This window comes from Pandoraea sp. SD6-2, from assembly GCF_000389825.1.
Lineage (GTDB): Bacteria > Pseudomonadota > Gammaproteobacteria > Burkholderiales > Burkholderiaceae > Pandoraea > Pandoraea communis.
In genome coordinates this window covers 1-56998 of the sequence record NZ_KB944428.1, presented here as the reverse complement: position 1 = coordinate 56998, position 56998 = coordinate 1, and the positions used below count along the sequence as shown (strand labels likewise).

The 56998-nt window shown below is 62.7% G+C and carries 53 protein-coding genes and 1 tRNA gene (1 of these 54 cut by a window edge); 17 read left to right on the top strand and 37 right to left on the bottom strand.

Features of this window, described 5'->3' with window-relative positions:
- The 16 genes from C266_RS06390 to C266_RS06315 form a co-directional block, all read right to left on the bottom strand.
- Nucleotides 1-1456: the 5' portion of a potassium transporter Kup gene (locus C266_RS06390; protein WP_010808834.1), read on the bottom strand. Its footprint begins 437 nt before the window's first position; only the first 1456 of its 1893 coding nucleotides appear in the window; it begins with the start codon at nucleotides 1454-1456; the stop codon falls past the left edge of the window.
- Nucleotides 1457-1889: 433 nt separating this feature from the next.
- On the bottom strand, nucleotides 1890-2618 hold the full coding sequence (locus C266_RS06385) for a DUF2968 domain-containing protein (RefSeq protein ID WP_081636186.1): 729 nt from the start codon (nucleotides 2616-2618) through the stop codon (nucleotides 1890-1892).
- Nucleotides 2619-2941: 323 nt separating this feature from the next.
- Complete coding sequence (locus C266_RS06380; RefSeq protein WP_010808832.1) at nucleotides 2942-4339, bottom strand: sigma 54-interacting transcriptional regulator; 1398 nt, start codon at nucleotides 4337-4339, stop codon at nucleotides 2942-2944.
- Between the two features lie 108 nt (nucleotides 4340-4447).
- Complete coding sequence (locus C266_RS06375) at nucleotides 4448-6514, bottom strand: pilus assembly protein TadG-related protein (RefSeq protein WP_168162876.1); 2067 nt, start codon at nucleotides 6512-6514, stop codon at nucleotides 4448-4450.
- 42 nt (nucleotides 6515-6556) lie between these two features.
- On the bottom strand, nucleotides 6557-7147 hold the full coding sequence (locus C266_RS06370; protein WP_010808830.1) for a DUF3613 domain-containing protein: 591 nt from the start codon (nucleotides 7145-7147) through the stop codon (nucleotides 6557-6559).
- Between the two features lie 70 nt (nucleotides 7148-7217).
- Complete coding sequence (locus tag C266_RS06365; RefSeq protein ID WP_051126170.1) at nucleotides 7218-8288, bottom strand: tetratricopeptide repeat protein; 1071 nt, start codon at nucleotides 8286-8288, stop codon at nucleotides 7218-7220.
- A 2-nt stretch (nucleotides 8289-8290) separates the two neighbouring features.
- A complete protein-coding gene (locus C266_RS06360; protein WP_246189772.1) occupies nucleotides 8291-9322 on the bottom strand; it encodes a type II secretion system F family protein in 1032 nt (343 codons plus the stop codon).
- A 19-nt stretch (nucleotides 9323-9341) separates the two neighbouring features.
- Nucleotides 9342-10265, bottom strand: a complete 924-nt coding sequence (locus C266_RS06355) for a type II secretion system F family protein (RefSeq protein WP_010808827.1) — start codon at nucleotides 10263-10265, stop codon at nucleotides 9342-9344.
- The gene (locus C266_RS06350; protein WP_010808826.1) at nucleotides 10262-11629 is read right to left on the bottom strand and encodes a CpaF family protein; all 1368 of its coding nucleotides are present in this window, start codon (nucleotides 11627-11629) and stop codon (nucleotides 10262-10264) included. Before C266_RS06350 ends, C266_RS06355 begins: the two co-directional genes overlap by 4 nt.
- A 1-nt stretch (nucleotide 11630) precedes the next feature.
- Nucleotides 11631-12971, bottom strand: coding sequence for a MinD/ParA family protein (locus C266_RS06345; RefSeq protein ID WP_010808825.1), 1341 nt, complete (start codon nucleotides 12969-12971; stop codon nucleotides 11631-11633).
- Nucleotides 12972-13045: 74 nt separating this feature from the next.
- Nucleotides 13046-14380 carry a type II and III secretion system protein family protein gene (locus tag C266_RS06340; RefSeq protein ID WP_010808824.1) on the bottom strand — a complete coding sequence of 445 codons (1335 nt, stop codon included), beginning with the start codon at nucleotides 14378-14380 and terminating at the stop codon, nucleotides 13046-13048.
- Nucleotides 14381-14526: 146 nt separating this feature from the next.
- On the bottom strand, nucleotides 14527-15546 hold the full coding sequence (cpaB, locus tag C266_RS06335; RefSeq protein WP_010808823.1) for a Flp pilus assembly protein CpaB: 1020 nt from the start codon (nucleotides 15544-15546) through the stop codon (nucleotides 14527-14529).
- Between the two features lie 128 nt (nucleotides 15547-15674).
- Nucleotides 15675-16151, bottom strand: a complete 477-nt coding sequence (locus tag C266_RS06330; protein WP_010808822.1) for a TadE/TadG family type IV pilus assembly protein — start codon at nucleotides 16149-16151, stop codon at nucleotides 15675-15677.
- A gap of 192 nt (nucleotides 16152-16343) precedes the next feature.
- Nucleotides 16344-16817, bottom strand: a complete 474-nt coding sequence (locus C266_RS06325; RefSeq protein WP_081636189.1) for a prepilin peptidase — start codon at nucleotides 16815-16817, stop codon at nucleotides 16344-16346.
- Nucleotides 16818-16836: 19 nt separating this feature from the next.
- Nucleotides 16837-17046 (bottom strand): Flp family type IVb pilin, encoded by a 210-nt coding sequence (locus C266_RS06320; RefSeq protein WP_010808820.1) that lies wholly within the window; start codon nucleotides 17044-17046, stop codon nucleotides 16837-16839.
- Between the two features lie 160 nt (nucleotides 17047-17206).
- Nucleotides 17207-17392 carry a Flp family type IVb pilin gene (locus C266_RS06315; protein WP_010808819.1) on the bottom strand — a complete coding sequence of 62 codons (186 nt, stop codon included), beginning with the start codon at nucleotides 17390-17392 and terminating at the stop codon, nucleotides 17207-17209.
- Between the two features lie 850 nt (nucleotides 17393-18242).
- Here C266_RS06315 and C266_RS06310 point away from each other — a divergent pair.
- The 5 genes from C266_RS06310 (at nucleotide 18243) to C266_RS06290 (ending at nucleotide 23694) form a co-directional block, all read left to right on the top strand.
- Entirely contained in the window at nucleotides 18243-18563 is a 321-nt protein-coding gene (locus C266_RS06310) for a hypothetical protein (protein WP_010808818.1), read from the top strand.
- 31 nt (nucleotides 18564-18594) lie between these two features.
- Nucleotides 18595-20166, top strand: a complete 1572-nt coding sequence (locus tag C266_RS06305; protein ID WP_010808817.1) for a collagen-like triple helix repeat-containing protein — start codon at nucleotides 18595-18597, stop codon at nucleotides 20164-20166.
- A gap of 269 nt (nucleotides 20167-20435) precedes the next feature.
- Complete coding sequence (locus tag C266_RS06300; protein WP_010808816.1) at nucleotides 20436-21617, top strand: collagen-like triple helix repeat-containing protein; 1182 nt, start codon at nucleotides 20436-20438, stop codon at nucleotides 21615-21617.
- Nucleotides 21618-21684: 67 nt separating this feature from the next.
- Nucleotides 21685-22416 carry a MarR family winged helix-turn-helix transcriptional regulator gene (locus C266_RS26075; RefSeq protein WP_010808815.1) on the top strand — a complete coding sequence of 244 codons (732 nt, stop codon included), beginning with the start codon at nucleotides 21685-21687 and terminating at the stop codon, nucleotides 22414-22416.
- Between the two features lie 33 nt (nucleotides 22417-22449).
- Nucleotides 22450-23694, top strand: coding sequence for a collagen-like triple helix repeat-containing protein (locus tag C266_RS06290; protein ID WP_036661802.1), 1245 nt, complete (start codon nucleotides 22450-22452; stop codon nucleotides 23692-23694).
- Nucleotides 23695-23954: 260 nt separating this feature from the next.
- Here C266_RS06290 and C266_RS06285 read toward each other — a convergent pair whose 3' ends face one another.
- The 7 genes from C266_RS06285 to C266_RS06250 all read right to left on the bottom strand — a co-directional run bounded on the left by C266_RS06285 (nucleotide 23955) and on the right by C266_RS06250 (nucleotide 33310).
- Entirely contained in the window at nucleotides 23955-24437 is a 483-nt protein-coding gene (locus tag C266_RS06285; RefSeq protein WP_010808813.1) for a DUF2147 domain-containing protein, read from the bottom strand.
- A gap of 188 nt (nucleotides 24438-24625) precedes the next feature.
- Nucleotides 24626-25099 (bottom strand): DUF2147 domain-containing protein, encoded by a 474-nt coding sequence (locus C266_RS06280; protein WP_051126169.1) that lies wholly within the window; start codon nucleotides 25097-25099, stop codon nucleotides 24626-24628.
- 38 nt (nucleotides 25100-25137) lie between these two features.
- Nucleotides 25138-25761: a DUF2939 domain-containing protein gene (locus C266_RS26070; protein ID WP_010808811.1), complete on the bottom strand. Its 624-nt coding sequence runs from the start codon at nucleotides 25759-25761 to the stop codon at nucleotides 25138-25140.
- Nucleotides 25762-26371: 610 nt separating this feature from the next.
- On the bottom strand, nucleotides 26372-27469 hold the full coding sequence (gene zapE / locus C266_RS06265) for a cell division protein ZapE (protein WP_010808809.1): 1098 nt from the start codon (nucleotides 27467-27469) through the stop codon (nucleotides 26372-26374).
- Nucleotides 27470-27562: 93 nt separating this feature from the next.
- Nucleotides 27563-28993, bottom strand: coding sequence for a dihydrolipoyl dehydrogenase (lpdA, locus tag C266_RS06260; RefSeq protein ID WP_010808808.1), 1431 nt, complete (start codon nucleotides 28991-28993; stop codon nucleotides 27563-27565).
- A 103-nt stretch (nucleotides 28994-29096) separates the two neighbouring features.
- Nucleotides 29097-30359, bottom strand: a complete 1263-nt coding sequence (gene odhB / locus C266_RS06255) for a 2-oxoglutarate dehydrogenase complex dihydrolipoyllysine-residue succinyltransferase (RefSeq protein WP_010808807.1) — start codon at nucleotides 30357-30359, stop codon at nucleotides 29097-29099.
- 89 nt (nucleotides 30360-30448) lie between these two features.
- Nucleotides 30449-33310 carry a 2-oxoglutarate dehydrogenase E1 component gene (locus C266_RS06250; protein WP_144265730.1) on the bottom strand — a complete coding sequence of 954 codons (2862 nt, stop codon included), beginning with the start codon at nucleotides 33308-33310 and terminating at the stop codon, nucleotides 30449-30451.
- Between the two features lie 541 nt (nucleotides 33311-33851).
- On the opposite strand from C266_RS06250, the gene C266_RS06245 reads away from it, so the two are divergent.
- Together C266_RS06245 and C266_RS06240 are read left to right on the top strand one after the other, a co-directional pair.
- On the top strand, nucleotides 33852-35690 hold the full coding sequence (locus tag C266_RS06245; RefSeq protein ID WP_010808805.1) for an assimilatory sulfite reductase (NADPH) flavoprotein subunit: 1839 nt from the start codon (nucleotides 33852-33854) through the stop codon (nucleotides 35688-35690).
- A gap of 79 nt (nucleotides 35691-35769) precedes the next feature.
- Nucleotides 35770-37494, top strand: coding sequence for an NADPH-dependent assimilatory sulfite reductase hemoprotein subunit (locus C266_RS06240; protein ID WP_010808804.1), 1725 nt, complete (start codon nucleotides 35770-35772; stop codon nucleotides 37492-37494).
- 118 nt (nucleotides 37495-37612) lie between these two features.
- Here C266_RS06240 and C266_RS06235 read toward each other — a convergent pair whose 3' ends face one another.
- Nucleotides 37613-38029 carry a hypothetical protein gene (locus C266_RS06235; RefSeq protein ID WP_144265729.1) on the bottom strand — a complete coding sequence of 139 codons (417 nt, stop codon included), beginning with the start codon at nucleotides 38027-38029 and terminating at the stop codon, nucleotides 37613-37615.
- A 132-nt stretch (nucleotides 38030-38161) separates the two neighbouring features.
- The gene (locus C266_RS06230) at nucleotides 38162-39784 is read right to left on the bottom strand and encodes a methyl-accepting chemotaxis protein (RefSeq protein WP_010808802.1); all 1623 of its coding nucleotides are present in this window, start codon (nucleotides 39782-39784) and stop codon (nucleotides 38162-38164) included.
- A gap of 313 nt (nucleotides 39785-40097) precedes the next feature.
- On the opposite strand from C266_RS06230, the gene C266_RS06225 reads away from it, so the two are divergent.
- The 5 genes from C266_RS06225 to C266_RS06205 all read left to right on the top strand — a co-directional run bounded on the left by C266_RS06225 (nucleotide 40098) and on the right by C266_RS06205 (nucleotide 45225).
- Nucleotides 40098-40400 (top strand): hypothetical protein, encoded by a 303-nt coding sequence (locus C266_RS06225; protein WP_010808801.1) that lies wholly within the window; start codon nucleotides 40098-40100, stop codon nucleotides 40398-40400.
- A gap of 91 nt (nucleotides 40401-40491) precedes the next feature.
- Nucleotides 40492-41124 (top strand): LysE family translocator, encoded by a 633-nt coding sequence (locus C266_RS06220; RefSeq protein ID WP_010808800.1) that lies wholly within the window; start codon nucleotides 40492-40494, stop codon nucleotides 41122-41124.
- A gap of 239 nt (nucleotides 41125-41363) precedes the next feature.
- Nucleotides 41364-43871 carry a penicillin-binding protein 1A gene (locus C266_RS06215; protein ID WP_010808799.1) on the top strand — a complete coding sequence of 836 codons (2508 nt, stop codon included), beginning with the start codon at nucleotides 41364-41366 and terminating at the stop codon, nucleotides 43869-43871.
- Between the two features lie 221 nt (nucleotides 43872-44092).
- Nucleotides 44093-44905, top strand: a complete 813-nt coding sequence (locus tag C266_RS06210; RefSeq protein ID WP_010808798.1) for an AzlC family ABC transporter permease — start codon at nucleotides 44093-44095, stop codon at nucleotides 44903-44905.
- A complete protein-coding gene (locus tag C266_RS06205) occupies nucleotides 44902-45225 on the top strand; it encodes an AzlD domain-containing protein (protein WP_010808797.1) in 324 nt (107 codons plus the stop codon). Before C266_RS06210 ends, C266_RS06205 begins: the two co-directional genes overlap by 4 nt.
- Nucleotides 45226-45331: 106 nt before the next feature.
- Here the strand turns inward: C266_RS06205 and gshA are convergent, their stop codons facing one another.
- Nucleotides 45332-47020 (bottom strand): glutamate--cysteine ligase, encoded by a 1689-nt coding sequence (gene gshA / locus C266_RS06200; protein WP_256380695.1) that lies wholly within the window; start codon nucleotides 47018-47020, stop codon nucleotides 45332-45334.
- A gap of 433 nt (nucleotides 47021-47453) precedes the next feature.
- Between gshA and C266_RS06195 the strand changes: the two genes are divergently transcribed.
- Nucleotides 47454-48227: a sulfite exporter TauE/SafE family protein gene (locus C266_RS06195; protein ID WP_010808795.1), complete on the top strand. Its 774-nt coding sequence runs from the start codon at nucleotides 47454-47456 to the stop codon at nucleotides 48225-48227.
- 66 nt (nucleotides 48228-48293) lie between these two features.
- Here the strand turns inward: C266_RS06195 and C266_RS06190 are convergent, their stop codons facing one another.
- Nucleotides 48294-49982, bottom strand: coding sequence for an AMP-binding protein (locus C266_RS06190; protein WP_010808794.1), 1689 nt, complete (start codon nucleotides 49980-49982; stop codon nucleotides 48294-48296).
- A 232-nt stretch (nucleotides 49983-50214) separates the two neighbouring features.
- On the opposite strand from C266_RS06190, the gene C266_RS06185 reads away from it, so the two are divergent.
- Nucleotides 50215-50291, top strand: a tRNA-Pro gene (locus C266_RS06185).
- A gap of 124 nt (nucleotides 50292-50415) precedes the next feature.
- Here the strand turns inward: C266_RS06185 and C266_RS06180 are convergent.
- A complete protein-coding gene (locus C266_RS06180; protein ID WP_010808793.1) occupies nucleotides 50416-51051 on the bottom strand; it encodes an SOS response-associated peptidase in 636 nt (211 codons plus the stop codon).
- Between the two features lie 66 nt (nucleotides 51052-51117).
- On the opposite strand from C266_RS06180, the gene C266_RS06175 reads away from it, so the two are divergent.
- The 3 genes from C266_RS06175 to C266_RS06165 all read left to right on the top strand — a co-directional run bounded on the left by C266_RS06175 (nucleotide 51118) and on the right by C266_RS06165 (nucleotide 52377).
- Entirely contained in the window at nucleotides 51118-51729 is a 612-nt protein-coding gene (locus C266_RS06175; RefSeq protein ID WP_010808792.1) for a hypothetical protein, read from the top strand.
- 77 nt (nucleotides 51730-51806) lie between these two features.
- A complete protein-coding gene (locus C266_RS06170) occupies nucleotides 51807-52064 on the top strand; it encodes a hypothetical protein (RefSeq protein WP_010808791.1) in 258 nt (85 codons plus the stop codon).
- Nucleotides 52065-52077: 13 nt separating this feature from the next.
- Nucleotides 52078-52377 (top strand): hypothetical protein, encoded by a 300-nt coding sequence (locus C266_RS06165; RefSeq protein WP_010808790.1) that lies wholly within the window; start codon nucleotides 52078-52080, stop codon nucleotides 52375-52377.
- A gap of 57 nt (nucleotides 52378-52434) precedes the next feature.
- On the opposite strand, the gene C266_RS27295 is transcribed toward C266_RS06165, so the two are convergent.
- From C266_RS27295 to C266_RS06125, 9 genes are all read right to left on the bottom strand, one after another.
- Nucleotides 52435-52842 (bottom strand): hypothetical protein, encoded by a 408-nt coding sequence (locus C266_RS27295; protein ID WP_144265728.1) that lies wholly within the window; start codon nucleotides 52840-52842, stop codon nucleotides 52435-52437.
- Complete coding sequence (locus C266_RS06160) at nucleotides 52839-53639, bottom strand: hypothetical protein (protein ID WP_010808789.1); 801 nt, start codon at nucleotides 53637-53639, stop codon at nucleotides 52839-52841. Before C266_RS06160 ends, C266_RS27295 begins: the two co-directional genes overlap by 4 nt.
- A 140-nt stretch (nucleotides 53640-53779) precedes the next feature.
- Complete coding sequence (locus tag C266_RS06155; protein ID WP_051126168.1) at nucleotides 53780-54142, bottom strand: DUF1353 domain-containing protein; 363 nt, start codon at nucleotides 54140-54142, stop codon at nucleotides 53780-53782.
- Nucleotides 54139-54564, bottom strand: coding sequence for a hypothetical protein (locus tag C266_RS06150; protein WP_010808787.1), 426 nt, complete (start codon nucleotides 54562-54564; stop codon nucleotides 54139-54141). Before C266_RS06150 ends, C266_RS06155 begins: the two co-directional genes overlap by 4 nt.
- 10 nt (nucleotides 54565-54574) lie before the next feature.
- Nucleotides 54575-54889: a hypothetical protein gene (locus tag C266_RS06145; protein ID WP_010808786.1), complete on the bottom strand. Its 315-nt coding sequence runs from the start codon at nucleotides 54887-54889 to the stop codon at nucleotides 54575-54577.
- Entirely contained in the window at nucleotides 54886-55182 is a 297-nt protein-coding gene (locus tag C266_RS06140; protein ID WP_010808785.1) for a hypothetical protein, read from the bottom strand. Before C266_RS06140 ends, C266_RS06145 begins: the two co-directional genes overlap by 4 nt.
- Nucleotides 55179-55694, bottom strand: a complete 516-nt coding sequence (locus C266_RS06135; protein ID WP_010808784.1) for a hypothetical protein — start codon at nucleotides 55692-55694, stop codon at nucleotides 55179-55181. Before C266_RS06135 ends, C266_RS06140 begins: the two co-directional genes overlap by 4 nt.
- Before the next feature lie 57 nt (nucleotides 55695-55751).
- Complete coding sequence (locus C266_RS06130; protein ID WP_010808783.1) at nucleotides 55752-55967, bottom strand: hypothetical protein; 216 nt, start codon at nucleotides 55965-55967, stop codon at nucleotides 55752-55754.
- 14 nt (nucleotides 55968-55981) lie between these two features.
- Nucleotides 55982-56518, bottom strand: a complete 537-nt coding sequence (locus C266_RS06125; protein WP_010808782.1) for a glycoside hydrolase family 104 protein — start codon at nucleotides 56516-56518, stop codon at nucleotides 55982-55984.
- Nucleotides 56519-56998: the final 480 nt, after the last annotated feature.

The following is a 56998-nucleotide window of genomic DNA, read 5'->3' as shown; positions in this document are numbered from 1 at the left end:
AAATCGCGGTGCCCGCCACACGATGCGGCGGATGCGCGAGCAGGCCTTGCAGGAACGGCCCTAGCGGAATACCGTCGGCCGCCGTGCGCTCGCGCAGCAATTGACGCCCCTTGTGCCACGTCATCAGCATGAAGAACAGGAACGCGCCCAGCGCCAGCGGCAACCAACCGCCCTCTTCCACCTTGATCAGGTTCGCGCCGAAGAACGCGAAGTCGACCACGAGGAAGCCGGTAATGATCAGCGCCACCAGGAACTTGTTCCAGTTCCAGACCTTGACCATGACCACGCAAGCGAGAATCGTCGTGATGACCATCGTCGTCGTCACGGCGATGCCGTATGCCGCCGCCAGATTGCTCGATGACTTGAACGCCAGCACGATCCAGATGATGACGAGCAGTAGCGCCCAGTTGATCATCGGCATGTAGATTTGTCCGATCTCACGATCGGACGTATGCATGATCTTCATGCGCGGCACGTAACCGAGCTGAATCGCCTGACTGGTGAGCGAAAACGCCCCCGAGATCACGGCCTGCGAGGCAATCACGGTGGCCGCCGTCGCCACGAACACCAACGGCAGCAGCGCCCAGTCCGGGGCCAGCAGGAAGAACGGGTTCTCGATGGCTTTCGGATTCGTAAGCAGCAGCGCGCCCTGCCCGAAGTAGTTCAGCACCAGTGCCGGGAACACCAGCGCCGTCCACGCGAAACGAATCGGACGAATCCCGAAGTGCCCCATATCGGCATACAGCGCTTCGGCACCGGTCAGCACCAGGAACACCGAGCCGAGCACGATATAGGCTTGCAGGGCGTGTGTGCGAATGAAATGGATGCCGTAGTACGGATTGATCGCCTTCATGATCTCGGGCGCCGCGACGATGTTGTACACACCGAGCACGCCAAGAATCACGAACCACGTCACCATTACCGGCCCGAACAGGCGGCCGACCTTGGCCGTACCCGACTTCTGCATCGAGAACAGGACGATGAGAATGACGATAGTGATCGGCAGCACGAAGCGCGAGAGCGAGGGTGCGGCAATCTCCAGCCCCTCGACCGCCGACATCACGGAGATGGCCGGGGTGATGACCGCGTCGCCGTAGAACATGCAGGCACCGAACATACCGAGCATCATCAGCACCGATGCCCACCTGCTGCCGGAACGCACACTGCGCAGGCTGAGCGCCATCAACGCGAGCACGCCGCCTTCGCCACGGTTGTCCGCACGCATCACGAACAGCACGTACTTAAGGGAAACAACGATCACCAGTGCCCAGAAGATCAGCGAGATGATGCCGAACACAGCTTGTGGAGTAAACGGAATGCCATGCTGTGGATCAAAACATTCCTTGAGCGCATAGAGCGGGCTGGTGCCGATATCGCCGAAGACCACGCCGATGGCCGCCACCATGAGCGCGGGCATGGCCTGAGGGCGCTGCCCGTGTCGTATGTTTTGCGTCATAAGGTTTGGGTAATCGCTTTATTGCGCTGCACAAAATGGGCGCTATTCTAACTGGGCGCCGGTTCCCTCGCCAGTCCGGACAGGTGCTGAGTGCCGGATGTCTTACATGACATGGTTCACTAGGATAATTCGAGCCGCGCCCCGTGACCAGCACGTCACAGCAAGGGTTTAGCCTCCCTGTCATGCAGCGCCATAGCGTGCGCGGCACCGCAGTTCGAGTTGCAAATGCGAGACATATGTCAGACATGTGCGATTCGTATGTCGACAGTCGCCGCAATTGCGTGTAGCGGCCGTGCGCACAACGCAGCGCAGCCCCACCGGGCGGGCGTCTGCGGGTCAGACCATGACGCATTCACCCATGAAAAAAGCCGCCCGAAGGCGGCTTTCTCATGTCTTGAGACGTCGCCCGACGACCGGTCGACGGGCAACGCACTTAATGACGGCGCGTCGCTTTGCGGTTGCCGGTGCCCTTGATCGAGCGCACGAGATCCGAGTCGGCGCTATTCTGCTCGGCTTCCAACGAACGAATCTGGCCTTGCAGGTCCGTCAGGCGAATACGCGCAGCGGTACGTTCCGTTTCCAGTGCCGCAGCCTGCTCCCGCACGGCCTGTTGGTTCTGGGCCAGCGCCTGCTCCTGCTGACGCTGGATCGCCAGGTCGCTCTGCACCGCGTTCAGGCGCGCTTCGCTTACAGCGAGTTGGCGCTCCATCATCGTCTTTTGGGCTTCGAGCTTGATGCGGCGGATTTCAACGTCGGCAAGCACCTGCGTCTGACGGACGAAGTCGCCATACAACGCTTCGGCCTTCTTCTCGTTGTTCACCTTCACAACACGCCAGAACTGCCCTTCATGGAACAGGGCAACGTAGTAGCCCATCGTTTGGGGATAGAACAACAGGCTCGCGCCGTAGCGGCCGTTGTACGTGGTGCGAAGTTCGGTGACTTCCTTGTTCTGGATACGATCGCGCAGTTCCTGAATCGCCCCCGAGGCCGCCGCCGGAGCCGAGGCCGATTGTGCAGGCACTGCCGGAGCCGCGAGCTGAGCGGGCGTCGCGCCGGTCACATCCCTGACGGCATCTGCAGCGCCCGCTGACGTTCCCCAGGCTGCCAGGCATGCCACCCCCACGCCCAACCAAAACCGCCCCCGGCAATCACTGATTTTCATCTGATCTGTTTTCCTGTTATCGACCGGATCGTTTCACGACCCTTATTCGTCGCATTCAATCGCCACCCCGGACTCCGTTCCGAGGATCTGAGACCTGCGTATTCGTGGAATGATAACCGCATGCCCGCAACAGCCGACAATTCTATCCATTGCGACGCGCTCTTCCAAGCAGGGAATGCGTAATTGTGCCCGCTAGATTTCATCTGTTGATACCACGCAACTACGGGGTCCGCGCCAGTTCCTACGAACGGAACTTCTTTGTCAGACAAATCCCGTCATGCGAACGAAAATCGAGCCGTTGCCCACGCAAAACACGGAGCCCCTCACGCCTCGTACTCGTTGGCTAGTTCCGAATCGTTGCCGAGGATCTGATATTTGCGCATCTTCTCCCACAGCACCTTGCGGCTGATGCCTAACGCGTTGGCCGTATCCTGACGCCGCCAGCCATTGGCATCGAGCGCCGCGACGATGCGGGCCCGCTCGGTGACGTCCCAACGGGCGCGCTCGTTCAGCGCCCCGCCGCGTGACGAGTCGTCGCCCCGTACGGCGGTGCCAATCGAAAGCGCGTCGAAGATCGGACGGATGCGCCGTTCGTCCCAGCCGCCCAGTTGCCGGTAGATGATGCCGACGCGCTCGGCGATATTGCGCATCTCGCGCACGTTACCGGGAAACACGCCCCCCTCGACCAGCTCACGCAGCCAGGGCGGCACTTGCGCGCCCGCTTCGCTGTCGCCCACCACCTTGCCGAGGTAGGTCGTGAAGACGGCCAGCTTATCGACCGGCCCACGCGCTTCAAGGTTCGGGATATGCAACTCGATGACGGCGAGCCGGTAGAACAGGTCGGCGCGGAACAATTCGTCGCGCACCATCGTCTTGAGGTTCTTGTTGGTGGCCGCGACGAGGCGGAAGTCGAGCTTCACCGGTTGCGCCGAGCCCAGACGCGTCACCGCGCTGTCTTCAAGCACCCGCAGCAGCTTGACTTGCTGATACAGCGGCAGGTCGCCGATTTCGTCGAGGAAGAGCGTGCCGTCGTTGGCCTGCTCGAAATAGCCCTTGTGCGAATAGAGGGCGCCGGTGAAGGCCCCTTTGGCGTGCCCGAAGAAATGCGACTCGAACAGGCCATCGGGAATCGCGCCGCAGTTCACGGCAACGAAAGGCCCCTGCCCGTAGTGACTCTGCTTGTCGTGCAGCAGGCGGGCGATGCGCTCCTTGCCCACCCCGGTCTCGCCATGGATGAGGACGTTAGAATCGCAGTCGGCGAAGGCGTCCACCTCGGCGAGCAGCCCGAGCATGGCGCTCGATTGCGCGACAAGCGGGTCGGCCGGTGCCGGGGCACGGTCGGCTTGCGCAATGGCGCTCGAGAGCTTGAAGATGAGCGTGCGCAGCTCCGCCCCCGAGAAGTCGAGCGTGAGGATGTTGCTGTACTCGGGCGGATACACACGCGGATCGCTCTCGCGCGGTGTGGTCGCGACCCAGATCACGGGCATGCCGTGGCCCAGTTGCCACTCCTGCGCGTTGGTCGATGCGCCTTCGATCACCGACACGCTGACCACCGCGATGGACGGACGCGTCTTGGTGCGCTCGCGCGACAGATCGATGCCGTCGGCGCGAATGACTTCCATGTCGAAGCTCGCGAGGCAATGCGCCACACGGTCGGCAATGTCCGACTTGCCTTCCCACACATACACGTCGAGATCTTCACGTACTGGCTTGCTTTTCATGCTTGTCCGCTGGTCGACAACCGCCTTCGGCGTTCGTCATGGTGAAGTTCAATGTTCCTGTCCTGCTTCGTCTGCGCTTCGGATGAGGCCCCGCCGTGCGGGGCCCCGCTAATACACCAGTTGTACCAGGCCGTTCTGGCAGTTGATGCTGTCGACCGTCACCGTCGTCATGCCGAGCGTGATGCCCAACGACGAGACAAGAGAATTCAGCAAGTCACTCAACGGTGTAAGCAATGGATTGAGCAGTGTGTACAAAATGCTACCGAGAATTGGAGCGATGTTGCTCGTACCGATGGAGCCAGATACAGCCCCAACGCGACAACTCTTCACTGCGTCGGGGAATATGAACGAATTGCAGAACCCATCGCTTAACACCCCGAGCAGACCGGTTACAAGTCCTCCAACAGTACTGAGCACCCCGTTAATCAACGCCGCAACCCCGTTAACCATTTGAGATCCATTAAGCGTCAACACACCGCCAAGCGTCGCCTCGAGTCCGTCCGCAGTCGCCTTCAACCCTTTTGCGGCATTGGAGAGAAATGAATTGATTGTCGAAATGGTCAAACTAGTTGCACTGGCTGGGACGTTGGAAACCAAGCCGTTCGCAATGGTCGTTGAATCCGAAGCCCCATTACTCCCTACACTCAGTATCAAACCACTAACCAGTGCAGGAACAAGTTGAGAGAGTTTCAGGGTAGAGCCAAGCGGCGGTGAGCTTTGCGGAAACGGGGCACTGATCGTTACGGCCGATAATGCATTCGTCACAGGAGAAACATTGACGTTCGCACTCACGGTAACCAGGCCAAGTAAAGTCGCGATGTTCGCGGGTGATGTCATGAGCGTGGTGCAACTGGCGGTGTTTGTCGCCATGTTGACACCCGGTGCGGTTCCTACGCATACGTTCACTAATCCTGACGTGACCTCAAACGTTGCCGAAGGTGTGGCACCACATTGCAACGCCGTCACCTTAGCAGTTGACTGTGCGACCTCGATCGTAAGCGGGAGCGAGAGAGAGGTATTAGCCCCGTTGAGTACCCCGCCAAGCAGGCTCCCAGAAGTACTGACATTGAGCATCAATCTCACCTGCGCAGCAGTAGCCTGTGCGTCGATTCCCCCGATGCCGATCTGAGGTGGGGAGACCACGTTTGCGTTTGCCGTCACGCCAAGGGTCGGTGACGAGATTGGAATCGAGAAGCCGCTGGTCCCGGTACCTCCAAAGATCGCAGCCGTAATGAGATCGGCAACCGCGACGTTAGCGGTAAGCGCATTTGCCGTGCTCACGCCAGGCATATCGATGTTGGCGAAAACGCCAGGACTGGTCGCTGTTCCAAACAACTGCACCGGCAAGTCCAGCGCATTGCCCGTTCCGTTCTTAAGGCCAGTTCCGTTGTTGAATACGTTAATGAGGTTGTTCATCAACGAGACCGACGCCGACAGTGCACCGTTTTGCGTCGCCAGTGCCGTTTTCGTCACGTCGAGCAGCTTGCTGACGGTCAGCTTCTGGACTGCCAGTACGCCATTGATCGTCCCGACCGAAATGTCCCCCGTAACCGGCACGCCGAGCGCCTGTAACAAACCTTGCGGTGTAATGGTCACACCAGCGAGTTGTTGCCTCGCCAATATATAGTCCTGCGTTTTCAATCCGAGCGCATCGAGCAAAGGCCCCAAGAGTGAATTACTTGAATTTAGCGCCAGCAACCCCGAATCGACCGTGAACGTCACGACGGCTGGCGCCTTGCGCGCGATGGCGGTCGCCGTGACCGTACGTGTGCCAACGAGTTGAAAGAACGACGGCACCGCCATCGACAGCGTGACCGACACCGCGTTGCCGCTCGCGGCATTGCCCGGGGTCACCGGGACAAACGTTCCCGGTCCCGTGGCGTTAGCCGCAGGCGACGTCCAGACACCGCACGACGACGCCACCTGCAACGCCGTGGAGTTGATGTTCGCTTTCGCGTTTGCCGAGGCAACGGCAGCGAAAGATGTGGCGTTGGCACACCCCGGAAGCGTTTGCGCTCCCGCGAGCGCCGCCATATCTGCGGCGCGCTGCAAATTTCGGCGCTGCATGAACACGTTGCCTGCATCGAGGGCGAACGCGAGAATCAGCACCACGATCAGGAAGATGAAGGACAAAATCGGCACCGACCCGCGCTGCCGCCCGCCGGGAGGCGTCATACGCGCCGATTTGCGCACACGCGCACGCAATATCATGGCGCATCACTGGCTCGCGCCAGCCCCCGTGGCTCCGGGGGCAGCGCCACCGCTGCCACCACCGCCGCTCCCCCCTGCACCGCTTCCGCCGTCGGTCTGGATCATCGTTGGATAGAACTGCGGAATCGGGTACGTGAAACTATCCAGATAGCGCTTGTAGGCACGCGAGGCGGTCGAACCCAGCATCGGCAAGCCCGGCCCGGCTGCCAGATTGCTCGCTTGCAGCGCAAGCAAGGCCTCGGTCTCGTCGCCAAGCATGCCGCCGCGAGCGTGCTCCCCCACGCGCAACGGCGTATCGCGGCGAACCACGTTTCGCGGCACACGTCTGGGCTGTGCCGCAGGCGCCGCGGCTTGTGCCGTCTGCGCCGCTTGTGCCTGTCCTGCGTCTCCTGCCGCCGGCATGGGTTGCACCACGGGGGCCGTCTGCGCCGGTGCCGCCACGTTGCGGGCGTCTGCGCCGCCCATCGATCCGGTGATCGGCGCATTGGTCTGCGCCGCAGCCGCCCCGGCCCAAAGCACGGACACGGCCACGGTAAGCTGCGCCGCGCCCAGCAGCCGGGAGCCCGGCTTTCCTTGCCAATTCTGGACTGCCATCATCGCGTCTCCCTGATATTGCGCGACTCTTGTCTAGTGGTCTGCGCCGTGCATGAATGAAGAAGGCACTGCCTCACTGCGAATGGCCGAAACGATCGAGCATCGACGTCGGCATATCGCTGCGGGCGGCGTCACTCGCGCGCGCCAGCGTGGCGTCCGCCGCTGCCGCCTTGACCTGCGTTTTCGTTTGTCCCGTGCCCGGTTCGCTGCCTGATGGCAGACGCACGACGACCGGGCCGCCGGCGGCGCCAGCCACAACGGCACTTCCCGCCCCGCCCTGCGCGGTCGCCGCGGCTGACATGGGCGGTGCAATCGTGGCTGCGGCCTGCGCAGCAGCATGCGCGGCCGCAGCACGGCGTGCTTTCCCCTGTGCGCGGATATCCGCAGCGAGCTTGTCGATCGCGTCGCGCGTGGCCTGCGGCATCTTCGCGCGCGTCATCATGTCGTCCGCGCGCGAGCGCTCGCCCGTCACCACGAGGTACACCGCCAGATTGCTGAGTACCTTGCGGCTGTCCGGCCGTAACTCGGCGGCCTGAGCCAGCGGCACGCGCGCCGCCCCGGTGTCGCCGTTGTTCAGCAACGCGAAACCGAGATCGCTCAGATAGAACGCCTCCGTCGGCGCGCGAGACACCGCTTCGCGCAGCGACTGCGCCGCCCCAGCGTAATCCTTGCGCTGCGCCGCAACCAGTCCCACGCCATGCCACGCCGCTGCGGCCTCGTTTCCGCTCAGCAGCGTGCGGTAGGCTTGCTCGGCGGCATCCGGTTGCCCTGTCTCACGCAAGGCATCGGCCCGGAGAATGTCGATGTCCGGTGCCGAGCCGTACTGAATCCGGAACTGATCGATGTGGGCGAGCGACGCAAAATACGAACCCTGCTCCTGCATTTGACGAATCATCGACAGATACAACTCGCGCGTATCCGGTTTAGCGGCCTTGGCCTTCTCTTCGTCGTTCTGTTGCGCCTGCATCAGCGCGGCGGCCGACGGCGCGCCATATCCGCCAATGCGCGGACCGCCGCATCCGGCCAGCGTTGCCGCACACAGCAAGGCGATCAGCGAACCCGCTGCCGCGCGCCCGGCCTTGGGTTTGTATTGAACGCCGGCTGCCAGCGCGGCGCCCGAGAGGTGGTGTGTCGAGATTGGCATGGTCACTGCATGGCCTCCATCGATTTGGTCAGCGACAGGATGGCCGGCCCGGCGACCACCAGCATCAGCGCAGGCAGCAGGGTCAGCATCATCGCCAGCGTCATCTTCACGGTGAGCTTGCCGATGCGCTCTTTCATCGTCTGACGGCGTTGTTCCCGCAGGCGGTCACTGAACTGCTGCAACGGTTCCTGCACCGCACCGCCGTGTTGCTCGACCTGCACGATAAGCCGTACGAGCGCACGCAGATCGTCGTTGTCGTAGACCTCGCGCAGCCGGCCCATCGACGCCTCGCGCCCCCGCCCGGAGGCGTGCTGGCGATTGGCGTTTTCAAGCTCCCTGGACAAGATCGGCAGCACCTCACGGAAGTCGGAAACCACCACGTACAGGCTTTGATCCATCGACAGCCCCACGCCTTGCAGCAAGCGCAACAGATCGATGAGCAATGGCAGTTCCTCGATCAAATCGCGACGGCGCTGACCCGCCTTTCGCTGTATGTAGAACTTCGGTGCGAGCAACCCTGCCCCGGCAGCGCCGATCAGCCGCAGGATCGTGCTCAGCCCGCCGCCACCCGGCAGCCACAACCAGACGAGCAACGGCAGCGTCACCGCCAGCGCTACCCGCACAAACAGGAAGAGCGACTTGGCCCGCACACTGTCGTAGCCGCACTGTGCGAGTAGCAACCGGTCCTCGGCCGCGATCAGATGCTGCCCGAGACGTGTCTCCGACCACTGCTTGCCAAGCGCCGACGCACGGTCGATCAGCGTGCGCCACCCTCGCTGTCCGCCCTCGATCGTCTCCAGCCCATCATCGCCGCGCGTCCCCCCCAGCCCGCTCGGCGCGCTCGCGGCACGCAGCGCCGCCAGCGCCTGTTGCTGACGGCTTGCCAGTACCTGATCGATCATGCGTTCGCTACGGCCCTGGCGCATCGCACGCAGCAAAATGGCCGACGCGCCCAACAGCAGCCCCGCCGCGACCATCAACAGGCCCAGCATCATCCACAGGTGCCTATCGGACAACATCAAGGACAGGTTCATCTCGTTGGGTCCCCCGCGCTCACAGCGATTTGGCCAGCCGGTACAACACGAAGCCACCGACCACTTCCAGCCCCGTGCCGATTCCCAGCAACTTCATGCCGGCAGCCTCCTGGAACATCGGCTCGAAGAATTTCGGATTCAGCAGCATCAGCACCGCACTGACGATGATCGGCAGTGCGGCCAGCACCCATGCCGACAGACGGGTCTCGGACGACAACGCATACAGCTCGGCCTGCGCCTGCTCGCGATCGCGCATGAAGCCCGACATACGGGACAGGATCTGGTCGGCACGCCCCCCGAAGCGAGTGGACAGATCGACTACCGACGCGAACAGGTAAATCTCTTCGACCTGATACACACGTGCGATCTGCTTGAGCGCCACGTCCAGATCCACCCCCGCCTGCACCTGGCGCACTGCCCGTTCGAGCAACTCGCGCAGCGGCATGTCGGCGTTGGTCGAAGCCGTCTGAAAGGCGGCCGGCAGACTGTTGCCGACGGTCAGCATGCGCACCATGCCATCGAGAAATACCGGCAACTGGCGCACGATGTTGCGATGCCGGCGCGCCGCCTTGACCCCGTAACGCAGCACATTCCCGGCGACATACAGCGTGAGGATTACGATGGCCGAGAGCGGCCCCTGCCAGACCCACAACACGAATGCCAGCAACACCCCCGGCGCGATGAGCAACGTGTAGAACATCGGATCGGGTTTGACACCCGCGCGCTCGAAGAAGAACTCCCACGGCAACGACTTGCGGCGCGGCGCCCGGGAAGCGGCCCCTTCGCCGGCGGAAAATCGCGGCGCGTTATTCGCGAGCTGCTGCTCGAGAAACGCGCTCGTCGCCTGATCTCTCACGCGCTTTTGCGTGCGGCGCCACAGTTCCAGCCCCGCCGCGATCAGCAGCAGAGCGATGCAGATGACCCACAGCACGACGGGATTCATCGCCGGCGTCCGAAGAAGCCGCCACCGCCCGAATCCGGCGGCGTATTGCTCTGAGATTGCGCTGCGGCTGCCGCATTGCGCGTTTGCTCTTTGTAGCGCTGCAATTTCGGCGAGTGCGGCTGGATACCGAGCGAGATCCAGCGGTCCTTCTCTTCGCCATCGGGCCCAACGACCGATTCGTGACGGTACAGCTCCTGCGTGGAGATCACCGTGTCCGACACGCCGGTGACTTCGGTAATAGACAGAATGCGCCGGCGCCCGCTCGACAGACGACCGATCTGCACGATGAAATCGAGCGCGCTGGTGATCTGCCGGCGCAGGCTGCTTTCGCTGCCCTGGAACCCGGCAAAGCCCGCCAGCATTTCGAGACGATAAAGACATTCGCGCGGCGAATTGGCGTGAATCGTCGCCATCGATCCTTCGTGGCCCGTATTCATGGCCTGCATCATTTCCAGCACTTCCGAGCCGCGCACTTCGCCCACGATGATCCGGTCGGGACGCATCCGCAAGCTGTTGCGAATCAGATCGCGAATCGTCACTTCGCCCGATCCGTCGAAGCCGCCCTGACGCGACTCGAGCCGCACCACGTGCGGGTGATTGAGCGACAACTCGGCCGTGTCTTCGACCGTCACGACGCGCTCGGTCGCCGGAATGAAGCTGGCCAGTGCATTGAGCAGCGATGTCTTGCCCGAGCTGGTACCGCCTGACACGAGAATGTTGCAACGCGAGCGCACCGCCGCGTCGAGCAGACCGTAAATCTCTTCGTTGAAGCTGCCCAGCGCGAGCAGGTCGGAAGGCTTGAGCGGGTCTTTGCGGAACTTGCGAATCGAGACGACTGGCCCGTCCACCGCCAACGGTTCGATGACGACATTGAGACGCCCGCCGTCGGGCAGACGCGCATCGACCATCGGGTTCGACTCGTCGAGACGACGGCCGATAGGCGCGAGAATGCGGCGCACGATGCGCAGCAGATGCTGGTTGTCCGAGAAGCGCAACGCTTCGCGCGCCAGCACGCCGTGGCGCGAAACATAGACGTCGTTGTAGCCGTTGATCAGAATGTCTTCCACCGCCGGGTCTGCGAGCAGATCTTCGATGGGGCCGAAACCGGCGAGTTCTTTCGTGAGCGCATCGGATATCTGGCGTAGTTCCGATTCGTTGATCGGAATACGGCGCAAACGCACGAAGCCGTCCATCTCCAGATCGACAAACTGCTGGATCGCGCTGCGACTCCAACGCCCGAATTCGGCGCCGAGTTCCTCGATCCGTGCAAGCAGATGTTCGTGCGCAGCGGTCTTGATGTCCTGAAATTGCTGCGAATTGGCAAACGCACGCTTGTCGTCGGCAAATTCAATGGAGTCGGTCATATCAGTGCTTTCCGATGATTCGGCCCAGCCAGCCCGAGGACTGACGCTGCGCTGCGGCCCTGGCGTGTTGCGCCAAGAGCAACCGTTCGACGAGCGGCTGCAACGCGCGCACATACGGGTCGCCGCGCGCGGTATCGAGAATCAGTTTTCCCTGGTTGGTCGCCGAGAGCATCGCCAGCGGGCGATCGGGCAACGTGGCGAGCAGCGGCACATCGAAGCGCTTGGCGATCTGGTCGGCGGCCATGCCGTAACGCGGATCGTAGCGGTTGAGTACCAAGTGCAGATGATCGCGCTCAACACTCTTCTCTTCGAGATCACGCAGCAGCGAGGCGAGCGAGACAATCGCGCCCACACTCTGATCGACCACGAGCCAGACTTCGTCGGCCGCGCGCACGAGACTCGCCACGAATGCCGGATTCGAAAAGCCGCCGAGATCGGCCACGATCAGATCGAAGAACGCGCGCAAACGGTCGGTCAGCGCGAGTGCATCGGCAGCCGCCACGCTGCGCATGTCGCCGAGATCGAGCGGCAGCGGCAGTACGGCCAGACCGCTCGACGCGTGCGAGACGGCAGTGTGCACGAGGGTCTCGTCAAATCGCCGCAGGTTCTGCACCGCCTCGGCGAAACTGAACTGGCTCTGCGTATTGAGATACAGCATGCCATCGCCTGCGGGCAACCCAAGATCGAGCAACGCGACATGACCGAGCAGCGACGCATCGAACTTGTCGTCCTTGTGGTTCGCTGCCTTCGCCGCTTTGGCGGTCCTCTCCGGATGCCCCCCCACCGACAGTTCCTGACCGAGCTGCGACACGTGTGCGGCGAGCGTGCTGCATCCGACACCGATTCGCGCGCCAAGGAGCACCACGAAACGGCCGTGCCGTTGAGGTGACGCAACGTTGACCGTGGGCGTCTGTTCGACGACCCGGCGGATGACCTCGAGCGCCTCTTCGTGCGTCGAATGCATGTCGATGAAATCGTGCACCCCGGCGCGAATGGCCGCTTTCATGCCGTCGGCGCGCACCATCGAACCCACGGCCACCAGCGGCAGTTTGGGTGCCACGCGCTTGAGCATGTGTGCGAGTTCGGTAGCCGCGGCAATGCCCCCGTCAGGGCTATCGCCGGTGTGCTCCGTCGACTCTCCGGAGAAATCGAGCAGCACGACCTGCGGGTCGAGATCGCCGATGCGTTGCTGCAATTGCGCCGGACGGTCGGCCTCCTGGAGCACGACGCCCTCTTCGCTCAGCGCCGCCGAGAGCCACTGACCGTGGCCGGCATGCGCACTGCAAAAAAGGAAGCGATGCAACTCTGTCATGGTGTCCAGTATTCGCGTCGGTGCGTTCATTTGTGCACTCCTTGCTGCCCTGTCCCGGCTCTCGCTGTTATCCGCTCGATGCCGCTTTCCTGCCGGTGTCGGCGCTACTTCGAAAAACCCGGCAATTCGCTGTCGCTTGCCACGCCCATCAGGTAAGCCCCCCAGACCGGTCCCGGACGGCGCTCGCGCGTATCGCCCGGCAGCGGTATGTCCGCCCCACGGGCCACGGGTTTCACCAGATGCGGTGTGACGACGATGACCAGCTCCTTCTCGGCGCTGCTGTACTTCAGATTGCGGAAAAACGCACCGATGAGCGGCAGATCGCCGAGCAGCGGCACCTTGTCGACCGCAGACGTCGTCGTACGTGAGATCAGGCCACCGATGATGAAGCTCTCGCCATCGCCCAGTTCGACGGTCGTGTCCGCGCGACGTGTGGTGATCGCGGGAATCTGTGTCGAGTCGGTCACGATGGCGTTCGTAAAGTCGATGTCCGACGCTTCGGGCGCCACTTTCAGTGCAATGCGGTTCGGCGAGAGAATCGTCGGCGTCACGGTCAAGCCCACCCCGAACGGCTTGTAGACGATCGTGGTCGTGCCGAGGCCGCCCGACTGGGGCACCGGGATCTCGCCACCGGCGAGAAAGCTCGCGCTCTGCCCCGAGAGGGCCACCAGCGTCGGTGCGGCAAGCACCCGGCCAAGGCCGTTCGATTGCAACAGATCGATCTCGGCCGACATGCTGAATGCGCCCCGGGTGATCGAGCCGAAGAACGAACCGAAGTTCGCCACGCCGCTCGATCCGTTGGTGCCCCCGAACGCGGAGCTGAGCGCCGAGGTCACGCCAAAGCTGCCCGAGCCCGTCTTCTTCGACGCACTGAAGCTCGCCCCCAATTGATTGAGGATGTTGCGATTGATTTCGACGATCTTCACGTCGACCTGCACCACCCCCGTATCTCCGACCGTCGAGCGGTCAACGACGACGCCACCTTTACCTGTGGCATCGACCGCCGCCGATTGCAACCCGCTATGTTCGATGATGGTGTTCGCATGGCCCTTGATGAGCGCCGCGTTGCCGCGCGCGTCGACAGTGGCGCTGCCGGTGTCGCCCAACACACTCTGAAGATCGCCCGTCACATGGACTTCCCAGCGCACCGGGTCGCCGCCGCGCGGCCACGCAGCGACCTGCGTGATGCCGGCCTTCTTGCCCACGACCAGCACCGAGCCGCGCCGTCCGCCCGTGCCCTTGAGCACAACGATGTCGGCGATGGCCGGATCCGCCACGGCGACGCGCTCGAGCGATCCCGGCACTTGCAGTTCGCGCTGCTCGTGAACGCCCAGCGTCAGCGAGCGCGCCCCGGCGCTCGAGACGGGATCGGCCGCGTCGGCCAGACGCGCCGCTACCGTGGCGCCGCACACGATGAGCACGGCAAAGCACAACAGCATTCCCGTGACCCGTCTGGTCTCTCGTCTGGCAGTGCGAACCTGGCTTCTGATCATGGCGTGGCTGTATCGGTCACTGTGTCGGTTATATGGCGTAGCGTTTCCCATCCAACGTCACAACATCTGCTACATCAACAAGTTCAGTCGTTTCAATAAGACGCCGTGGTGCGCTCCGCGCCGCGCACGACCTCGATCGTGCCGCCACCGCCACTTCCGCCCGGTGCGCGAGGTGCGGCCGCTGTCCGGCGCACCGGTTCCCCGGCGAGCCCTGTCGTGGCAATTCCCGCGTAGGCCCGGTTCTCTGGCGTATCGAGCGCCGCCTTGTCGTCACCCTTCAGCCCAGACTTTCCTGCGAGCACCGGCGGTGGCGACGGGAACAGCGACGTGTCGGGCGTGGCATCGTCGCCCGGATTGCGCAGTGCCAGCATGATCTTGCCTTGCTGTGTGCCCAGTACCACACGGTTGACGTCGGCCACCGGCACGGCCACGACCGCAGCGGTCGCCGGCATGGGCGGCTGAGTATTCCCGGCCGGTGCAGGCTGCGGTGGCGGCGTGGTCGTCGCGGCCTGTACGGTAGACACCACGCTCGGCGCGGCGGGTGGCGGCGTTACATCGTCGAGCGATGCGTTGCCGTAGCTCAGCACCCGCACGCGAGACGCCAGCAGACGCGACTGTGTATCGTCGATCAGCCCCCCGGGCGTTCCTGCCGGTTGCGTGGTCTTCATGGTGAAGAAGACGTCCACGTAGTCGCCCGGACGGATGCGGTGACCGACACCGACGGTTTCGGTCACCGGAATGGCCACGGCACGCTCGCCGGTTGCGAGCTGCAACGCCAGGCCGCGGGCGAGCGTGTTTTGCGTGACAGGCACACCGGCTGCGAGGGCAACGAGCGGCACCCGTCCCACGACGTCGGCCGGGTTCGTGAAGGCGCCCACCGTCTGGCTATCGAACTGTTCGAGCTTCACGCCGTCTGCGCCGATGGGTTGGCCCGGCGAAAGCGACTTGGCCGCCACCACGGCCGGATAACGCTGCGTGAGCGTCTGTGTCACCGGTGACGGTGCCGTGGCCGGCGCCGGTGCGTTAGTCGTCCCGAGGCGCAGCGCAAAGAGCGCCAGCAGCACGCCGGCAACAACCAGCACAGCAGCAATAATCTTGGTGGCTTTGTTCATGGCTTGGGGCCTGTCGGCCGTTCAGTCACAACTTGCGGGACGCCGGCGGACCGGCGGCATGACAACGGGCAAAACCTCACATCGCTTTGTCGCTTGCGCTACGAATTCAACATCTGCTCAACCCCGGCTCAACTCCCGCCCAGCGTAGACGTATCCAGCGTGATGGCTGCGGTACCCACAATGTTCTGCGGCACCAGGTTAGTCAGCCCAGGCCAACTGACAGTCATCGGCTGCGTCAACGTCAACGTAACGCGTACGATGCATTGCGAACTGCTGTTGGTGGCCGACGCCGGGCATGGCGCACTCGCGTCCGACGCGAAACTGGCGGTCACGACCGATGCCGACGGCCAGGTCAGCGTGCTGTTGATCGCCTGCGTGGCGTAGGCCTGACGCTGCGACATCGTGCCGGCGCGCAGCATCGCCCGGCCGGCCTCGGAGGCCGCCTGGGTGAGCATCTGTCGGGCAAGGATATTGATGGAGAACGAGACGGCGACATAAAACGCGGGCAGCAGAATCATCAGGATGAGCATGAATTCCAGTGCAGCGACGCCGCGCGAGTTCGCGCATCGCAGCCTTGCTCCTGCCTGTGCCCCAGACCATTTCATGACGACACTCCCCGTCGCGCACGGCACTCTGTGGCCGTGTTTGGCGACGCATTGGTACAACCCATTTGCGCGGCGTCGCCCGCGCCTCCCGTTTTGCGGTGCTGCCTGAAGCAACACTCGTCACCTCTGCGCTTCTTTACCTCTTGTTCCACGCGGCTCACGCCCTGCTCTGCCGCGCCGCACCTCCTGCGCTCACCTCACCACCAGCGCCGCTGCGGCCAGATACGCCCCATAGGGCAATCCGATACGCCCGGCCCGCCAGTGCAAAACCCGTTGCCAGACACGCGAGGCGCTCAGCGCGTCGCACCCATGTGCCAGCCACTTCAACCGTCCCGTCAACAGCACCAGCGCATGTACGCCAGCGGCGACACTGGCCAGACACCACACCGGCAGCAGCGCCGGATAACCCGCCACCAGACCGATCAACGCAAAGAGTTTGACGTCGCCGCCTCCCATTACGCCGCGCCACCAGAAAGGTAGCAATACGATCAATCCCAGAAGGGCACCCAATCCGTGCACCCACAACACCCGAGGCTCGCCATGCCATGCCCGCCACGCAATCCAGACCAGTGCCAATGCCCCCACACACAGTAGCCAGACATTCGGAATACGACGTGCAATCAGGTCGGTGATCACAATTGGCACGCATAACAACCACAACAGCATCAGCACAGCGTATCTCGCATCAATGAGAGGCAGCCGACGTGGCCGCCGACGTCACCGTGCTGAAGGCGCTTGACAACACGTCGGTGAGATTCGTGAACACCGTTGTGCCAATCACCACTGCCACGATGGCGGCCAGAATGCCGTACTCAAGCGCCGTGACACCGCTTTGCCGCGACAGTCTGCGCTGCCGCCCGGCCCCGCCTGCTTGCCTGCCCCGCATGATTCGCATGATTCGCCCTCGCGAATACAGCCTTTCATCGCGCTGAATGACGCCGTCAACCGAACGGTGTCCTTCCCTATATCGCCAGCGTGTCTCTGGGTTGCATGCACATTGCATGCTGGCACTTGTTACTGCTGACTGGCTTCATACGGCCCGCAAGACAAACGCGTCAGCCACCCGCGGATGTCACCGCCGACGACAACTTCGAGAAGATCTGACTGAACGTCGTAGTCAGGCTGCCGTAGACCGTGCCGCCGATCACCACCGCTACGATTGCGGCGAGGATGCCGTACTCCAGTGCCGTCACGCCTCGCTCGTCGCGTGCAAATAGTCGAAAACGCTTGCTGAGTTTCATATCACCCTCCCTCAAATAGGTGCCAGGCGCCCGCTGGCATGCATGACGAGAAGTCACCGGCCTTGCGGTCGTGTGGCATTGGCTCGCCATTTCGCTTATTAACTCTTGACTTCGGCCTCGGGTTCACTGCGCCATAAGGCTTGCGAACCTCATTTATGTTGCACGCCAACATTTCTTTACTTGTTGGAACAGCCTTTGCTGCGGCGTGCTATTTTTTTCGATGCTAATTTAATCTAAAACACAAAAAATAGAGCATTACTTCCAATCACCCTCAAAAACGCAATAAAGCGTTACTCAGGTTGCCCAAACAATACTCCAAAACCAGGTAATGCAACCCTCATGAGGGAAAACCATGATTATTGCAGCACCACACACCTCAAGGCGACAGCTACCCATACGCGCAGCACCTATTTAAATAACTATTCATTCATTGCGCGTCTGATCCGGAAAAAGCCAAGCGTCGCGCGCTACTACTTCCAATTACGGCGTGCGCATCGTTTTCTCCGCTCGGGTATTACCCGAATCGCTCACACCCCATCATATTCACCACCTTCCAAAGTCAATTTCGCCAGTGGCGTTACGTAACGTTCTCCGTAACACACCCCGTAACGGGAACAGCAATTCACCTGAAATTCGCTGTTTCCCGATGGCGTTAACCCTGCCCCACCTTCTTCGGACGACCACCGATCTCTCGATCAAAAAGATTCTTGTTTTCTGAAACGCAAATAAATACAGGCTTTCAGCCAATTACCCAGAAAACTAGAAGGCTTATTCAAACCTGAATTCAGAGATTGGCACAGCTCTTGCGGATATCCCTGCATCGCAACGCTAAAGATCGCCGGGGGACACCATGATCATTGGCAATACCAAACAAACGATGCAACCCGCAGCAGCCGTCACGGCCGAGCGGCAACGCATCGCGGCGATGCAGCGCAGCGCTGCTGCCGAAAACGATCGTAGAGGCGCAAGCCCAGGGAGGGGCGGTGCAGAAGGCGGTGGCGTACGCGCCACCGCCACACCGACCGACGCAGCCAACGCTCGCAGCACCGGCAACACGAATTCGGCCCAGGCGATGACGGGCCCCGATAGCGCAGTGGTCAACGCGCTCCTGTTCGCACTCATCGCACAACGCATGAACGCCCGACTGGCCGCGCAAGACGCGCTCGTCTGAATACCAAATAGACCAGATAGAGGACACCACCATGAACAACTTCCAACGCAACCTTCTCGCTTCCGCCTGCCTTCTCGCCGTCATTACGATGACCGGTTGCGCCAGCTCCGGCTCGGGTGGCACCAGCGGCTCTCTCGGGGATGGGGGTGGCACCTCCGCTGGCACCGGCGGTGGCGGCGGCACGGGCGCCGGCACTGTCCCCGACGGTTCGGGGACCGGCGGCAACGGTAGCGGCGGCGGGAACGGAAACGGCAATGGCAATGGCAACGGAAATGGGGATGGCGGCACGGGCGTTGCGACCAACCCAATCGGCACCGTCGCCGGTACGGCCAGCACGGGGGTCGTGACGCAAGTCGGCAAGACCGTCAGCAGCGTTGGCACGACGCTCGCCGGCACCCAACTGCCGCTGCTCAGTTCGCAAACACAAAGTGGTCTGGCGGGTGCCGTTGTCTCCACCGGCAACGCCGTACAAACGCTCGGCAACGGCCTGTCCGACGGTCTGGGCAAGCTCGGTTCGGTAAAGGACCCGCTCAATCCGACGCTCGCCAGCGTAGGCGGTGTGGTCTCGAACCTCGGCACGGCCGGCACGCAACTGGGCAGCGCCGTCGCAGGCCTCGGCCAGACGGGGCCGCTGGGTAACACGCCGGTCAACGGCGTTACCACGCTGCTCGGCGGCGTCGTGACGTCGGTCGGCAAGGCAGGTGAAGCCCTCGGCGGCGGACTGACGCAAACCATCACGAGCGGTCCGGTGCAACAACTGACGTCGGCGCTCTCGTCGGCCATCAACCCGATCACGAACGTTGTGACCAACACCACGCAAACGCTTGGCAACGCCACGGGTGCCGGTACGCCTGTCGCAGGTTTGCTGGCTCAGGTCGGCGGGGGTCTGGCAGGTGTCGGCACCAAGATCGGCGGTCAGTTCAACAACCCGATCGCGGCTAACGTCGGCGGCATCGTCGCGGGGGTCGGCAACACGGTGGCCAGCCTTGGCGGCGTCGTTCACGGCACCCCGACGAGCGCCAACCCGCTCGCCCCGCTCACCTCGGCCCTGAGTGGCCTTGGTGGTCTCGGTGGCGGCACCGGCTCAAGCCCGCTCGCCCCAGTCACGAACCTGTTGTCGGGCCTGACGGGCGCGCTCGGTGGTGCCACCGGCGGTGCCCCGGGCAGCAACCCGCTCGCCCCGGTCACGAACCTCGTCGCCGGGCTGACGGGGGGCCTCGGCGGCGCCGCTGGCGGAGCCTCGGGCAGCAACCCTCTCGCCCCGGTCACGAACCTCGTCGCCGGTTTGACAGGCGGCCTCGGCGGTGCCGTTGGCGGTGCCTCGGGCAACAACCCGCTCGCCCCGGTCACGAACCTCGTCGCCGGTTTGACGGGCGGCCTCGCTGGCTCGCTTCCGGCAGGTGCAGGCGCTTCGGCAAGCGCCGGTGGCACGTCGGCGGGTGCGGGCGGCTCGGCCTCGGGTGGCGTACTTGCACCGGTCACCTCGCTGCTCGGCGCCGTGACGGGTGCGGTCGGCGGCGCCACGGGTTCGGGCAGCAGCAACGGCGGCCCGCTCGCACCAGTGACCGGCCTGCTTGGCGGGCTGCTCGGCGCAAAGAAGTAAGCCGGGGCCCAAGACCCGACGACGTCATCCAGATGGCCGCTCGATCATGACCCGCGCGATTCCTCCGCCCGTCTGCGACCGCCGCGATCCGGCCCTCGCCCCGATGCCCACGCATCGGGCCAGGCAAGTCCGGCTCCGGCGCACCCCACACGCCGCGCTCACACAATGGCATCACAGCGAGCGGCCCCGGTTCCTCAAGTGGAAGTCACCACCTCACCGCGCGACACGTCGCCGGCAAACATTCAGAACGATCAAGGGAGATAGCCATCATGTCCAACGCACTTCAACGCACCCTCCTGGCCTCGGCCGCCATCGGCGTCATCGCCCTCACCGCCTGCTCCAGCGGCGGTGGCGGCAGCGGCGCTACCTCGACCGGTGTCACGGGTACCCCAAACGCAGTCGGCACAACGGCGAGCGGCGCAGGCGGCGTCGTGAGCTCCGCAGGTAACATCGTCAGCGCCTTGGGCGATCAGGTCGCCAACACCCAACTGCCGCTCGTCTCGCAGCAAGCCTCGCAAGGCTTCGGTGGTGCACTCTCGAATACCGGCAAAGCCGTCACCGACCTCGGCAATGGTGTGAGCAATGGCCTCGGTCAATCGGGCACCTCCGCTGACTCGGTGGGCATCACGCTCGCCAGCACCGGCAACGTTGTCACCGATCTGGGTCAGGCGGGTGTGTCGTTGGGCAGCGGTGTCGCCGGAATCGGCAAGAGCGGCCCGCTCGCCGGCACCCCGGTCGATACGCTCACCGGTGCACTCGGCAACGTCGTCGGTACCGTCGGTCAAGGCGGCATCGCCGGCGGTGCGATTTTGAAACAGGCCTTCTCGGGCGGCCCGGTGACGCAGGTCACTTCCACCCTCTCGGCCGCCGTCAATCCAATCACCAATGTGCTGTCGGACACCACGCGCACCGTGGGTAACACCACGGGCCTCGGCGGTCCAGTGCAGAACCTGCTGACGGTACTGGGCGGCACGGTCAACACCGTCGGCTCGACGATCAAGGGCACGTCGCCGAATCCGGTCGTCGGCGCACTGGGTAACACGGTGATCGCCACTGGCAACACGGTCTCCGGCCTCGGTGGCTTCGCGAATGGTCAGACATCCACTGGCTCGTCGAATCCGTTCGGCTCGCTGCTCGGCAATCTCGGCACGACCACGGCAGGTGGCGGGGGCAGCGCGTCGAACCCGCTCGGCTCGGTCACGGGCCTGCTCGGCGGACTTGGCGGCTCGGGCGGCGGCAGCCCGCTGGCCCCCGTCACGGGCCTGCTCGGCGGTCTGAGCGGCGGCAGCGCATCGGGCGGCAGCAGCAGCCCGCTGGCTCCCGTCACGAACCTGCTCTCGGGGGTGACGGGCGCAGCCGGCGGCAGCTCGGGGGGTGCGGCCGGCGGTCTCGGCTCTCTGCTTGCGCCAGTCACCGGCCTGCTCGGCAGTGTGGCGAGCGTCGGCAAGTAATCGCCCGCCCAACGTTGCATTGCGCGCTGCGCGCATGCACCACCCGAGTCATCGATAAGGAGATGCCATGGCCCGCTTCATTCCCGACACCGGCGTTCTAATGCGCGGTCATGGCGAATCCGCCCCGCAAATTTCCGAACCCGTGGCAGTGCGCGAAACCGGCGACGGTTTCGCGAATGGCCACAGCCATCACACGTACGGCACCGAGTCGAGTGCCGCCTCCGGGGCGACGTCGACTGCCTCCCCGCTCAACGCAACGCACGGCACCATGAGCGATCGACATACGAACCGAAACGAACTTGTCGCCGGCATCGTCCGCTCGCTCGGACGCCGGCTCGCCGTGTACACCGCGCTCTATCACTCGGCGCTTGCCGAACAGCTCGGCCTGAACGTCACCGATCTGAACGCCCTCGATCTGATTCTCGAACTCGAATCGATCACTGCCGGCCAACTCGCCGAACTCATGGGTGTGAGTTCCGGCGGCATTACCACGGTCATCGACCGGCTCGAACGTGCAGGTTTTGTCGAGCGTGAGAAAAATCCGCACGATCGCCGCATGGTGATGATTCACCCCATCGAAGCGCGTTGTGCGCAGATCGAGCAGTTCCTGTCCTCGGTGTCGCGTGAGCTCACCGCAGTGAGCGCCGCGTACGACCACAGCGAACTCGCCGCGATTCACGATTTCCTGGTGCAGAGCATCCGCACCCTGAAGAGCGAAACCTTCCGTCTTCGTTTCGAGGCCGATCAGGACATCGCCGGTCTTGTCTCGAACAGCCGGGGCGCGTCGACCAAGGTCTGAGCGCGCGGCAGTGCCTTAACGAGGAGAAACGTCATGTCGAAGATTCTGCGCCCCACGTTGCTTGCTGCAATGGCGGCGGGCATCGTCAGTGTTACCGGCTGCTCCAGCTCGGGAGGCGGCAGCGGGGCCACGGCCAACACCCCGGCCAACCCCGCGAACCCGACGAATCCGAACTCGCCGGCCAATCCTACGAATCCGACGAATCCGGCGACCACCAGCAATGGTGTGGCCGCCTCGGTCGGCTCGGTGGTCAGTGCCATCGGCAATCAGGTCTCGGGCACGACGATTCCCGGGGTGTCGCCGCAGGCCACACAAGGCTTCGGCGGCGCGCTCACGCAAACCGGCAACGCCGTCACGGATCTGGGTACCGGTATCGGCAACGGGCTCGGTCAACTCGGTAAGTCCGGCACCGATCCGGTCGGCATCACGCTCGCGAGTACGGGCGGTGTGGTGTCCGATCTCGGCAAAGCCGGGGTATCGCTGGGCGGCGGCGTCGCCGGTATCGGCAAGAGCGGCCCGCTTGCCAACACGCCCGCCGATACGCTCACTGGTGTGCTCGGTACCGCCGTCGCCACCGTCGGTCAGGGGGGTGTGCAAGGTGGCGCGGCGCTCACTCAAGCCCTCACCAGTGCCCCCGTCGTGCAAGCGACAACGGCGCTTTCGTCGGCGATCTCGCCGATTACCAATACGGTGGTAACGACGACGCAGACAGTCGGCAACACCACCGGTCTCGGCGCGCCTGTCGCCGGCCTGCTCGGCACGCTGGGCGGGGCATTGAACTCGGTGGGCACCCAGGTCAAGGACGCAGCACCGAACGCCGTCGTCGCAAGCCTCGGCACCCCCCTCGCGGCGCTAGGCAACACTGTGACGAGTGCCGGCGGGCTGCTCTCCGGCGCGACCGGCACCGCGAATCCGAATGCGCTTGGCAACGTGCTCGCCAACATCGGCAATACCACCGCGACGCCCACGACGGCGAGCGGCGGCAATCCGTTGGGCAGCGTCACCGGCTTGCTCGGTGGACTCACGAGTGCGACAGGCTCGTCCGGCAGCAATCCGCTCGGCGCAGTGACTGGCCTGCTGGGTGGCGTGACGAACACCGCGGGCGGCGGCAGCGGCGGCGCGGGTAATGCGCTGGCGCCGGTCACCACCCTGCTGAGCACCGTCACCGCCCCCTTGACGACGCTGGCCAGCGCGAGCGGCGGTGGCGCGGGCGGCGCAGGTGGCCTGCTCGCACCCGTGACAGGTTTGCTGGGGGGACTCGGCGGACTCGGCAGGTAACGCGAGGCATCGAGACACCGAAGAGAATCGCGAGGGGGGGGCGTCGGCGGGGTGCAGGCCCCAATGACGACGGCAAACCCGGACAGTGAAGCGACACTGCCCGGGCTTTGTCGTGTCTGCGCCCTGAACGACATGCCGCGTCGAATGCGCGGAGGCCGGTAGAAAAAGCGCGTAAAAAAACCCGGACTGCATCGCGTCCGGGGTTTTGTATTTTGGGCGATTGCGCAGACGCGCGTCGCACCGAAGCCGCTACGGCACGTTCATTGATCGCGGATCCACGTCTGCGTGCGACCGATCAACGAGATGCCGATGAAGCCGCGAACATCGAGCTTCTTGCCACCGTCGACCACGGTCATCTTGCAGTTGTACTCTTTGCCGTTTTCCGGATCGAGAATCTTGCCGCCGCCGTACGTGTCGCCGTCTTTACGCACGCCGCGAATGATCTGCATGCCGAGCATCTTCTGGCCCTTGCGTGCGTCGGTGCAGGCCGAGCACACGCGCTCCGGATCATCGCTTTCGCCGAGCCCCTTGGTGATGGTGCCGACGTATTCGCCATCCTTCTCCGAAATCGTCACGAGGGCTTTCGGCTTGCCGGTATTGTCGTCGATGGTCTTCCATACGCCGATCGGCGATGCATCGTCGCCCGCCATTGCCGCTTTGGCCACACCCCCCAACAGCGCCACTGCGACGAGCGCGTGAGCACCCAGACGTCGCCACGACGTCGCGTTAGAAATCTGCTTCATGGTTGTCATCCTCCCGGATACGGAATTGATTGTCGTAGGACTCGCGATAGCCGCCATTGCCACCCGGCCGCATGCGCGAGTCGCTTTGAAGATTACGCCAAAGGCGTGACGCCGTGCTGAGGAAGTCCTCTAGCCGAGAAGCGCTCCGTTCCTCTGATCGATGCCGACAATTGCGCCGGGAGGCAACGTTACTGCTCCCGTATCCAGGTCTGCGTGCGGCCTAGCAGCGAGATACCGAAATAGCCTCGAACTTCGAGCTTTTCGCCGCCGTCGACAACGCGCATCTTGACGCCATATTCGCTGCCGCTGTCCGGATCAAGAATTCTCCCGCCGGTGTATTCGTCGCTCTCCGGAGCTTTGCGCAGGCCGCGAATGATTTGCAACCCCTGAAGCTTCTTCCCCTTGCGCCAATCGGTGCAGTCATTGCAGCGACGCTCGAGCGCGTCGCTCCTGCCGAGGCTCTTGGTCAGTGCCCCCATGTATTCACCGTCTTTCTCGGAGATGGTGATAAGCGCCTTCGGGTCGCCGGTTTCGTCGACGATTCGCCATACACCGACAGGCGTCGGCATGTCCGCAGCCGCCATCGCGAAGAGCATGTTGCCCGACAAGGCAACGGCGACGCACAGACGTTGCCACAACGATGCATTCAAAATCGCTTTCAAGATGACCTACGTACCCGAGACAAGAATGAGATTGACGATTACAGGGGCGGCAAGGCAATCGCGGTCAGACGCCACTGCACGAGATTGCGGCGCGTGAGCGTAAACGTCACGACGCGCTCCGGACGGTCACTGCGCGACACATGCACAAGGAAGTGACTGAAATCCTGAAACTTGGTTCGCGTGATAGTACGCGGCGGCTCATTACCCGAGGGTGACGATGGGCTCGATTCGCTACCCGCCGAGGGTGCCTGCGGTGAACGGCTCTGCGCTTGCGGCGGCTGTGGCGCCGCATCGTGCGGGGCCGGGGCATCCGGTGCCGGCGGCAGTCCCGTGCTGTCACCGCGCAGCATGGCGGCCACGGCCTCCGGCGTCAGCAACGCCTCGACCACGCGATCCGACACCCAACCGCCCAGCGCGAGCGCCAGCGCGCCGAAGGCGTTGCCGCGTTGTTTGTCCATCTGACGCGTGAGTTCGTCATGCAAACTCATCTTCAGACTCTCCCGAACTGCGGGATAGTCCACATACGACGACAATGCCGTGGCATCGCGGGCGTTGGCGGCGTCGCGCGCGCGCCACAAGGTGTAATACGGCGTACCGAAGAGCAACCCCAGCACCACAACCAGCGCTCCAATGGAAATGCCGGCAATTGACAGCTTACGCATCGTAAAACTCCATCGATCAAACAGCGCATGGTAGGCGACATACCACCCCCCCACCTGCTGGCTTACATTGCTTTACAAATCATTACAGCACGCCGGCTTGCGTCCTCTTACTCTCAAAGCATAGCGGCAAGACCGCGACACATACCGGCGTACGCCGATCCGGGTGGCGAGACATGTGTGCGGCACGCGGCAGTTCAACTGACAAGGAGGTGGCAACATGCGTCACACTCGACTTGTCCGGATAATGTGTTTCGTCATGCTGGCCGGTGCCGCTTTTTGCGCATCGGCCCGATCGTCGTCGGACGGCCGCTTTTTTCAAGGCTGGTTCGCACAAGCGGCCGATCGTCCAGACGGGCGAGGCGACAACCATGGTGGCGCCCGGCCCGGACCATCACGAGCGCCGCAGCAGCAGGAAGTGCGCCCGCAGGGCGATTTGCGCGGCGATATCTACAACCATATCCGCGAACAGCGGCAACCGCCGCCATCGGCACCGCCGTCGCCCTCGCCCGACCCAAGACAGCGTCAGCGCGATCGCAATGGGCGCTGAGCGTTCATGCCAGCCATAGCAGGCATCTCCCCGGCACCGCAGACGTCGCGGTGCGGTGTGCGCTCAGGTGAGCGACGTATCCACCACGCGGCGCGGTGCCTCGAGATACTCCAGCGACTGCATCTCCACGAGACGCGACACCGTGCGCGTAAATTCGTTGGCCAGCGTACCCTCGGTGTACAGTTCCTCTGGCGGCACTTCTGCCGACATCAACAGCTTGACCTTGTGGTCGTAGAACACGTCGACGAGCCATGTGAAACGACGCGCCTCCGAGGCCATGCGCGGGGTCATCTTGGGCACATCCGACAGCACGACGGTGTGGAAGCGGTTAGCCAGTTCGAGATAGTCGTTCTGCGAACGCGGGCCGCCACACAGCGTATGGAAGTCGAACCACACGACGCCGCCCGCGCGACGCAGGGCTTTCAGCTCGCGCTGTTCGATATGCAGCAGCGGACTCTCGTCGGGCACCCCGGCGATCTCGGCAAACGCCGCGCGCAGTGCACGATTGGCCTCGTTCCCGAGCGGATAGTGATACACCTGCACTTGCGCCAGCGTGCGGCGGCGATAGTCGACACCGGCATCGACATTGAGCACGTCGAGTTTCTCTTCAAGCAGACGGATCGCGGGCAGCACACGATCACGATGCAGGCCATCCGGGTACAGCGTGTCGGGACGATAGTTCGATGTCATGACGAACTGCACACCGTTCTTGAACAGCTCGGCGAGCAGGCGGTGCAGGATCATGGCATCGGCCACATCCGAGACGTGAAACTCATCGAAGCAGATCAGGCGATATCGTTTGGCAATGCGCTTGGCCAGCTCATCGAGCGGATCGGGCTGCCCTTTGAGCGCCTGCAATTGGTGGTGCACCTCACGCATAAACTCGTGAAAATGCAGACGCGTCTTACGCTGCAACGGCACCACCGAGTAGAAACTATCCATCAGGAAGCTCTTGCCGCGACCCACGCCGCCCCAGAGGTACACGCCTTTGGGCAGATCGGGATGCACGAGCCACTTCTTGAGGCTATTCGAGCGCTTGGCCTTGTAAGCCGCCCATTCGTCATAGCACTGCTGCAAACGCTCGACGGCGCGCTCCTGCGCCTCATCGGACTGATAGCCGCGCGCGGCCAATTCTTGTTGGTAATATTCGCGAACGTTCATGCGGTGCGGCGACGGGCCGGGGGGCAGAGAAAATCAGGAAAAAACAAAGGCGAGTTACCTCGCCTTTGTTCATACACGTCAGCGTAAAGCGGCTTACTTGTTCAGCGCGCGCTTCTCGACGTCGAGGGCAGCCTCACGCATCACTTCCGACAGCGACGGGTGCGGATGGCAGATACGGCCAATGTCTTCCGACGCGGCCTTGAATTCCATGGCCACCACGGCTTCTGCGATCAGGTCCGAAGCGTTCAGGCCGATCACGTGCACGCCGAGGATTTCGTCGGTCTTGGCATCGGCCAGCACCTTCACGAAACCGTCCGACGCGCCCATGCCCAGCGCACGGCCGTTGGCCGCGAACGGGAACTGGCCCGGCTTGAACTCACGGCCTTCGGCCTTCAACTGCTGCTCGGTCTTACCGACCCAGGCAATTTCCGGCGACGTGTAGATCACCCACGGAATGCAGTTGTAGTCGATGTGCGGCTTCTGGCCGGCAATGACTTCGGCGACCAGCACGCCTTCGTCTTCGGCCTTGTGCGCGAGCATCGGACCACGCACCACGTCACCGATCGCGTACACGTTCGGCAGCTTGGTACGGCAGTGGTCGTCCACCGGAATGAAGCCGCGTTCGTCGGTCGACAGATCGATGCTTTCCAGGCCCAGATTGTCCGTGTTCGGCACGCGGCCGACTGACACGATCAGACGGTCGACGTCGAGCGTCTTGGCGTTGCCGTCCTTGTCCGTGTAGTTCACGGTGACGTTGTTCTTGCCGGTCTTGACTTCGCCGACCTTCACGCCGACGTTGATGTCCAGACCCTGCTTCTTGAACTGCTTGGCAGCTTCCTTGGCAACGCCCGCATCGGCGGCGGCCAGGAATTCCGGCATGGCTTCGAGCACGGTGACTTCGGCACCCAGACGGCGCCACACCGAGCCCAGTTCCAGACCGATCACGCCAGCGCCGATCACACCCAGCTTCTTCGGCACGGTGTCGAACGAGAGTGCACCTTCGTTGTCCGAGATGAGCTTGTTGTCGACCGGCATGCCCGGCAGGTGACGCGCCTTCGAACCCGTGGCGATGATGACGTTCTTGGCGGTGACCGACTCAGGAGCCTCGCCCGACACGTCGATCTGGTAACCGCCGTCGCTCTTGGCGGTGAACTTGCCGTGGCCCTTGAGCCACGTGATCTTGTTCTTCTTGAACAGATACTCGATACCGCCCGTCATCTTGTCGACGATGCCTTGCTTGCGCGTGAGCATCTTCGCGATGTCGATCTCGACACCCGACGTGGTGATACCGTGCTCGGCCAGATGATGACCGACCTTTTCGAACTCTTCCGACGAGGCCAGCAGGGCCTTCGACGGAATGCAACCGACGTTCAGGCAGGTGCCGCCAAGCACCATCTTGCCGGCCGGGTTGGTCCACTTTTCGATGCAAGCGACCGAGAAGCCAAGTTGCGCGGCGCGAATGGCGGCGATATACCCACCAGGGCCAGCGCCGATAACGACTACATCAAATTCTTTATTTGCCATTTTGAGACTCAGTGAAGGTTGACGGCAGGGAAAGGCGCGGTGCGCCGGCCACATGGCGCATGCAGCGCGTGGCCGGCCAACACCGCGCAGTGCGCGCTAACGCTTACAGGTCGAGCAGCAGGCGAGCCGGATCTTCCAGCGCTTCCTTCATGGCGACGAGGCTCAGCACGGCTTCGCGGCCGTCGATGATGCGGTGGTCGTAGCTCATGGCCAGGTAGTTCATCGGGCGGATGACGATCTCGCCGTTCTCCACCACAGCGCGGTCCTTCGTGGCGTGCACGCCCAGAATGGCCGATTGCGGCGGGTTGATGATCGGGGTCGACAGCATCGAGCCGAACACACCACCGTTCGAGATCGAGAACGTACCGCCGGTCATTTCTTCGATCGACAGCTTGCCGTCGGCAGCCTTCTTGCCGTACTCCGCGATCTTCTTCTCGATGTCGGCCAGGCTCATCTGGTCGGCATTGCGCAGGATCGGCACCACCAGACCACGCGGCGAGCCGACAGCGATACCGATGTCGAAGTAGCCGTGATAGACGATGTCGTTACCGTCGATCGAAGCGTTCACGGCCGGGTACTTCTTGAGCGCGTGGACAGCGGCCTTGACGAAGAACGACATGAAACCCAGCTTCACGCCGTGTTCTTTCTCGAACTTGTCCTTGTACTTGTTGCGCAGATCCATCACCGGCTTCATATTGACCTCGTTGAACGTGGTCAGAATGGCGTTGGTCTGTTGCGATTGCAGCAGGCGCTCGGCGATACGGGCGCGCAGACGCGACATCGGCACGCGCTGTTCCGGACGGCCTTCCAGCGACGTGTCGCGGCCCACCGGGGCGGACACCGACGGCAGCGCGGCACGCGGTGCCGGTGCAGGAACCGACGAAGCGGCGGCAGCCGGCTTGGCGCCAGCGGCCAGGGCGTCGCCCTTGGTCACGCGACCGTCACGGCCCGAGCCGGCGACGTCGGTCGCCGACAGGTTCTTCTCGGCCAGCACCTTGGCAGCGGCCGGGCTGGCGATCCCCCCCGAAGCACCACCGGCTGCGGCAGCCGCGGCCGGGGCAGCGGCGGCCGGCGCAGCGGCTTCCGCCGGCTTGGCGGCGACCGGTGCGGCAGCGCCTGCCTTGGCTTCGGTGTCGATCTTGGCAATGATCTGTTCCGACGTCACGGTGTCGCCTTCGCCGGCGCTCACCTCGACGATCACGCCAGCGGCGGGCGCCGGCACTTCGAGCACGACCTTGTCGGTCTCGACTTCGATCACGGTTTCATCTTGGGCGATGGCTTCGCCGACTTTCTTCTTCCAGCCGAGCAGCGTGCCTTCGGAAACCGACTCGGAAAACTGGGGGACTTTGACTTCAACAATGGCCATTTCTGGATCCTGGATTCGATAAACGTTCAATTCGGAAATACGGCAGCGGCCGTCCTTGGGGGAGGACGACCGCTGAAAGACCTAACCGGTTACTGCACCACGGTCGCGCCCTTGAGGCGACCGAAAGCCGTATCGAGCAACTGCTTGAGCTGTTCGTAGTGCTTGGCGTAGTAGCCCACGGCAGGCGAGGCCGAGGCCGCGCGACCCGCGTAAGCCAGTTTCTGACCGGCGCTCATGCTTTCGATCAGGTGGTGCTCGATGTAGAACCACGGACCCTGGTTTTGCGGCTCGTCCTGGGCCCACACCACTTCGGCAAGGTTTTCGTACTTCTTCAGTTCGCTCTCGAACGCCTTGTGCGGGAACGGATAGAGCTGTTCCACGCGGATGATCGCGACGTCGTTCAACTTCTCTTCGCGACGGCGAGCAATCAGGTCGTAGTACAGGCGGCCCGAGCAGGCGACAACGCGCTTGACCTTCTTGGCGTCGATCGAAGCATCGGTTTCGCCGATGATCGTCTGGAAGCCGCCCTTGGCGAGTTCCGACAGATCGCTCACAGCTTCCTTGTGACGCAGCAGCGACTTCGGCGTGAACACGATCAGCGGCTTGCGCAACTGGCGGATCATCTGACGACGCAGCAAGTGGAAGATCTGTGCCGGCGTGGTCGGCTGGACCACTTGCATGTTCGTGTCGGCACACAGTTGCAGGTAGCGCTCGATACGTGCCGACGAGTGCTCCGGACCCTGGCCTTCGTAGCCATGCGGCAGCAACATCGTCAGGCCCGACACGCGGCCCCACTTCACTTCACCGCTCGAGATGAACTGGTCGATCACGACCTGTGCACCGTTGGCGAAGTCACCGAACTGGCCTTCCCACAACACCATCGTGTTCGGCTCGGCGGTCGAGTAACCGTATTCGAAGCCCAGCACGGCTTCTTCGGACAGCACCGAGTCGATCACCGTGAAGTTGGCTTGACCGTCGGCCACGTGTTGCAACGGCACGTACGTACCGTCGTTCCAACGCTCGCGGTTCTGGTCGTGCAGCACCGAGTGGCGGTGCGTGAACGTGCCACGGCCCGAATCCTGACCGGTCAGGCGCACAGCGAAGCCCGACGAGACCAGCGACGCGAACGCCAGATGCTCGCCCATCCCCCAGTCGAGCGGCTGCTCGCCCGCGCCCATCTTGCGACGGTCGTTGATGACCTTCTCGACGAGCGGGTGAACCTTGAAGTTCGCCGGGATCGTGGTGATGCGCTCGGCCAGACGCTTGAGTTCGTTCAGCGGCACAGCCGTGTCGCCGGCATCGGTCCACTTCTTGTTCAGGAACGGCACCCAGTCAACCGCGTACTTGCTCTTGTAGTTCGAGAGCACCGGGTCGATGGTGTGATGACCGTCGTCCATGGCCTTGCGATAAGCCGCAACGAAGCCATTGCCTTCGTCCGCAGTGATCACGCCTTGCGTGACCAGCTTCTCGACGTACAGTGCGCGCGTGCCCGGGTGTTGGGCAATCTTCTTGTACATCAGCGGCTGCGTGACCGCCGGGGTGTCTTGCTCGTTGTGACCCAGTTTGCGGTAGCAAACGATGTCCACGACGGCGTCCTTCTTGAATTCCTGACGGAAATCGAGCGCCAGTTGCATGGCCAGCACGACCGCTTCCGGATCGTCGCCGTTCACGTGCAGCACCGGCGCTTCGATCATCTTGACCACATCCGAGCAATACGTCGTCGAACGCGCATCACGCGGATCCGACGTGGTAAAGCCGATCTGGTTGTTGATGACGATGTGCACCGTACCGTGCGTGCCGTAACCACGCGTTTGCGCGAGGTTCAGCGTTTCCATCACGACGCCCTGACCCGCGAACGCGGCGTCACCGTGAACTTGCACCGGCAGCACGCTGGCCGCATCGGCGTCGCCGCGGCGATCCATACGGGCCTTGGCCGAGCCTTCGACCACCGGGTTCACGATTTCAAGGTGCGACGGGTTGAACGCCAGCGACAGGTGGACCGGGCCACCGCTCGTCGAGACGTCGCTCGAGAAACCCTTGTGATACTTCACGTCGCCGGCCGGCAGGTCGTCGACGTGCTTGCCTTCGAATTCGGCAAACAGGTCCGACGGCATCTTGCCGAGGGTGTTGACCAGCACGTTCAGACGGCCACGGTGGGCCATGCCGATCACGATTTCCTGCACGCCCTTGGCACCGGCGTGGTGGACGAGTTCGTCCATCGCCACGATGAAGGATTCGCCGCCTTCGAGCGAGAAGCGCTTCTGGCCGACGAACTTGGTGTGCAGGTAACGCTCGAGGCCTTCAGCGGCCGTCAGGCGTTCGAGGATGTGCTTCTTCTTTTCAGCGGTGAAGTTGGGCGTTGCACGCACCTTCTCCAGACGCTCTTGCCACCAGCGCTTTTGCACCGGGTCGCTGATATACATGTACTCGGCGCCGATCGAGCCGCAGTACGTGTCGCGAAGCGACTTGAGCAGGTCGCGCAGGCTGGCCTGTTCGAAACCGAAGTACGTGTTCTCGGCCGAGTACACGCTATCCATGTCGGCTTCGGTCAGGTCGTAGAACGCAGGTTCCAGTTCCGGAATGGCCGGGCGTTCCTGACGCTTGAGCGGGTCCAGATTGGCCCAGCGTGCGCCCAGGAAGCGGTAGGCGGCGACGAGCGACTGCACGTGCACCTGCTTGCGGGCCACGGCCAGGTCGGAAGCACCGGCACGCGACACGAAGGCGTTGGCCTTGGCGCGCTGGGCGAACGACTCCACGATCGGGGCGTGAGCCACGTCGTTGGCGTTGGAACCATCAACAGCGGGAACGTTTTGCAGCGCGTCGAAATACTGGCGCCAGTTGTCCGGCACCGAAGCCGGATTATCTAGATACGATTCGTACAGCTCTTCGACGTAGGGGGCATTGCCACCGAAGAGGTACGAGTTCGCTTGGAATTGTTCCATCAAACTCATTTTGCGCTCACCTTTTCTACGAGTGTCTCGAGAAATAGCGGGTTACGAAACCTTCCGCGACACGGCCTGACCGATTAGCGGATTGCGAGAATCAAGTGGTGCTTGGAAGGACCTGATCAATCACGGCGAGGAGCATAGCACGTTTTCCTGGCCCCCACCGAGCGGGAAAGCCGTCATACGGGGACTTGCGGCGTGCCCGCCGCATGCGTTGCAGACAGCGCGCCGCCCGTGGCCGAACGCCCGTTCGCCACTGGCCCCCCATGCGCACATCCGGCCCCGATTTCACATCACCTGCGCGCGAACTGACCGCGAACGTGCCGTCATCGCGCACATTCTCACGATGCCTCCCAGAGCCGCCCTCCCCCCGCGCCTTATTCCAATATGAGAATTGGATATATAAAAATTAAATTTTATTATTTTAATTTCTAAAGACCAGCCGATATGGTGTTGAGTATCCCCTTGCCGGTCCATCGGGGGTGGCTTGACGGGGCTGACCCGCCGAGGCTTCCACACAGGTCCGGCCCCTGGAGTCAGGAACGACATGCAAGAGACGACGCCGCTTAACGCCCAGCAGGCCCTGTTGCTCAGCCAACTGGTCGATGGCCTTTCCACCGAGCAGCTCGCGTGGGTGCGAGGGTTTCTCGCCGGCATCAATCACTCGGTGCGGCATGCGGGTGCGCAGTCGCCGGCATTCGCCACGGCCAGCGCCGCCGCGCCGCACCTGACCATTCTGTACGGCTCGCAAACCGGCCATGCCCAGGAAGTCGCCGAGCACGCCAAGGCGCGTGCGGTAGACGCGGGCTTCAAGGTCGATCTGTTTGCGATGGGAGATTACAAGGCGTCGCGTCTGAAGACCGACAAGTTGCTGCTCGTCACCGTGTCGACGCAAGGCGAAGGCGAGCCACCGGACGACGCCCGCGATTTTTACGATTTCCTGCATGGCGCGAAGGCACCCAAGCTCGAAGGCACGCGTTTTGCGGTGCTTGGGCTGGGCGATTCGAGCTATGAGAAGTTCTGCCAGGCCGGCAAAGACTTCGATATCAGGCTGGGCGAACTGGGTGGCGAGCGCCTCGTCGCCCGTGTCGATAGCGACGTCGACTACGACGCACCGGCCGGGCAATGGATCGAAGACGCCGTCGCGGCGCTCAAACGCGTGGCAGCACCGGCAGCCCCCTCGCCCGCCAAGGGCATTGGGTCGGCCGAGAGTCTGACCCTTGCCGCCCTGACAAGCGGTACGCCGTCTGCCGCCGCATCGAGTCAATACAGTCGCAAGCGCCCGTTCGAGGCCACCGTGATCGAGAACATCACGCTGTCGGGCCGGGGCTCGTCGAAGGAAGTGCATCACGTCGAACTCTCGCTCGAAGGGTCTGGCCTCACCTACGAGCCGGGCGACGCGTTAGGCGTCGTCGTGACGAACAACGACGTGCTGGTCGACGACCTCATCGACACGCTTGCCCTGGACCCACAGGCCACCACGACCACACAGGACAGCACCTTGTCCCTGCGCGGCGCTTTCCTGCGCGCTTACGACATCACCACGCTGTCGCGCGGATTTCTGGAGAAATACGCGGCCCTCACCGACGCGACCGAACTCAAGGCGCTGCTCGCTGCCGGCAACGAAACGGCGTTGCGCGATTACCTGCATGGACGCGACGTCCTCGACGTCGTGCGCCAGTTCCCGGCCCGCAAGGTGAAGGCGGCCGAGTTTGTCGGTACCCTGCGTACGCTCCAGCCACGTCTGTACTCGATTGCGTCGAGTCTGGCGGCCAATCCGGACGCCGTGCACATCACGGTAGGCGCGGTGCGCTATAAAAGCCACGACCGTTCACGCCGTGGCGTGGCGTCGACATATCTGGCCGACGTTGCCCGCGAAGGCGAGACCGTGCCGGTCTACATCGAAGCCAATCGCAATTTCAAGTTGCCGTCGGATACCAATGCGCCCGTCATCATGATTGGCCCGGGCACCGGCATCGCGCCGTTCCGGGCCTTCGTCGAGGAGCGTCAGGCGCTGGACGCGCCGGGCAAGAACTGGCTCTTCTTCGGCGACCGCAACTTCCGCACCGACTTCCTTTATCAACGCGAATGGCAGCGCTACGTGAAAGACGGCGCGCTCACCCGGATCGACCTCGCGTTCTCACGCGACGCTGAAGACAAGGTCTATGTTCAGCATCGCATGCGCGAGCAGGGCAAAGCCCTGTATGCATGGTTGCAGGAAGGCGCGCACCTGTATGTGTGCGGCGACGCCGACCAGATGGCGCGTGACGTGAACACCGCGCTGATCGACATCGTCGCGGAACACGGCGCGCTGACGCAGGATGCTGCGGCCGAGTATGTGAAGACGTTACAACGCGAAAAGCGTTATCAGCGCGACGTCTACTGACCGTCGCGCGCGCCCGACAAGACCGGAGCGGCAAGCCCCATCTGCACGACACCCCGCGCTCACCGAGACAGCAGCCCACATGACGCAACCTACACAAACCAGCGCCGCCCCACCGGCGGCGCGCTCCGAGGTCGAGAAGATCAAGGACGCCAGCCATTACCTGCGCGGCACGATTGCCGAGGGTCTGGCCGACCCGCTCACGGGCGCCATCTTCGAGAAGGACGCCCAACTACTCAAGTTTCACGGCTCCTACATGCAGGACGATCGCGACCTGCGCGGCGAACGTCAGAAGCAGAAACTCGAACCGGCGTACCAGTTCATGATCCGCCTGCGCATGCCGGGCGGCGTATGCACGCCGGCGCAATGGCTCAAGCTCGACGAACTCGCGCAGAAGTACGGTGGCAACACGATTCGCCTGACCACCCGCCAGACGGTGCAGTATCACAACGTGCTCAAGCACCAGTTGCGCCCGCTCATCCGGGGCATTGACGAAGTGGCGATGACGAGTATTGCCGCGTGCGGCGACGTCAACCGTAACACGCTCGTCTCCAACAATCCGCACCTCTCCCCTGCCCACGCCGAGGCGCTCGACTGGTGCCTGAAGATCGATCGGCACCTGCTGCCGCAAACCACGGCCTATCGCGAGATCTGGCTTGGCGACAAGCGTCTGGGCGAGGGCAAGGAAGATCACGAACCGATTTACGGCAAACATTATCTGCCACGCAAATTCAAGATCGCGATCGCAATTCCGCCGAACAACGACGTCGACCTCTACGCCAACGATCTGGGCTTTATCGCCATCGTGGGGGACGACGGCAAACTCGAAGGCTTCAACGTGAGCGTCGGCGGCGGTATGGGCATGACGCACGGCGACGCGGCGACGTACCCCCGCACGGCGACTGTCATCGGCTATATCCCTGCAGATCGCATTGTTGAGGTGTCGGAGAAGGTGCTGCTCGTGCAGCGGGACTTCGGCGACCGCACGAACCGCAAGCACGCCCGCCTGAAGTACACGATCGACGACCGGGGCGTGGAATGGTTCAAGGAAGAACTCAACCGCTATCTCGGCTGGTCTCTCGCGCCAGCCCGCTCGTTCCGGTTCACGACCAATGGCGATCAGTACGGCTGGCTCAGGGGCGCCGACGACTTGTGGCATCTCACCCTCTTCATTCAGAACGGCCGGGTGAAGGATTGGGACGACTACCGCCTGATGACCGGCCTGCGCGAGATCGCCGGCGTGCATGACGGCGACATTCGCATTACGGCCAACCAGAACCTGATCGTCGCTCGGGTGAGCGACGCGAAGAAGCCGCAGATCGAAGCACTCGTGAAGCAATTCGGCCTGCTCGACGGTCAACATCAAAGCGCGCTGCGAATCAATTCGATGGCGTGCGTCGGGTTCCCGACCTGCGGTCTGGCGCTGACCGAGAGCGAACGCGCGTTACCCGGCCTCGTCACACGGCTGGAAAAAGTGCTCGACGATGCCGGGCTTGCGGGCGAGCCGATCACTATCCGTGCGACGGGTTGTCCGAACGGCTGTGCGCGTCCCTATCTCGCCGAGATCGGTCTGGTTGGCAAATCGGCGGGCAAGTACAACCTGTATCTGGGCGCGGGCTTCCACGGTCAGCGGTTGAACAAGTTATATAAAGAGTCTCTCAGCGAGGACCAGATCGTTGCCGAACTCACGCCGCTCTTTCAGCGTTATGCCCTGGAGCGCGACGGCAGCGAGAAATTCGGCGATTTTCTCGTGCGTCAGGGTGTGGTGAAGGAAGTGGTGGAAGCCCGCGAGGATTTTCACGGCTGAGTCCCCTCTGTACCAAAGAAAAGCCCCGGCAAGACTCGCCGGGGCTCCGGTACTGCTGAATCGCTGACTGCCAATGCACCGCCCCACTGCTTCGCAGTCTTCAGCGACGTATCGACCGTCAGTCGGTGCCGCCGGAGTACGGCACCATGCAGCGCCTGACGGTCTTCTCGTAGTCACGCGGCAGGTTGCTGCCGGGTGTTTCGTAATACTGAATACGCGATCCGAAACCGCCTTGCATGATGTCGACATACGGGTTGTAGATGGCCGTGCCCTGAGCATCCCGACCGCGATAGACACGCACGCGGTCGGCGCCCTGACGGGCATACGACGTCGAGTCGACATTCTGCGACAACTCGCTCCAGCCGTGATAAATGCAGTTGAGCACCATGAAGCGATCGGCCTCGGTTCCCTGGTCGAGCAGTCGACCCGTTGCCGGATCGGGCCGGCTCATCTGGTTGATCGGGCCACATCCAGCCATGCCAGCCGCTACGCCGACCAGAATCGTCACCGCCGCCATCCGCGCCACTCGCTTCATACTTCGACACCCTCAACTGAGCAAAAGATGGGCAATGGTACCCGGTTCGGCGCGTCGCCGCCATGAACCCGCCCTCCCTGTGGGCTCGCCGGGCCCGCTCGCGGCGTCTTCGTCAGGCGTGCATCGTGCGACTCATGCGGCCAGCGAAAGCGAAGCGGCCCCCACGGCACGCAAGGCAGAGCGTCGCCCCCCGCCATGCGCGGGATCTTCGTCGCCCAACTGGAATCGCGCCATTTCCTCGCGCAGCGCGCTCGTCTGATCCTCCAGCGACGCGGCGGCCGCCGCGGCTTGCTCCACGAGCGCGGCGTTCTGTTGCGTCACGGTATCCATCTGCGTGACGGCCTGATTCACCTGCTCGATGCCGCCGCTCTGCTCATCGGACGCCGCCGAGATCTCGCCCATGATGTCGGTCACGCGGTGCACGGCCTGAACAATGTCGTCCATCGTGCGGCCGGCCTCAGCCACGAGCGTCGAGCCATCGGCCACCTTCTGCGCCGACGCCTCGATGAGCGTCTTGATCTCGCGCGCGGCCGTGGCGCTGCGCTGTGCCAGCGTGCGCACCTCGCCCGCCACCACGGCGAAGCCGCGTCCCTGTTCGCCTGCGCGGGCCGCTTCCACGGCGGCATTGAGCGCAAGAATATTGGTCTGGAACGCGATACCGTCGATCACGCTGATGATGTCCACGACTTGCGACGAACTCGTCGAAATTCCCTGCATCGTGTCGACCACACGGGCAACGACCTGACCACCGCGCGCCGCGATGTCCGAGGCATTGACCGCCAGTTGGCTTGCCTGGCGGGCATTGTCGGCGTTCTGTTTGACGGTCGCGGTCAATTGCTCCATCGACGACGCCGTTTCCTCCAGCGAAGCGGCCTGCTGCTCGGTGCGGGCCGACAGATCGGTATTGCCCGCCGAGATCTCCGCCGTGGCCGTGGCCATGGCATCGCAACTTCGGCGCACGCCGCGAATCGTGCCGGCGAGGCGCGACTGCATCGTGTCGAGGCCGCGCATGAGCATCGACATTTCGTCTTTGCCGCGCACTTGTACCGCGTTGTCGAGCTGACCGGCGGCGATGTTCTCGAAGGTCGCCAGGGCTTCGCCGAGCGGGCGCATAATCGCGCCGCGCAGCGAGAAGTAGCAGGCGATGGCCATGAGCACACCGAGCACGGTCGCGCCGATACTCAGCCAGCGGAACGCCGCCAGTTCCGACATGGACGCTTCGTACGTGTCGTGCCCGAGCTTCATCTTGTAAGCAGCCAACGCATCGCTGGCCGTGGTGAGTGCGGCATAGTGCTTGGGCAGCACGTTCATCGTGAGGTCGTCCATCGCCGTACGATCGCGCGCGTCGATGGCGGCGAGCATCGGGTCCATCCCCTGATCGAAAAACGTGGCGCGGCGCGCCGCAACGTCGTCGGCCAGACGCTTCTCCTGCTCGCCATGCGGCAACGCCTGATACGCCGCCCACGCGGCGTTCGCTTCCTTGATCATGCTTCGGGCGCGGGCGGCCACCTTGTCGGCATCGGGTGATTCGGGATGAAGCACTACGCGATCGAGAATGGCGCGAGTGCGCGCAAGCGTGGCGTTATCCTTGCCCAACGCCACGGTGGCGGCAAGGTGATTGGCATATGTCTCGCGAAGCGCATCTCCGGTGCGTGTCATACCGGCAATGCCGAGCGCGCCCAACAGAATCAACAATGCAGCTAACAGCGCCATCGTGATACTCAGGCGCGCCTTGATCGAGAAGCTACGCAACATGTGTTGTCTCCGTCTTATGTAGTGGTTTTCCCACCCCGGCCCGGCCTCTTTCGGGCCGGTAATACTTGTCACATCGGCGTGTCGCACGCCAGACTTGAGCATCCTGCGGGTTTACGTGCCCACACGCCAAGCCATTGGCAGACGTCCGATTGACGCAAATCAAGGGGTCGGCACACGAGGATACCGCTCGGCGCTTGTTTTGCAAGCCAAAACAGAAGACGCCGGGGAAAAACAACTCAACACGGCCGGTGACTCGGGGAAGTGGGCATGATCTTATGTCATTTTTTATATATTCATCCGATATATTCGAAACATGATCGAAGGACTTGAGAAACTGCTGGCCGCCGGCAAAGACAACGCGCTGTTGCGTTTCGGGCTCGGGAAAGCGTATCTGGACGCCCAGGACTTCACCGTTGCAGCGGTGCATCTGACCCATTGCGTGGCCTTCGATCCCGCGTACACGGCGGCGTGGAAGCTGTTGGGCAAGGCACGGCAGGGGGCAGGCGATATTGATGGTGCCCGCGACGCGTGGACGCGCGGCATTGCCGCCGCGCAGGCGCACGGCGACCGGCAGGCCGAGAAGGAAATGACCGTTTTTCTCAAACGGCTGGGGTGAATTCGCCCCGTACGCCCCCCGACTTCACTCATCAGGCGGTCACCACACGGGCGTGGTATCTTGCAGCTTGCCCTTTTGAGACGCAATCCAAATGCCTGCAATCTCGACCTGGCTGGCCTTCGCGCTGGTCGCCATCGGCATGGCCCTGACGCCGGGACCGAACATGATGTATCTGGTCTCGCGCTCGCTGTGTCAGGGGCCGGCCGCAGGGCTCGTCTCATTGGGTGGCGTGGCCTTGGGTTTTGTCTTCTACATGATGTGCGCGGCGTTCGGTATCACCGCCCTGCTCTTCGCCGTGCCGTTTGCCTACGACCTGTTGCGCTTTGGCGGTGCGATCTACCTGTTCTGGCTGGCTTGGCAGGCGCTCAAACCGGGCGGCCGGTCGCCGTTCGAGGTGCGCGCGCTCGATCGCGACAGCAATCGCCGTCTGTTCCTGATGGGCCTGTTTACTTCGGTACTCAATCCGAAGATCGCCATGCTGTATCTCGCACTGCTGCCGCAGTTCGTTCATCCGGAGCACGGCAGTGTGCTCACGCAATCGCTGGTGCTGGGCGCGACGCAAATCGTCGCCAGCGTGGCAGTCAATGCGTCGGTCGCCCTGTGCGCCGGCAGCATCGCCCGGTTCCTTGGGCAACGCCCGGCGTGGCTGCGCATCCAGCGCTGGCTGATGGGCGGTGTGCTTGGTGCGCTGGCCGTGCGCATGGCCACTGAAGCGCGTCGCTGAGCAAGCGACCGGTACTGCCCAGGCGTGTCCCGTTCATTGACTTCGTCGCTCTGGACCGGCCCGGGAGCCCTCCGGCGCCCTCACCACGCCAACGTCTCGCGGTTTGCCGTGCCGGCGCCCCCATTTTTTTGGAGGGTGCTGCGCCGGGCGTGGCATACTGCACCGATTTCGCCGCGCGGCGGGGATCCACGCAGCGCTAGGCCGGCTGGCCTGTTCCCATCCTGCAATTTTCGTTGGGTATGTCCTTGAAGCATTGTTTGCCGCCTCGTGCGCCGTCTGATCCGGCGCACCGCAACTCCCCCATCATTCCGCCCCAGGCACCGTCTGCCCACGTCGCCTCGCCATCTGGCCCCGGTCGACAACGTGGCTTCGGCACTTTCGCCGCCATCCTTGTCACGTTGGCAGGCCTGGCCATCGTCGGCGCGTTGCTCACCGGGTACGCGCTGATCGTCATGCGCCCGAACCTGCCGCCGCTGGACGTTATCACCGACTACCGGCCGAAGGTGCCGTTGCGCATCTACACGTCCGATAACGTGCTGATCGGCGAGTTCGGCGAAGAGCGTCGCAGCCTGGTCACCATCGACCAGATTCCCGATGTCATGAAGAAGGCCGTGCTCGCGATCGAGGACTATCGCTTCTACGATCATGGCGGCGTCGACTTCATCGGTATTCTGCGTGCGGGCGTGTCCGACGTCTTGCACGGCGGCGCGGCGCAAGGCGCCAGTACGATCACGATGCAAGTCGCGCGCAACTTCTTCCTCTCGCGAGAGAAGACGGCCACGCGCAAGATCTACGAAATGCTGCTCGCCTACAAGATCGAATCGGCCCTGTCCAAGGACAAGATTCTCGAGCTGTACATGAACCAGATCTATCTGGGTCAACGCGCGTACGGCTTCGCGAGCGCGGCCCGCATCTATTTCGGCAAGGACCTGAAGGACATCACGCTCGGCGAGGCGGCGATGCTGGCCGGACTGCCCAAGGCGCCGTCGGCCTACAACCCGATCGTCAACCCGAAGCGCGCGAAGATCCGGCAGGAATACATCCTCAAGCGCATGCTCGATCTGGGCTATATCTCGCGCAATCAGTACGAAGACGCCCTGCACGAGCCGATTCGCACGCGTACCTCCGGCAACGAATACAACGTGCATGCTGAATACGTCGCCGAAATGGTGCGTCAGGCCGTGTACGACGAATACAAGGACGACACCTACACGCGCGGCCTGACCGTCATCACCACGCTCGACTCGAAGAAGCAGCAAGCGGCTTACGAAGCGGTGCGCATGGGGGTGCTCGACTACGAACGCCGTCATGCCTACCGCGGCCCGGAAGGCTATGTGGAACTGCCTGCGGCGATGCCCGACCGCCAGCAACTGATCGAAGACACGCTGCTTGAACATCCCGACAACGGTGATCTGGTCGCGGCCGTGGTAGTGGCCGCCAGCGCGTCGCAGGTCACCGCGATTCCGCTCTCGGGCGATGCGGTCACCGTCAATGGCGACGGCATCGGTTTCGCGGCGTCTGCCCTCTCGGCCAAGGCCGGTGAAAAGGTACGTATCCGTCCGGGCTCGATCATCCGTGTGATGAAAGACGCGCGCGCCAAGTGGCGCATTGTGCAGTTGCCGGAAGTACAAGGCTCGCTCGTCTCGCTCTCGCCGGACGACGGCGCCATCCGTGCGCTGGTCGGCGGCTTCGACTTCAATCAGAGCAAGTTCAATCGCGCGACGCAGGCATGGCGTCAACCGGGCTCGACGTTCAAGCCCGTGGTGTACTCGGCCGCGATCGAGAAAGGCGTGAGTCCGGCGACGATGGTGCTGGACGGCCCGCTCAACCTGCCGCCCGCCCAGACCGGCGGTCAGGTGTGGGACCCGCATGACGACGACGCCTTTAGCGGCCCGATGACCGTGCGCGAAGGCCTGCAACGCTCGAAGAACCTCGTGGCGATCCGTCTGCTGCAATTCGCGGGAACGCAGTACACGCAGGAATATGCGACGCGCTTTGGCTTCGATGCCGACAAGGTGCCGCCGTATCTGCCGATGGCCCTGGGTGCCGGGCAGACCACACCGCTGCAATTGGCCGGTGCCTACGCGGTGTTCGCCAACGGCGGCTATCGTGTTGCACCGTATCTGATCAGCGAGATCCGGGATGCACGCGGCAACGTGCTCAACAAGGCCACGCCCGTGATCGCCGGAGTGAACGCCGCCCGCGCGATTTCTGCGCCGAACGCGTTCATTATGAACAGCTTGCTGCAAACCGTGGCGCAACGCGGAACGGGCTCGGGCACGAACGTGCTCAAGCGTACCGACCTGGCGGGCAAGACCGGTACGACCAACGACGCCCTCGACGGCTGGTTCGCGGGCTATCAGCATTCGCTCGTCGCGGTGGCGTGGCTCGGCTTCGACCAGCCCAAGACGCTTGGCAGCCGTGAGTTCGGTGCGCAACTGGCGCTACCGGTATGGACCAAGTACATGGGCGTGGCGCTGAACGGCGTGCCGCAGCAACAGATGGCAATGCCTGAAGGCGTCAGCGTCGTGAACGGCGAGCTTTACGAGACCGACAAGTTGCCGGGCAATGGCTTCGTCGCGAGCATCGGTATCGACGACAACGGCGGTGGCTTCTCGCTGCCGTTCTTCGGCAACAATTCGCCATCGCCCGCGGCCCCGCCGCCGGCTTCCGGTCAGCCCCCATCGCCGGGGGGCGTCGACGCCAACGAGAAAGCGCGCATCCTCGATATGTTCAAGCGTCCGTGACCTAGTGTGCGACGTCTGCCCGCGCAAGCTGACAGACGTTCGCCGAATCCGGGCGCCATGCACGCGCGGCCACCCACAGGTGGCCGTTCTTGCATCCGCCCTCCCCCCCGGCTTCGCGCCTTCTTGGGGCTAGCGCAAGAACGTACAAGCGCGCGACGCGGCGCAGGCGCTATCCTCGACAGACTTATCATTCACCTTTTCCCCTCAGGAAAGCCCTCACCATGCCGGTTTCATCCCGTGCGGCCAGCTTTGCCGCAGGTGCCCGCGATACCCTGCCGATGATCGTCGGCGCGGCCCCGTTCGGCCTGATCTTCGGTGCGCTGGTGGCCACCACGCCCCTGGCGACGTGGCACGGTCAACTCATGTCGCTCACCGTTTTCGCCGGGTCCAGCCAGTTCATCGCCGCGGGCCTCTTCGCGACCGGCGTGGGCTATGTCGTTCTGTGGGCAACGACGTTGATCGTCAATCTGCGTCACATGCTGTATGCCGCAAACCTGTTGCCCCACGTGCGGCATCTGAATCTGCGCTGGCGTGCCTTGCTGGGATTCCTCCTGACGGACGAGACGTTCGCCGTGACCAGCAGCCATTTCCACCGGCACCCTGACGACCCCATGGGTCAGTGGTATTTCTTCGGCTCGGGCCTGTCGATGTACCTTAACTGGCAGTTGTGGACACTTGCCGGCCTGTTGTTCGGCGCCGCTTTCCCGCGCTTGCAGACGCTCGGCCTCGACTTCGCGATGGTCGCCACGTTCATCGCGATCATCGTGCCGCAGATGGCCCGCATGCCGTGGGCCATCGCGACGGTCGTTGCCGGTGCGAGCGCGTATCTGTGTCAGGGCTTGCCGTACAAGCTCGGCTTACTTGTCGCCGTGACGCTCGGGATCACTGCGGGCATGCTGACGTTGCACGCGAAGCGTCGTGATGGCGGGCGGGCGTCGCGCACCGGAAAGCGAGATGGCGTCCTGGGCACGGATACCCCGGATGAGCGCACCCGCCTGCGCTCGCAGGAAACCACCACGGGAGGTGCGCAATGAACTACGTGCTGGCCATTCTTGGCATGGCGATCGTCACCTTTGCCGTCAAGGCGGGCATCTTCGTGCTGGGTGACCGCGTGCGCTTTCCCGAATGGCTGCGCGAAGCGCTCTCGTTCGTCCCCGTGACGGTGCTCACGGCAATCATCGTGCCGATGACGCTCGCGCCGCATGGCAACGGGCTCGAGTTGACGTGGCGCAATCCCCAACTCGTCGCGGCACTGGTGGCGATTGCGGTATGTGCCGCGACGCGTCACCAGTTACTCACCATCGGCGCGGGACTCGCCGTCTTCTTTACGTGGCAGTTGGGTGTGTTGGGATGACCGCCGGGTGTGCATGGCGCGCATCGCGCACGTCGCCCCCTAGAAATCACGCCTAAGAAAAAAGCGCCCCGAGAGGCGCTTTTTTCATGACATGGCAAACCGTGCGTCAGACGGAGACCGTACCGAGCGTGCCTGCACGGTAGGCGGCGACGAACGCGTCGAAATCACCCACCTGCGTGCGTTCCAGTTCGGCCTGCGTGTCGAGCGACTTGCGAGCCAGTGTCTCGAAGTGCTCGATCACGCTTGCATCGAGCGGCATGTCGCGCAGCGTCTGCGCATGACGCTTGCTCTGCGCGAGCGCAAACGCCTGGAACGCACCGCCCTTCGTGCCGCGCAGCGGCTCAAGCGAGGCCATCACACGCGCAGACGGCGTGAGCGAGACGTCTTGCACCTTCGCCCGTTGCAGCGACATCGTATGCGCGTAGTGTGCCCCGCCGCGCTGTGCGTCGAAGGCGGCGGCCGTGCGGTCGATGCGATCGAGCAGCGCCTCGGCCCAATCGAACAGCGTGATCGCCTGACCGCCGCGATGCAGCACGAGACCCGGCTTGCGGCCCTCTTTGACGACGTGAGCGAAGTTGTCGCGGTTCTCCATGTTCTCGGCGTTCGAGCACGACGGACTGTCTTCGAATGCGCAGAACAGCACAAAGGCGTCGATGAAGCGTGCCGTATCGACATCGATGCCCGCCGGCTGGAACGGATCGATATCGATGCAGCGAACTTCGACGTACTGCACACCACGGCGCGCGAGCGCCTGCACCGGACGCTCACCGCTGTAGGTCACTCGCTTGGGACGAATGGTGGCGTAGAACTCGTTCTCGATTTGCAGCAGGTTGGTCGAGAGCTGAATCCATTCGCCGTCGCGCTTGGTGCCGAGCGCTTCATAGGCCGGATGCGGCTGGCTTACGGCTTGCGTGAGCGCATCGATGTAGCTGGGCAGGCAGTCGTAGCACGGCGAAACTTCGGACTGCGCGCTGTTCTGATAGCCCAGATCGCTCATGCGCAAACTGGTCGCGTACGGCAAGCCGAGCGTACCTTCGTCGAACGATTCCAGCCCATGCTGGCGGCCGCGCAGGAATTCCGCGTGCAGCACCGGCGAGGCGCCGAACAGATACATCAGCAGCCAGCTATAGCGGCGGAAATTGCGGATAAGCGCGACATAGCGGGCCGATTGATAGTCGCGGGCCGAGTCCTTGACGCCTTCGCTTTCGCGCAGCAGTTCCCACACGGGTTCGGCCAGCGAGAAGTTGTAGTGAATGCCTGCGATGCATTGCATCGGTTTGCCATAACGCAGGGCAAGGCCGCGGCGATAGACATGCTTGAGCATGCCGATGTGCGACGTGCCGTAGTCGGCGATAGGAATCACGTCTTCCGGCGGCAGTGCCGGCGGCATCGAATCGCTCCACAGCAACTCCCCGCCCAGCTTGCGATAGGCGAACTGATGGATTTCGTTCAGACGCGCGATAACGTCGGCGGCGTCGTGCTGAGGCGGCGTGATGAACTCGAGCAGCGCTTCCGAGTAATCGGTCGTGATCTCTTCGTTGGTCAATGCGGAACCCAGCGCGCGCGGATGCGGCGTCAGGGCAAGCGCGCCGTTGTCTTCGACGCGCAAGGTTTCACGTTCGATGCCGGACAGGCCCTCACCGAGCAGCGCACGATGCGCGGGTTGCATGATAAGTGCCAGGCGCCGGTCAAGCAGCGCGTGGCCGGCATGTTGTCCGGTGTGAGCGGTTTGTTCGTGTTGACGATTCTGTTTTTCCAACTTCCATCCCTCTGGACTGGCGCAATGCTTTGGCATGGCTTTCGTCGCCGGCACCCTTCACGGCACGAGGCCATGACCGGTGCAAATTCGGCGGCGTATGGGGGTTCTACGGGGTGCCGACGGCAACGGCGCGACCGCCGGAGCCGGAACTCCGGGGGACACGCTCGATGCGCGGCACGGCGCGAATTTGGCCTGAGCATAACTGAAAACGCCAAAGCGCGCCGGACGCCGCCTCAATCCCGCGCATCAGTTCCGGCGTGCAGGCCGACTCACGCGAGTTGAGCGATGAACGCACCTGAATGCACGATGAATGGCGATCATCCGACACCTTGACCTACCCACCGAAGAGCCGGTGCCGGGCAGGACAGAACGCGTGACGACAACGACCGGCGCAGCCTCAGCGTCTGCCTGAGTCCGCCTGCGCGAAAGCCGCATTGGCGACCCGTCGCGGCACGTCGATACTGGCGTCATGATGAATACTCAACCTCTGACCAACCTCGTTCCCTTGCTGTCGCTGGGACTCTTCACCTTCCTGCTCGCCGGCTTTGTCAAGGGCGTGATCGGTCTCGGTCTGCCGACAGTGGCCGTAGGGTTGCTTGGCTTGGCCATGCCGACCGCCGAAGCGGCTGCGCTGCTCATCGTGCCGTCGCTTGTGACGAACGTCTGGCAATTACTGGCGGGCCCGCGCTTTGCCGCACTGGCGAAGCGCCTGTGGCCGATGTTGATCGGCATCGGTATCGGCACATGGGCGGGCGGCGGATGGCTCGCCAATGGGGGCGATTTTGCCGGGATGGCGTTGGGCGTGGCGCTGCTCGCTTACGCCGTACTGGGACTCGCGGCAGTACGTCTGCATGTGCCGAAAAGCTGGCCTGGCGCACGCGTAAGCGCGCTCGGCGGCGTTATCGGCGTCATAACCGGGTTGGTGACGGCAGCGACCGGCGTGTTCGTCATTCCAGCCGTACCGTTTCTGCAAGCGCTCGATCTCGACAAGGACGATCTGGTGCAGGCACTCGGTCTGTCGTTTACCGTATCCACGGTGGCGCTTGCCGCCGGTCTGGCGCACGACGGCATCTTCCACGGCCACGCGATCGGCGTGTCGCTTCTGGCGCTGGCGCCCGCGCTTGGCGGCATGTTCTTCGGCCAGTGGGTGCGGACTCGCGTCAGCGCGACGGTGTTTCGCCGCTGTTTCTTTGTTGGGTTGGCGATGCTTGGCGCGGAGTTGGTGATTCAGCACATGCGCTGAATGCTGCAGCGCGATGGCGGGACGGCGGGACGGCCGCCGCGCGTCCACGCTTCGGACGCGCGGGCATCATTTGAGATCGGCGAAATCGACGTCCCAGAACTCCATCGCCCGACGGCTTTGCGGATCACGTCCTTCCTCTGCGCGGCGTAGTTCGACGCGACGAATCTTGCCGGAGATTGTCTTCGGCAGATCGCAGAATTCGATGCGCCGGATACGTTTGTATGGCGCCAGGTGATCGCGACAGAAGCGCAGGATGTCGAGGGCGAGCGTATCGTCGGCGTGAAAGCCTGCGCGCAGGGTGATGAACGCCTTCGGCACGGCAAGCCGCACCGGATCGGGGCTCGGCACCACACCGGCCTCGGCCACGGCAGGGTGTTTGATCAGTTCGCTTTCCAGCTCGAACGGGCTGATGCGGTAGTCCGACGCCTTGAAGACATCGTCCGCCCGGCCCACATAAGTGAAGTAGCCGCGCTCGTCGCGCATGGCGACGTCCCCCGTGTGGTAGTAGCCGTCGCGCATGGCCTCGGCGGTCTTTTCCCTGTCGTCTTCATACCCCTGCATCAATCCGGTCGGACGCGACGACAGAACGAGCGCGATCTCGCCTTCGTCGGCCTCATTGCCGTTGTGATCGAGCAGCACGACGCGATATCCCGGCATCGGACGCCCCATAGCTCCCGCCTTCACCGGTTGTCCCGGCGAATTGCCGATCTGGCAGCACGTTTCGGTTTGGCCGTAGCCGTCGCGAATCGTGATCTTCCAGGCGCGCTTGACCTGCTCGATCACTTCGGGATTGAGCGGCTCGCCAGCGCCGATCAGTTCGCGGAACTTCCCTGCGTGGCGTGTCAGATCTTCCTGAATCATCATTCGCCAGACGGTGGGCGGCGCGCACAGCGTGGTGACGCCGCAGCGTGTCGCTGTCTCCAGCGCGGCACGTGCGTCGAAGCGCGAGAAGTTGTAGATGAAGATGGTCGCGCCCGCGTTCCAAGGCGCGAAGAAACAGCTCCAGGCATGCTTCGCCCATCCCGGCGAGCTGATGTTCCAGTGAATGTCGTCTGGTTGCAGGCCAAGCCAATACATCGTGGCGAGATGACCGACGGGGTAACTCTGATGCGAATGCAACACGAGCTTGGGTCGTGACGTGGTGCCGGAGGTGAAGTACAGCAGCAGCGGATCGGTCGCGAGCGTGGTGCCGTCGGGGGTGAATTGATCCGAGGCGTCGTAAGCAGGCGCAAGTGGCGTCCATCCTTCGGGCGGGTTGTCGCCGACGGCGATGCGGCCGTAGTCGCCGGGTAGATGAGCGAACTTGAGGGCGTCGCGGGCGGTGGTGACGACGTGGCGAACACGGCCGCGCTCCAGCCGGTCGGCGAGATCGCCTGCGGTGAGCAGGGTCGTCGCGGGAATCATGACGGCGCCGAGCTTCATGCAAGCAAGCATGAGGTCCCAGAGTTCGACCTGATTGGGGAGCATGAGTAGCACGCGGTCGCCGCGCGACACCCCTTGTTCGCGCAGGAAATTGGCGACTCGATTGGAGCGTGCGGACATCTCGGCGAAGGACAGGCGCGTCTCGCGACCGTCCTCTTCGACAACCCAGAGTGCGGGATGATCGTTGTCTAAGGCTTGGGCGTCGAAAAAATCGAGTGCCCAGTTGAAGCGAGAGAGAACCGGCCAGCGAAAATCGCGGTACGCCACCTCGTAGTGGGTACGCTGCGCGAGAAGAAGATCGCGCGCGGCCTCGAACCCCAGGATTTGCGGCATCGCTTGCTCCGAGCCCGGACGGGCAGGATTAGGCAGAATTCCATTATCGTAAGCCCCCCCGAATTCAACATCCGGAATAACCATCATGGGGTTTTGTCGGCCGCCTACGCCGTACTATCGGCGCGTGATGTAAAAAATATGCGGGCGATGCGCATCCCCCCTTCCTTTCCCGCGCAAAGCTCTGCTATAATCGCCTGCTTTCGAGCAATGCATCTAAACGACGCATTTCTCACGGGGCGTAGCGCAGCCTGGTAGCGTACCTGCATGGGGTGCAGGTGGTCGGAGGTTCAAATCCTCTCGCCCCGACCAATTCGAAACCCGCATGGCTTCTAGTCATGCGGGTTTTTTCGTTTGAGTCAATCTGTTGATTCGTACAGCTTAATATTAGGCGATCGCCTAATATCCACTGACGGGCGCGCTTGTAGGGGAAGATTCAGGATGCAGGCTTCGGCTGCGGCTCCGCGCGCATGAACGCGGCATCTGGAAGTACGACGAATGACCGCGCCTCATCCATCGATCGAGCGCCGAGCCAATCGTCGTAATCGACAGGCTTGATGATGACGACTGACCGCTTCTCACTCCCCGGCTTGTGGAAGCGCTTCATCAGCGGATGATGGTCCGAGTTGAGCGTGAGCATCGTGAACGACAAGCGAGCGCCGCTCTCGCCTTCCCACTCCCTCCACAGCCCAGCAATCGCGAATGGGCTACCGTCGGCCATGCCCACCGCCCAGCGCACCGACTTCCCCGTCTCGTAATCCGGCTCGAAGAAGACCTGCGTTGGGATCAGGCATAGCTGCTGCCGCTTCCACGCACCGCTGAAGCTCCGTTTCTCACCCACCGTTTCCGCTCGCGCGTTCATCGTGTCGAAGACATGTACGCCCGGCGGGATCTTCTCGCGCGGCACCATTCCGAACGACGCTAAGTCCGAGCGCCGCCCCTCGCCTTCCCTGCGAATGATCGGCGCGAAATAGTCCTTGTAGACCTCGTCGCGCCATTCGCCGATTGGCGGTGGCACGCCGTAGTATTCGCTGAACAACTGCCGATCAGGTACTCGGTAGTTGGTGCACATTATTCACCTCCGCTGCATACTTCAGATCAATGCCGAAAAAGGCAACCGAAAACACACGGGGGAAATATGGCAAGCGCGTGTTCAATCGACTGGAAACTCGTTCTTGAATACCTGAAGGTATTTCTCAACTGGCCGATGGTTGCCGCACTATTTGGGGCGATTGCCCTGCGGTCATTTAGCGCCGAGATTAAAGCGTTGATCAATCGAATCTCGTCGTTCAAGTTGCTCGGACAAGAAGTTGCCGCCCCGCAGCAAGCCAGAATAGCCGAAGAAGCGTCCGATGCCGCAGCACAGCCTCTGCCACCAACGAATCCCACGCCCGACCTCGAAGGATTGAGCCTCACAAAAAAGCAAGTGGACGAAGTCCGACGCCTGTTCGAATCGGAACGTGCCGCTGCGCGTATTTGGGAATATCGATATCTCAACTACTTCTTTACTTCTGATACACAGGCGGTTCTCAGTTGGATCATCGGCACAGGTGGTGCAAGCCTAGACACATACGAAACGGTTTGGATTCATCGTATAGCGAATCCCGATGAGAGAAAGGCAATCCTGACAGCAATGCAAATGCATTTGTGCGTCCAAATTGAGGGGCCCATGATTTCCGCGACGGATAAGGGTAAGGAATATGCCGAATGGCCGGACAGACGCACCCTAAGCGCAAACCCAGGTGCATAGTTAATGCACGAATACTGTGCATGCGTACAGTATTCGTGCTAGTTTACCCCCCTCGAAGTCACCCAAGGGAGGCCGCCATGCGAGATCCACACACCACCCGATTCATCGTCGTCCCATTCCGCAAAGGCGCTGGCGGCGATCTGCTGCCTGTTGAGGTGCGGCCGGCCAGCACGAGCGTCGGCGCCGTCCGCACCGCCCACTCAATGCGCGAGCGGCACGCCGGCGTCGCGGCGTACGAAGTCATGCTCGATCCCGAGACGGGCGCAATGGAATCACCCAAGGTGCTATTCCAGCACGGTCGCATTCCGCTGCTCGACGAGTACGCGGCCGCGTAGCGATGGTGTCGTCATGCCTCTCAATCCCCGCCCGTCAGAACTGACGATCGACCAACTGCGCAGCTTGTGGCTCGCCCACAAAGATCCGGACCTTCGGCGCGCTATCGAAGAGGTGGCCTACCGCCGACTTGAGGCCCAGCACAAAGAAAAGGTGCTCAGGGAGGTGGAGTCGCTGTACGCAATCATCCACCAAGCATGGAAGGAGGAAGTCGGCGATACGTTGATAGCGCTTGAGTGCCTCAAAGCACTTCTCGGCGAGAACAGGCAGACCAGAGGAGATTTGCCGCAGATTCCTAGCGCGCCACCTCGATAAAAGGTGGCGTCGAAACACAAGGATTACGTCGAGAACCCGTATATGGGAACTAGTGGTTCATGCCGCAGCCTGCGCCACATATTTCTCCGAAATCGCTATTAGGTCCTCACACCCTTTCAAAGCCTGTGCGACATCAACGTCCGATACCTCGTCATTGAGGAAATAGTCAGCGGTAACTCGCAACTCATATGCCGGACGCAACATCTTTCCCAGAGCAATGGAAATATTGTGCTTCTTATTATTTTCCGAAATACCTGGAAATGCGAGTTGCGACAAAAGCTGTTGATGGCGCCCTTTGGTTTCTTTCACAAATCCCGGGGTAGCGAGGGATTCATGGAACTGCTTGGCGGCATGGTAACCCGCGTAATAGGCTCGGCTCGCAACAGCCCGCCGAGTTGCCTCGCAAGTGCCACTCTCATGGATGCGCTTTGCACAATCCAGTAGTAACTTGGGTGCGGTACTCATGCTGCAGAAAAAACGACATCAAAAAAAGGATGACGCTTAATTCCTGCTGAAATCTCGGCGTCGGCCAATTCGCAGTTACACTCAAACACTTCCATTGGCGAGAGTTTCAGCGGGAAGGTGAACGTAACACCAGAATACACACCATCGATATCGCGAACGCGGCAGATATCCTCTCCGACCCACAATTGCTTGTGCTTACGAAGAATTTCGCCAGCCAAATCCAAATGACGGGAAATCTCTTCGTCGGTCAGCCCAGCGCGTTTAAGCAAGTCGTCTGCCAACTCGGCATCGCTCGTGTCAAGATTCCCGAGATCAATATTCATCCTCTTGGCTTGCTCAAGGTAGTCGACTGCAGTGTGGATTCCACCAGAGCGGAGAATCTTGGGGAACATTGAAACAAAGTTGCCAAGCGTAGGCTCCCCGTATTCTCGACTGATATCGAGCGCATCACGGAAAAGTCCAGAATTCTGCTTGTGCACTACCCAATTGCCAACGACAGCGATGGAATTACCGAGTTGCAGAGCCGCTCGAAATCCCCGCTCGGCTTCTTCGAGGTTTCCCGACTTGGAGTTCCATGATCCGTACAAACTCCACCCCATTTCTGGATCCACCTTGATCAAGGCGTCGATGTCGCGCTTGACCGCCCGCCATGCAATATCGGTGGATGAGACATACGAACCGCCAATTTCGGCATAACGATTGATCCGAGCAGTGATGTCTTCGCTGGTCGTTTGAGGTTTTGCAATCATAGGCGCAAATATAGCACTGACCGCCCGCGATCTTTCATTCGCACACATGATTGAGACATCCTCGATACAATGAGATGTCACAAAAAGATCATCTTTATTTACATTTCATCATAAATGATCACTTTAGTTAGCATTTTGCATCAGCGCGTCAAAGCTGATCGCAGGCAAGTCCTGCGATATGGGCGGCGTCAGCGCCAATGCGACGCCCCACCCAGCCGAACACCCCAATACATCAACCACCGGCGCCACGCGGGCACGCAGGTAACAGCCGACGCCTCGCGCAGCACCTTGTCTGCGACCGATCGCGGCACCGGCTTTTCCGTGTAGAGCCAATCATGCACGGCGGCTGCTTCGTTCGACGTGCCCCCGGTCAACCAGTACACGACGGGCAGCCGCGGCACCGACGCCAGATCCGTGACGAACCCACGCGGCACGATGAATACCTCGCCGGCGACATCCGACTGATACACGAGCGCCCGCACGAGCCGCCACCGGCCATCGTCGCAACCAGTGGCATTTTCCATCACCAGCCGGGTCAGGAACCGACTCATTTTGCGACTGCCGTGATCGTATCGGCCGGCCACGCGGCAATTGCCGCGGTAAGCAGTATCTGCGCCGTCGTCACACCCACCACGATGCGATCCTGGTCCTGCGCGGACAGGGGCGACGCTTTCACCACAGTGATGATCGCAGGCAGTCCCGTGCTCGCGAGCGTCTGAAGGTTGACGGCGTCGACCGTCGAGCCGGCGGCACACACAGCGTTCACGACCGGCTGCGCATCGGCGAGTGCGCGCAGCGCGGTGTCGCCCATGCCGCTGACCTGCTGCAGCGACCTGACGGCGACCTCGACCGGCGGGCACACTCGAGCGGCGACCTGCGCCGGCGTGGGCACCGACTGGCCGGTCGTCGAGCAAGCCGCGAGGGCGAACGAAAGCACGGCCGCGCACGCGGCCAGAATGGCAAAACGCTTCATGGTGATTTCCTTACGGGGTAGTAAATCGAACGGCGGTGGCCGCCGCGTTGGCGACGGCTGCTGAGATGCTGGAAGCGATACCGCCCCCGGCAGTGATCGGCGCACTGGCAGACACACCGGTTTCGGCGAAGTCGAGGGTGAAACCCTCGGGGGTGTTGGACACGCGCACGGTGACGGCGCCGACATCCTTGCTGCTCGCGACAGACGCCTGACAACAGATCAACCGGCCGGCAGAGTCATAGAACGGCCGCACTTCATACCGGGCGGTGCCGACGCACGCCGTCAGCGCAATGCCAGCGGCACACGCGATGGCTGCCCCCTTCACTGCGTTGACGCTGGCGTATCCGGGTGCTGCCCGGTCGCCGCCGCGCCCAGCGTCGCCGTTTGGAATTGCGCTTCCGCAGCAAGTGGCGGCGCATCGCTGACTCCGATCGTTCCGAGCAAACTCACGCCGGTTTGGGGCTGTTTTGCCCCGATGGCATGCGTGGTTGCGAGCGAAGCCAGAGCTGCCCCGATCGCCGCAATGAAGCCTTCCACCGGTGTCTTGCCGAGGAATGCGAATACGCCCCATACCAGCAGCAACCCGCCGTAGCACAGCACTTTCATCAAGATGTTCATTTCGTTGAGTCCTTCTCGTGGTGGTGGATGATTTCGTCAGGCGTGAACTGATACCCCTCGACGGCGTACTTCTGCGCGACCCACAGCGGGAACGGCATCGCGTGGATGCCTTCGTCCTTGCCGATGTGGTGGTCTTTGCAGATCAACATTCCATTGACGGTCATGTCGTCGACGAAGCGGTACGGGTCGAACGGCTGGGCGGCCAGGAAGCCGTCCCAGTCGAATACGCGCGCACGCTCGCCCCAGACGCCGGCCCGGCAGTCTTCGGCAAAGCGCGACCAGTCGATCATGTTCGCGGTGCTTCGCTCGATCGGATGGTGGTGAGCTTCGAGCGGATGGCCAGCGTCCTGCTCGGTGCCGCCGCAGATGAAGCATCGGCCGCCCTCGCGCTCGATCAGCGCCTTCCGCGTGCGGGTGAATAACCCGGTGGTCGTGCGAGGCTCGTGGCCCGGCAGCAGCACGTCGACGGCCAGCGTCTCGCGTTCTTCATGGGTTTGGGTAACGTCGCTCATAGGCCCTCAGAAATGCAAAAACCGCCCGAAGGCGGTTCTGTTTGGAAGCGTGGTGCTTCACTTGCTGACGATCATCTCGATGAACTTCGCAGCGAAGCCGGGGCCGAGAAGCACGGTACCGATCAGGAAGTAGATGATGTATTCGATGCGCTGCATGCGCCGCTCGCCAGTCGAGAGCGCCTCTTGAATCCCCTTGTACCTCTCCGCACACACGGCCTCATGCACGGCAATTCTTTGTTCTGCTTCGGCGATCGCTTCGTGTTGTTGCGCCACGTATCCCCCCGGATCTAGGCAGTGATGACGCCGCCGGCGCGTTTGTACGCGTCGATCAGCACGTCGAGTGCGTTTTCGTGCTGGCCGTAGCCCGCCCCAGGCAGGCTCGCCCATCGGCTTGCGCACTTCGTTATCGCGGCCGAGATGCGCCCGGCAGCGATGTCCTGCATCGCACCGCACTCGCGGATGAGACGAAGCGCAATCAAGTCCTGGCTTCGCGGCGAGAAGTCGGGAAGGCGCAATTGCAGGCGATACCCGTCGTAGATCCATGACAGGATCTGGTACCGCCCCGCCGCAGTCGACAGCAGCGGCTTTCCCGTCCTCGGATCGATCTTGGGCTTCCCGCTCTTGTCGAGAAGCGTCACCTTGATGCGCGGATGATCCTGGTAGTTGGTGAACAGCGTCGGTTTGGCCTGGCTGCCCCCGACAATGACGTTGTAGCCGTCATCGGAGTTAGCCATCGCCAGCCGACCCAGCTCGCTTACCGGAAGCATGTCCAGAAAGGCGAGCGCGTTCCTGCCGCCGGCTGTGGCAGCATCGATTCGTGGCATATCGGTCTCGGGAAAAGACAAAGCCACCCGAAGGTGGCTTGTGGAAATTCGTGAACTGGCGGTGTTTGCTATGCGGCTGCGCGCGCCTGCTCTCCCGATTCTGCGTCCGAGACTAGCGTGACTCGCGGAGGCTCCATTGCTGTCCCACCTTCCTCGCGGTTCTACGAAGTGCTGCTACTTGGGCATGTATGGGGCGATATTATTTTCAGCAGCAATCCACAGAATACAGGCCTGATAGTCTGAGTTCATTGGGTCAGGCGGAATAAGAAGACCGTCAGACCGCAAAATCATATCGGAGCTGGTGTGGGAGTAGGTGTACATGGTTAAAGTCTCGCCGTTGCAAAGAATTTAGCGGCCCACTGTGCGCCGCCCGTTGACGCGCTTATAGCGGTGCGCGTATTCCGAGCGCAGATAGTAGTCACGGTGTCGATAACTCCTGGAACGCCCGAATTGAAAGAGGCGGCGACTTGTACGTCTCCC

What these genes read in the sequence shown, in the direction of transcription:
- C266_RS06150 (WP_010808787.1), bottom strand. Translation starts at nt 54,564, where the DNA reads ATGAAGCGTTTTGCCATTCTGGCCGCGTGCGCGGCCGTGCTTTCGTTC.
- lpdA (WP_010808808.1), bottom strand. Translation starts at nt 28,993, where the DNA reads ATGGCAAATAAAGAATTTGATGTAGTCGTTATCGGCGCTGGCCCTGGT.
- C266_RS06320 (WP_010808820.1), bottom strand. Translation starts at nt 17,046, where the DNA reads ATGCGAATCATGCGGGGCAGGCAAGCAGGCGGGGCCGGGCGGCAGCGC.
- C266_RS06370 (WP_010808830.1), bottom strand. Translation starts at nt 7,147, where the DNA reads ATGATGGCAGTCCAGAATTGGCAAGGAAAGCCGGGCTCCCGGCTGCTG.
- odhB (WP_010808807.1), bottom strand. Translation starts at nt 30,359, where the DNA reads ATGGCCATTGTTGAAGTCAAAGTCCCCCAGTTTTCCGAGTCGGTTTCC.
- C266_RS06300 (WP_010808816.1), top strand. Translation starts at nt 20,436, where the DNA reads ATGTCCAACGCACTTCAACGCACCCTCCTGGCCTCGGCCGCCATCGGC.
- C266_RS06325 (WP_081636189.1), bottom strand. Translation starts at nt 16,817, where the DNA reads ATGCTGTTGTGGTTGTTATGCGTGCCAATTGTGATCACCGACCTGATT.
- C266_RS06250 (WP_144265730.1), bottom strand. Translation starts at nt 33,310, where the DNA reads ATGAGTTTGATGGAACAATTCCAAGCGAACTCGTACCTCTTCGGTGGC.
- C266_RS26075 (WP_010808815.1), top strand. Translation starts at nt 21,685, where the DNA reads ATGGCCCGCTTCATTCCCGACACCGGCGTTCTAATGCGCGGTCATGGC.
- C266_RS06380 (WP_010808832.1), bottom strand. Translation starts at nt 4,339, where the DNA reads ATGAAAAGCAAGCCAGTACGTGAAGATCTCGACGTGTATGTGTGGGAA.
- C266_RS06175 (WP_010808792.1), top strand. Translation starts at nt 51,118, where the DNA reads ATGGCAAGCGCGTGTTCAATCGACTGGAAACTCGTTCTTGAATACCTG.
- C266_RS06235 (WP_144265729.1), bottom strand. Translation starts at nt 38,029, where the DNA reads ATGAAGCGAGTGGCGCGGATGGCGGCGGTGACGATTCTGGTCGGCGTA.
- cpaB (WP_010808823.1), bottom strand. Translation starts at nt 15,546, where the DNA reads ATGAACAAAGCCACCAAGATTATTGCTGCTGTGCTGGTTGTTGCCGGC.
- C266_RS06330 (WP_010808822.1), bottom strand. Translation starts at nt 16,151, where the DNA reads ATGAAATGGTCTGGGGCACAGGCAGGAGCAAGGCTGCGATGCGCGAAC.
- C266_RS06165 (WP_010808790.1), top strand. Translation starts at nt 52,078, where the DNA reads ATGCCTCTCAATCCCCGCCCGTCAGAACTGACGATCGACCAACTGCGC.
- C266_RS06245 (WP_010808805.1), top strand. Translation starts at nt 33,852, where the DNA reads ATGCAAGAGACGACGCCGCTTAACGCCCAGCAGGCCCTGTTGCTCAGC.
- C266_RS06135 (WP_010808784.1), bottom strand. Translation starts at nt 55,694, where the DNA reads ATGAGCGACGTTACCCAAACCCATGAAGAACGCGAGACGCTGGCCGTC.
- C266_RS06305 (WP_010808817.1), top strand. Translation starts at nt 18,595, where the DNA reads ATGAACAACTTCCAACGCAACCTTCTCGCTTCCGCCTGCCTTCTCGCC.
- C266_RS06285 (WP_010808813.1), bottom strand. Translation starts at nt 24,437, where the DNA reads ATGAAGCAGATTTCTAACGCGACGTCGTGGCGACGTCTGGGTGCTCAC.
- C266_RS06365 (WP_051126170.1), bottom strand. Translation starts at nt 8,288, where the DNA reads ATGCCAATCTCGACACACCACCTCTCGGGCGCCGCGCTGGCAGCCGGC.
- C266_RS06355 (WP_010808827.1), bottom strand. Translation starts at nt 10,265, where the DNA reads ATGAATCCCGTCGTGCTGTGGGTCATCTGCATCGCTCTGCTGCTGATC.
- C266_RS06375 (WP_168162876.1), bottom strand. Translation starts at nt 6,514, where the DNA reads ATGACGCCTCCCGGCGGGCGGCAGCGCGGGTCGGTGCCGATTTTGTCC.
- C266_RS06190 (WP_010808794.1), bottom strand. Translation starts at nt 49,982, where the DNA reads ATGCCGCAAATCCTGGGGTTCGAGGCCGCGCGCGATCTTCTTCTCGCG.
- C266_RS06385 (WP_081636186.1), bottom strand. Translation starts at nt 2,618, where the DNA reads ATGAAAATCAGTGATTGCCGGGGGCGGTTTTGGTTGGGCGTGGGGGTG.
- C266_RS06205 (WP_010808797.1), top strand. Translation starts at nt 44,902, where the DNA reads ATGAACTACGTGCTGGCCATTCTTGGCATGGCGATCGTCACCTTTGCC.
- gshA (WP_256380695.1), bottom strand. Translation starts at nt 47,020, where the DNA reads ATGCCAAAGCATTGCGCCAGTCCAGAGGGATGGAAGTTGGAAAAACAG.
- C266_RS06215 (WP_010808799.1), top strand. Translation starts at nt 41,364, where the DNA reads ATGTCCTTGAAGCATTGTTTGCCGCCTCGTGCGCCGTCTGATCCGGCG.
- C266_RS06160 (WP_010808789.1), bottom strand. Translation starts at nt 53,639, where the DNA reads ATGTGTGCGAATGAAAGATCGCGGGCGGTCAGTGCTATATTTGCGCCT.
- C266_RS06220 (WP_010808800.1), top strand. Translation starts at nt 40,492, where the DNA reads ATGCCTGCAATCTCGACCTGGCTGGCCTTCGCGCTGGTCGCCATCGGC.
- C266_RS06345 (WP_010808825.1), bottom strand. Translation starts at nt 12,971, where the DNA reads ATGAACGCACCGACGCGAATACTGGACACCATGACAGAGTTGCATCGC.
- C266_RS06170 (WP_010808791.1), top strand. Translation starts at nt 51,807, where the DNA reads ATGCGAGATCCACACACCACCCGATTCATCGTCGTCCCATTCCGCAAA.
- C266_RS26070 (WP_010808811.1), bottom strand. Translation starts at nt 25,761, where the DNA reads ATGCGTAAGCTGTCAATTGCCGGCATTTCCATTGGAGCGCTGGTTGTG.
- C266_RS06125 (WP_010808782.1), bottom strand. Translation starts at nt 56,518, where the DNA reads ATGCCACGAATCGATGCTGCCACAGCCGGCGGCAGGAACGCGCTCGCC.
- C266_RS06240 (WP_010808804.1), top strand. Translation starts at nt 35,770, where the DNA reads ATGACGCAACCTACACAAACCAGCGCCGCCCCACCGGCGGCGCGCTCC.
- C266_RS06290 (WP_036661802.1), top strand. Translation starts at nt 22,450, where the DNA reads ATGTCGAAGATTCTGCGCCCCACGTTGCTTGCTGCAATGGCGGCGGGC.
- C266_RS06350 (WP_010808826.1), bottom strand. Translation starts at nt 11,629, where the DNA reads ATGACCGACTCCATTGAATTTGCCGACGACAAGCGTGCGTTTGCCAAT.
- C266_RS06140 (WP_010808785.1), bottom strand. Translation starts at nt 55,182, where the DNA reads ATGAACATCTTGATGAAAGTGCTGTGCTACGGCGGGTTGCTGCTGGTA.
- C266_RS06230 (WP_010808802.1), bottom strand. Translation starts at nt 39,784, where the DNA reads ATGTTGCGTAGCTTCTCGATCAAGGCGCGCCTGAGTATCACGATGGCG.
- C266_RS06195 (WP_010808795.1), top strand. Translation starts at nt 47,454, where the DNA reads ATGATGAATACTCAACCTCTGACCAACCTCGTTCCCTTGCTGTCGCTG.
- C266_RS06315 (WP_010808819.1), bottom strand. Translation starts at nt 17,392, where the DNA reads ATGAAACTCAGCAAGCGTTTTCGACTATTTGCACGCGACGAGCGAGGC.
- C266_RS27295 (WP_144265728.1), bottom strand. Translation starts at nt 52,842, where the DNA reads ATGAGTACCGCACCCAAGTTACTACTGGATTGTGCAAAGCGCATCCAT.
- C266_RS06210 (WP_010808798.1), top strand. Translation starts at nt 44,093, where the DNA reads ATGCCGGTTTCATCCCGTGCGGCCAGCTTTGCCGCAGGTGCCCGCGAT.
- C266_RS06340 (WP_010808824.1), bottom strand. Translation starts at nt 14,380, where the DNA reads ATGCTGTTGTGCTTTGCCGTGCTCATCGTGTGCGGCGCCACGGTAGCG.
- C266_RS06155 (WP_051126168.1), bottom strand. Translation starts at nt 54,142, where the DNA reads ATGAGTCGGTTCCTGACCCGGCTGGTGATGGAAAATGCCACTGGTTGC.
- C266_RS06360 (WP_246189772.1), bottom strand. Translation starts at nt 9,322, where the DNA reads ATGAACCTGTCCTTGATGTTGTCCGATAGGCACCTGTGGATGATGCTG.
- C266_RS06225 (WP_010808801.1), top strand. Translation starts at nt 40,098, where the DNA reads ATGATCGAAGGACTTGAGAAACTGCTGGCCGCCGGCAAAGACAACGCG.
- C266_RS06180 (WP_010808793.1), bottom strand. Translation starts at nt 51,051, where the DNA reads ATGTGCACCAACTACCGAGTACCTGATCGGCAGTTGTTCAGCGAATAC.
- C266_RS06310 (WP_010808818.1), top strand. Translation starts at nt 18,243, where the DNA reads ATGATCATTGGCAATACCAAACAAACGATGCAACCCGCAGCAGCCGTC.
- zapE (WP_010808809.1), bottom strand. Translation starts at nt 27,469, where the DNA reads ATGAACGTTCGCGAATATTACCAACAAGAATTGGCCGCGCGCGGCTAT.